This is a genomic window from Desulfovibrio desulfuricans, assembly GCF_024460775.1.
GTDB lineage: Bacteria > Desulfobacterota > Desulfovibrionia > Desulfovibrionales > Desulfovibrionaceae > Desulfovibrio > Desulfovibrio desulfuricans_E.
Window position 1 is genome coordinate 1 of the sequence record NZ_JANFYZ010000018.1, and the last position, 51,029, is coordinate 51,029.

At 60.6% G+C, this 51,029-nt stretch carries 40 protein-coding genes; 22 read left to right on the forward strand and 18 right to left on the reverse strand.

Annotation, left to right across the window (positions count from 1 at the left end; translation table 11 throughout):
* Window positions 1-508: 508 nt before the first annotated feature.
* Window positions 509-910, forward strand: a complete 402-nt coding sequence (locus NE637_RS14020; protein WP_192112355.1) for a Ros/MucR family transcriptional regulator — start codon at window positions 509-511, stop codon at window positions 908-910.
* A 211-nt stretch (window positions 911-1,121) separates the two neighbouring features.
* Window positions 1,122-1,811 carry a D-glycero-beta-D-manno-heptose 1,7-bisphosphate 7-phosphatase gene (gene gmhB, locus NE637_RS14025; protein WP_215647219.1) on the forward strand — a complete coding sequence of 230 codons (690 nt, stop codon included), beginning with the start codon at window positions 1,122-1,124 and terminating at the stop codon, window positions 1,809-1,811.
* A 191-nt stretch (window positions 1,812-2,002) separates the two neighbouring features.
* Here the strand turns inward: gmhB and fliM are convergent, their stop codons facing one another.
* Entirely contained in the window at window positions 2,003-2,983 is a 981-nt protein-coding gene (gene fliM / locus NE637_RS14030) for a flagellar motor switch protein FliM (protein WP_192112357.1), read from the reverse strand.
* 71 nt (window positions 2,984-3,054) lie between these two features.
* On the opposite strand from fliM, the gene NE637_RS14035 reads away from it, so the two are divergent.
* The 5 genes from NE637_RS14035 (at window position 3,055) to NE637_RS14055 (ending at window position 11,833) form a co-directional block, all read left to right on the forward strand.
* On the forward strand, window positions 3,055-5,016 hold the full coding sequence (locus NE637_RS14035; protein ID WP_227118519.1) for an ASKHA domain-containing protein: 1,962 nt from the start codon (window positions 3,055-3,057) through the stop codon (window positions 5,014-5,016).
* Window positions 5,017-7,473 (forward strand): small ribosomal subunit Rsm22 family protein, encoded by a 2,457-nt coding sequence (locus tag NE637_RS14040; protein WP_227118520.1) that lies wholly within the window; start codon window positions 5,017-5,019, stop codon window positions 7,471-7,473.
* Window positions 7,474-7,991: 518 nt separating this feature from the next.
* The gene (locus NE637_RS14045) at window positions 7,992-10,277 is read left to right on the forward strand and encodes a vitamin B12-dependent ribonucleotide reductase (RefSeq protein ID WP_192112359.1); all 2,286 of its coding nucleotides are present in this window, start codon (window positions 7,992-7,994) and stop codon (window positions 10,275-10,277) included.
* A gap of 201 nt (window positions 10,278-10,478) precedes the next feature.
* Complete coding sequence (locus tag NE637_RS14050; RefSeq protein WP_192112360.1) at window positions 10,479-10,985, forward strand: metal-dependent hydrolase; 507 nt, start codon at window positions 10,479-10,481, stop codon at window positions 10,983-10,985.
* A 50-nt stretch (window positions 10,986-11,035) separates the two neighbouring features.
* On the forward strand, window positions 11,036-11,833 hold the full coding sequence (locus tag NE637_RS14055) for a hypothetical protein (protein WP_227118521.1): 798 nt from the start codon (window positions 11,036-11,038) through the stop codon (window positions 11,831-11,833).
* Between the two features lie 170 nt (window positions 11,834-12,003).
* Here the strand turns inward: NE637_RS14055 and murJ are convergent, their stop codons facing one another.
* From murJ to NE637_RS14070, 3 genes are all read right to left on the reverse strand, one after another.
* Window positions 12,004-13,620 (reverse strand): murein biosynthesis integral membrane protein MurJ, encoded by a 1,617-nt coding sequence (gene murJ / locus NE637_RS14060; protein WP_192112362.1) that lies wholly within the window; start codon window positions 13,618-13,620, stop codon window positions 12,004-12,006.
* Window positions 13,620-16,166: a ribonuclease R gene (gene rnr, locus NE637_RS14065; protein WP_256267767.1), complete on the reverse strand. Its 2,547-nt coding sequence runs from the start codon at window positions 16,164-16,166 to the stop codon at window positions 13,620-13,622. Before rnr ends, murJ begins: the two co-directional genes overlap by 1 nt.
* A 90-nt stretch (window positions 16,167-16,256) precedes the next feature.
* Window positions 16,257-16,961, reverse strand: coding sequence for a Bax inhibitor-1/YccA family protein (locus NE637_RS14070; protein WP_215647224.1), 705 nt, complete (start codon window positions 16,959-16,961; stop codon window positions 16,257-16,259).
* A gap of 349 nt (window positions 16,962-17,310) precedes the next feature.
* Here NE637_RS14070 and NE637_RS14075 point away from each other — a divergent pair, with 349 nt between their 5' ends.
* Window positions 17,311-17,907, forward strand: coding sequence for a peptidylprolyl isomerase (locus NE637_RS14075; RefSeq protein WP_192112365.1), 597 nt, complete (start codon window positions 17,311-17,313; stop codon window positions 17,905-17,907).
* A 73-nt stretch (window positions 17,908-17,980) separates the two neighbouring features.
* On the opposite strand, the gene NE637_RS14080 is transcribed toward NE637_RS14075, so the two are convergent.
* Window positions 17,981-18,376 carry a winged helix-turn-helix transcriptional regulator gene (locus NE637_RS14080; RefSeq protein WP_227118523.1) on the reverse strand — a complete coding sequence of 132 codons (396 nt, stop codon included), beginning with the start codon at window positions 18,374-18,376 and terminating at the stop codon, window positions 17,981-17,983.
* Between the two features lie 134 nt (window positions 18,377-18,510).
* Between NE637_RS14080 and NE637_RS14085 the strand changes: the two genes are divergently transcribed.
* Entirely contained in the window at window positions 18,511-19,110 is a 600-nt protein-coding gene (locus tag NE637_RS14085) for a flavodoxin family protein (RefSeq protein WP_192112368.1), read from the forward strand.
* A 76-nt stretch (window positions 19,111-19,186) separates the two neighbouring features.
* Here the strand turns inward: NE637_RS14085 and ruvC are convergent, their stop codons facing one another.
* From ruvC to NE637_RS14110, 5 genes are all read right to left on the reverse strand, one after another.
* Entirely contained in the window at window positions 19,187-19,690 is a 504-nt protein-coding gene (ruvC, locus tag NE637_RS14090; protein ID WP_227118524.1) for a crossover junction endodeoxyribonuclease RuvC, read from the reverse strand.
* A gap of 6 nt (window positions 19,691-19,696) precedes the next feature.
* Entirely contained in the window at window positions 19,697-20,500 is an 804-nt protein-coding gene (locus NE637_RS14095; RefSeq protein ID WP_192112369.1) for an MlaE family ABC transporter permease, read from the reverse strand.
* 8 nt (window positions 20,501-20,508) lie between these two features.
* Complete coding sequence (locus tag NE637_RS14100) at window positions 20,509-21,384, reverse strand: SPOR domain-containing protein (protein ID WP_227118525.1); 876 nt, start codon at window positions 21,382-21,384, stop codon at window positions 20,509-20,511.
* Window positions 21,385-21,653: 269 nt separating this feature from the next.
* Entirely contained in the window at window positions 21,654-23,309 is a 1,656-nt protein-coding gene (gene argS, locus NE637_RS14105; protein ID WP_227118526.1) for an arginine--tRNA ligase, read from the reverse strand.
* 192 nt (window positions 23,310-23,501) lie between these two features.
* A complete protein-coding gene (locus tag NE637_RS14110; protein WP_227118527.1) occupies window positions 23,502-24,443 on the reverse strand; it encodes an ACP S-malonyltransferase in 942 nt (313 codons plus the stop codon).
* Between the two features lie 205 nt (window positions 24,444-24,648).
* Between NE637_RS14110 and NE637_RS14115 the strand changes: the two genes are divergently transcribed.
* Both NE637_RS14115 and NE637_RS14120 read left to right on the forward strand, forming a co-directional pair.
* A complete protein-coding gene (locus tag NE637_RS14115; protein ID WP_371740871.1) occupies window positions 24,649-25,344 on the forward strand; it encodes a 16S rRNA (guanine(527)-N(7))-methyltransferase RsmG in 696 nt (231 codons plus the stop codon).
* 142 nt (window positions 25,345-25,486) lie between these two features.
* A complete protein-coding gene (locus NE637_RS14120) occupies window positions 25,487-27,976 on the forward strand; it encodes an STT3 domain-containing protein (RefSeq protein ID WP_227118528.1) in 2,490 nt (829 codons plus the stop codon).
* A gap of 181 nt (window positions 27,977-28,157) precedes the next feature.
* On the opposite strand, the gene NE637_RS14125 is transcribed toward NE637_RS14120, so the two are convergent.
* Window positions 28,158-28,631 carry a 23S rRNA (pseudouridine(1915)-N(3))-methyltransferase RlmH gene (locus NE637_RS14125; protein ID WP_192112374.1) on the reverse strand — a complete coding sequence of 158 codons (474 nt, stop codon included), beginning with the start codon at window positions 28,629-28,631 and terminating at the stop codon, window positions 28,158-28,160.
* Here NE637_RS14125 and NE637_RS14130 point away from each other — a divergent pair.
* A complete protein-coding gene (locus NE637_RS14130; RefSeq protein WP_227118529.1) occupies window positions 28,630-29,382 on the forward strand; it encodes an L-threonylcarbamoyladenylate synthase in 753 nt (250 codons plus the stop codon). The genes NE637_RS14125 and NE637_RS14130 overlap by 2 nt on opposite strands.
* A 12-nt stretch (window positions 29,383-29,394) precedes the next feature.
* Here the strand turns inward: NE637_RS14130 and NE637_RS14135 are convergent, their stop codons facing one another.
* Both NE637_RS14135 and NE637_RS14140 read right to left on the reverse strand, forming a co-directional pair.
* A complete protein-coding gene (locus NE637_RS14135) occupies window positions 29,395-30,042 on the reverse strand; it encodes a class I SAM-dependent methyltransferase (RefSeq protein ID WP_227118530.1) in 648 nt (215 codons plus the stop codon).
* Between the two features lie 75 nt (window positions 30,043-30,117).
* On the reverse strand, window positions 30,118-30,657 hold the full coding sequence (locus NE637_RS14140; RefSeq protein WP_215647232.1) for a MarR family winged helix-turn-helix transcriptional regulator: 540 nt from the start codon (window positions 30,655-30,657) through the stop codon (window positions 30,118-30,120).
* A gap of 156 nt (window positions 30,658-30,813) precedes the next feature.
* Between NE637_RS14140 and NE637_RS14145 the strand changes: the two genes are divergently transcribed.
* The 5 genes from NE637_RS14145 (at window position 30,814) to NE637_RS14165 (ending at window position 36,576) form a co-directional block, all read left to right on the forward strand.
* Window positions 30,814-31,344, forward strand: a complete 531-nt coding sequence (locus NE637_RS14145) for an NUDIX domain-containing protein (RefSeq protein WP_215647233.1) — start codon at window positions 30,814-30,816, stop codon at window positions 31,342-31,344.
* The gene (locus tag NE637_RS14150; protein ID WP_227118531.1) at window positions 31,341-33,215 is read left to right on the forward strand and encodes a UbiD family decarboxylase; all 1,875 of its coding nucleotides are present in this window, start codon (window positions 31,341-31,343) and stop codon (window positions 33,213-33,215) included. Before NE637_RS14145 ends, NE637_RS14150 begins: the two co-directional genes overlap by 4 nt.
* An 18-nt stretch (window positions 33,216-33,233) precedes the next feature.
* Window positions 33,234-34,913 carry an NAD+ synthase gene (locus tag NE637_RS14155; RefSeq protein WP_227118532.1) on the forward strand — a complete coding sequence of 560 codons (1,680 nt, stop codon included), beginning with the start codon at window positions 33,234-33,236 and terminating at the stop codon, window positions 34,911-34,913.
* A gap of 151 nt (window positions 34,914-35,064) precedes the next feature.
* Window positions 35,065-36,048 carry a class II fructose-bisphosphatase gene (gene glpX, locus NE637_RS14160; protein ID WP_022657899.1) on the forward strand — a complete coding sequence of 328 codons (984 nt, stop codon included), beginning with the start codon at window positions 35,065-35,067 and terminating at the stop codon, window positions 36,046-36,048.
* A complete protein-coding gene (locus tag NE637_RS14165) occupies window positions 36,049-36,576 on the forward strand; it encodes a serine/threonine protein phosphatase (RefSeq protein WP_192112380.1) in 528 nt (175 codons plus the stop codon).
* Between the two features lie 275 nt (window positions 36,577-36,851).
* Here the strand turns inward: NE637_RS14165 and NE637_RS14170 are convergent, their stop codons facing one another.
* From NE637_RS14170 to NE637_RS14190, 5 genes are all read right to left on the reverse strand, one after another.
* Window positions 36,852-39,017 carry an ArnT family glycosyltransferase gene (locus tag NE637_RS14170; RefSeq protein WP_227118533.1) on the reverse strand — a complete coding sequence of 722 codons (2,166 nt, stop codon included), beginning with the start codon at window positions 39,015-39,017 and terminating at the stop codon, window positions 36,852-36,854.
* Entirely contained in the window at window positions 39,014-41,134 is a 2,121-nt protein-coding gene (locus NE637_RS14175; RefSeq protein ID WP_227118534.1) for a hypothetical protein, read from the reverse strand. The genes NE637_RS14170 and NE637_RS14175 overlap by 4 nt, the downstream gene beginning before the upstream one ends.
* A 50-nt stretch (window positions 41,135-41,184) precedes the next feature.
* A complete protein-coding gene (gene mazG, locus NE637_RS14180; protein ID WP_192112382.1) occupies window positions 41,185-41,985 on the reverse strand; it encodes a nucleoside triphosphate pyrophosphohydrolase in 801 nt (266 codons plus the stop codon).
* Window positions 41,986-42,015: 30 nt separating this feature from the next.
* Entirely contained in the window at window positions 42,016-42,504 is a 489-nt protein-coding gene (locus NE637_RS14185; RefSeq protein WP_027180666.1) for a CvpA family protein, read from the reverse strand.
* 227 nt (window positions 42,505-42,731) lie between these two features.
* Window positions 42,732-43,316, reverse strand: coding sequence for a transglutaminase domain-containing protein (locus NE637_RS14190; protein WP_227118535.1), 585 nt, complete (start codon window positions 43,314-43,316; stop codon window positions 42,732-42,734).
* Between the two features lie 171 nt (window positions 43,317-43,487).
* Between NE637_RS14190 and mobA the strand changes: the two genes are divergently transcribed.
* From mobA to fdnG, 5 genes are all read left to right on the forward strand, one after another.
* On the forward strand, window positions 43,488-44,111 hold the full coding sequence (gene mobA / locus NE637_RS14195) for a molybdenum cofactor guanylyltransferase (protein ID WP_225529896.1): 624 nt from the start codon (window positions 43,488-43,490) through the stop codon (window positions 44,109-44,111).
* 186 nt (window positions 44,112-44,297) lie between these two features.
* On the forward strand, window positions 44,298-45,992 hold the full coding sequence (locus NE637_RS14200; protein ID WP_227118536.1) for an FmdE family protein: 1,695 nt from the start codon (window positions 44,298-44,300) through the stop codon (window positions 45,990-45,992).
* 196 nt (window positions 45,993-46,188) lie between these two features.
* A complete protein-coding gene (locus NE637_RS14205) occupies window positions 46,189-46,839 on the forward strand; it encodes a TetR/AcrR family transcriptional regulator (protein WP_227118537.1) in 651 nt (216 codons plus the stop codon).
* Complete coding sequence (locus NE637_RS14210; protein WP_227118538.1) at window positions 46,826-47,500, forward strand: nucleotidyltransferase domain-containing protein; 675 nt, start codon at window positions 46,826-46,828, stop codon at window positions 47,498-47,500. Before NE637_RS14205 ends, NE637_RS14210 begins: the two co-directional genes overlap by 14 nt.
* Window positions 47,501-47,930: 430 nt before the next feature.
* On the forward strand, window positions 47,931-50,969 hold the full coding sequence (gene fdnG, locus NE637_RS14215) for a formate dehydrogenase-N subunit alpha (RefSeq protein ID WP_227118539.1): 3,039 nt from the start codon (window positions 47,931-47,933) through the stop codon (window positions 50,967-50,969).
* Window positions 50,970-51,029 lie beyond the last annotated feature (60 nt).

Here is a 51,029-nt window from a genome sequence, read left to right on the forward strand (position 1 = left end):
TTAGAAGACGCCAATACCCAAGGACTGGGTGTTGCACTTTGAACTTGAAACCGCGCGATAATTATTTTATTAAAAAAAATTAAATTGAATTATATCAGTTGGGAGCAGCAAGCTCTTAAATGGCTGATTTTTGATATGATTTTTAGTTTTTATATTATATCTATGCACATTGATGTAATTTTGTGTAATTTATTTCTTTCTATGCTTATCATGAAATGTAAAAAGCTGGGAGTTTATTTGTATTATGGCAGCCATTTTGGGCTATTTTTTATTTTTACAGTAATAATGTGCGATAAATTGCGGTTGAAGCGCCGGCGCACCCCTAAATATGGATGGCATATTCTCTAAAAGCTATTTATATTGCCCTCCTTACGCTTCAAGCGCCCCGGTTTGATTGTGGTGTCATTTTTCGTTTATTGGGTTGACACAAATTGCTTTATCGAAATAGTGTTAGTGCTGAATCCTTATAGTTCAAAAGTTTTTTAACTTAATATATCGCGGAGTGAAGATGGACGATTTTTTGAAGGGTGCTTTGGAAATTTCCAAGGCTCAGGCTGGCGTCAGGGTTATGAGCGCGGAAGAAATAACGGCCTTTGTCCAAAAGGTTGCTGGCAGCATCAGGGCTGTTGCCATGGGCGAAGCCACTGGCGAACCCGATTTTGATGGGGCTGTTCTTGAAGCCAGAAAATCGATCAAGGAAAAGAGCGTTACCTGCCTTGAGTGTGGTAAGAGCTTCAAGATTTTGACTAAACGTCACCTGGCTACACACGGCCTCTCCACAGAAGAATACCTTGAAAAGTGGGGCTTTAAAAAGGGTACCCCGCTTGCCTGCAAGGCTTTGCAGCGTGAACGCCGCAAAAAAATGAACGACATGAAGCTGTGGGAACGGAGAATGACCGCCAAGAAGTAATTCTGCGGTCTGTCTGTCAGCAGCCTTGTTTTTGCGTTCCCCGCCTTATAGGGCAGGGGAAAGAAGCGGCCCACTTGTGGGCCGCTTCTGTTTGGGACACCGGTTAGGTTTTTGCGGGCAGTTTTTGCATTTTTTTTGGTTTGGCGCATAATTGCCAAGGATTGCAGCACACCAAACTGCCGGGTAACCCCGGAAAAGGGCAAGGGCTTTCATGAGCACAGCAGAAGCGCCGCGCCGCGCCATTTTTTTGGACCGCGACGGCACCCTGAATCACGATACTGGCTATATTCACCGCAAGGAAGACTGGCAGTGGCTGCCGGGCGTGGTTGAAACCCTCAGGCGCTTTCATGCCGTAGGGTATCTGCTTGTGGTCGTGAGCAATCAGTCGGGGCTGGCGCGCGGCATGTTCAGCGAGGACGATCTGCACGCTCTGGAAGCATGGGTTAATGAAGATCTTGCGGCGCACAACGCCGTTATCGACGCGTGGTATTATTGCCCCCACCTGCCGGAGGTTACTGGCCCTTGCAACTGCCGCAAGCCAGAGCCGGGCCTCATTCTGCAAGCCGCTGCCGATCTGAATATTGATCTTGCACGCTCCTGGATGATTGGCGACCGTGTGCGCGATATGCAGGCCGGGCTGGCCGCCGGGTGCAGTTGCGTGCTATTGCGCCCCCCGGTGGGCGCGTACGAAGATAACGTACCCGTGCCGGAAGGCGTAAAGGTGGTGCCGCATCTGGCCGCCGCCGGGGTGCATATTCTTGCGCCTGAGATGCGGGCACACAGGCTTTCCCGCCTGCCTGGCGGCTGTGGCGCGCACTGTGGGGGAAAGCACAGCTCTGACAGTTCCGGCCTCCCCGGCTGTGGCGGTTCTGGTTGTGAGGACGGGCCTGACAAAGCATAATTTTTATGTACAGGCAGGCTTGGCATTTTAGCCCTGCCGTGCCTGTAGATGCACAAGGCCCCTGTCTGACAGAATCTGCGTTGGGTGCAGTTCTTTCAGGCAGGGGCCTTTGCGTGAATTTAATACGTGGGGGGAGCGGCGTCAGTGCTGGCGGCTGCCGAGTGCCCGCCTTTGCCGCGCGGCTGGTCGCATCAGGTGTATTGCGGTTCGTTTTCCTTAATGATCTGAAAGGCCTTCATGGCCTTGATGGTGCCAGGCAGGCCCTGATACTTGGTCACTCCGGCGACCGTGCAGTTGAGCATGTCTTCGTGGTCGGTATCAAGCACGATAATGTCGCCCACCTGCATGCGCAGCAACTGGTTGCCCGTGATGGTGGTGCGGCCAAAATGCACCTTCATCTCCACCGGGGTTTCCAGCAGGCGCTCTTTAAGGCGCGCCACCCATGCGTGGTCAACTTCGAGGCGTTCGGTCTGAAAGCTCGCATGCAGTTTGGAACGAATGGGTTCAATGGTGGCGTAGGGCAGGCAAATAATCATGGAGCCGAGCGCCGTATCCAGCTCGACCTCAAAGGTGATGACCACCACAACGTCGCTGGGGGGCACAATGGCGGCGAACTGCGGATTGATTTCGCTGCGCACCAGCTCAAGCTTTACGTCATGCACTGGCCGCCAGGATTCTTCCATGTTCTCCAGCGCGATTTTGACAATCTTGTCCACCACTGCCTGCTCAATGCGCGTGAATTCGCGGCCTTCAACCTTGGGCTGGGAGCCAGCGCCGCCAAACACGTTTTCCACCAGGGCAAATACCAGACGCGAATCAACAACCATGATGGCATTGCCGCGCAGGGGATCCATTTTGAAAATATTGATGGAGGTTGGCACCGGCAGCGAGCGCATGAACTCGCCGAACTTGGTCATATCAATGGATATGGGGTTCAGCTCCACGCGCTTGCGCACAGAGTTTGAAAGGGCGTTGGTGCAAAGCCGTGAAAAACGGTCGTTAACGATTTCAAGCACGGGCATGCGCCCGCGGATGATGCGATCCTGATTGGCAAGGTCAAAAGACACAATGCCGGAATCGTCTTCCTGCGTTTCCGCTTCGTTTTCGATTTCCCCGCCGGAAAGCCCGCGCAGCAGGGCATCAACTTCGTCTTGCGCCAGAACTTTATTCATACCAGCCTCGGAACAGTCGTGAAAATGTGTGTTGCGGCGTGTTTTTCCGCACACGACCACGCAGATGGAATATGCAAGATAAAGGCCAGTTTGACAAGCCGTACAGCGCCTTTTGCCAGAGCAATTGCCGCACGGCAGGGGAGTGCGCCACGCTTGCCTTTACCGGGCCTGTCAGGCACTCTTGGCGCATGTTTGTACGTCTTTTTTCGGCCAGTGACCATGCCCATGCAGACCCATGCGGCGCTGCTCCAGCCGCGCCATCAGTGACTATTGCCGCAAGGCCGGGGCAAAGCCTTTCGCAGGCCATCTGGCTTTCGGGGCTGGTGCGCCCTTTGCCCCTGTGCGGCGGGCTTGGGCGTTGCGGGCGCTGCCGCGTGCGTTTTGTGCGCCATGCGCCGCCCTGCCTGCCTGCGGAGGTGGACGTTTTTTCCGCCTCGCAGCTGGAGGCTGGCTGGCGTCTGGCCTGTCGCCGTCAGGTGCCAGACCCTGACACGACTGCGGAGGGCGCTGCTGCGCTTGATCTTGAGTTGCCGCCGGAGAATCTTGTTCTGCCAGCGGGAGCGCAAGAGACAGGGCGTTTGTCCGGTCGCGGCGCGGCGCGGCAGATTCTGCCCCCAATGACGCCGCCGGATTTGGCTCTGGCAGTTGATCTTGGCACTACATCCCTGTGTTGGCGGGCGCTTGATATGCAAGGCCGGGCAGTGGCTGAAGGCCGTACGCTCAATCCGCAGGCCGGGGCCGGGGCGGATGTCATGTCGCGCCTTGCCGTGGCGCGCGTGGCAGAAGGGCGCGCCGTGCTGGCCGGGCTTGCCCGGCGGCAACTGCTGGGCATCATGGATTCGCTGGCGAAGTCGGGCACGGGGCGGGTGACGCGGTTGTGTCTGGCTGCCAATACGGCCATGACGGATATTTTTCTTGATCGCGATGTGGAGGGGCTGTGCGCAGCGCCGTACAGGCTGACGCACAGCGGCGATGAAACCGTTGCCCTGACGGATTTTCCACCTCTCTATGTACCGCCGCTGCCTGCGCCCTTTGTGGGCGGCGACGTGAGCGCGGGGCTGGCCGCCCTGCTGGAGGCGGATGTTCCCCGGCCCTTTGTACTGGCCGACCTTGGCACCAACGGCGAACTTGCACTGGTAACCGAGACTGGACAGTTGTGGCTGACCAGCGTACCCCTTGGCCCGGCTCTGGAAGGTATTGGGCCTGAATGCGGCCAGCTGGCTGGCCCCGGTGTGGTAACGGGCTTTACGCTCACGCCCCTGGGGCTTGCTGCGCAGTTTTATGAAAGCGCGTCCCCGGATGCAGAAAATGCAGCGGATGCGGCGCGTCACCATGCTGCGCAGGGCGCTGTTTGCCCCTGTCCTGCCTGCCAGAGCGCAAACGCGGGGCAGAACCCTGAAGGGCTTGCGGCAGGTTCTGCGGCTGGCGCTGGAGTTGGATCTGCGGGAGCTGTAGCGCGCGGCATAAGCGCCACAGGATACCTGTCCCTGCTGGCCTTGCTGCTGCGCGCAGGAGCTCTGCGCAATGACGGGCAGTTTGTGGCAAATCCGGCCATGCCGCTGGCGCGCAAGCTGGCTGCCGGGCTGGAGCAGCCCAACCTGGCGGGGGAACCCCCATCATCCGGCCAGCCCCGGTCAGGCGCGCGCCTGCGCCTGCCGCATGGCCTGTGGCTTGCCGCCGCTGATGTGGAGGCCCTGTTGCAGGTCAAGGCCGCCTTTGCTCTGGCGCTGGATGCGCTGCTGCGCGCGGCGGATATTCCTGCCAGCAATGTTGCGGCAGTGTGCCTGGCTGGTACGCTGGGCGAATATGTCAGGCCGGACGACCTTGAAACTCTGGGCTTTGTTCCCGCTGTTCTTGCCCCGCGTGTTCGCGCCGTGGGCAATACGGCGCTAGACGGAGCCGCGCTGCTTGCGCTGCACAGCAAAAAAATTCCGCCTTTGGCCCGCATGTGCCGCGAGGCCGTGGTGCTTCCCCTTGTAGACGAACCGAATTTTCACACCGATTATCTGCGCCGTATGCGCTTTGGAGTATAAATGTCCGCGAAAGACGATTCTTTTAACGATTCCGATCGGCGTAGCCGCCGTTCCGGCGAGGGCACCAGCCAGCCCCGCCGCCAGTCCCCGCGCAGACCTGACGACAGGCCCGTGCGGCGCGATAGCGCGGACGGCAGATTTGCAGGACGCGATGACCGCAACTCTGGCCGTCAGGACGACCGCCGGGATAACCGCCGGGACGGGCGTGCTTCTGACCGCCGTGACGACAAGCCCGGCAGTCGCCCCAATAGTCGGCCCGGCAGCCGCCCCTCAAGGGGACAGGATGAGCGCCGTGATGCACGGCGTGATGGGCGGCGAGAAGACCACCGCGACAATCGCCGTGACGACCGCCGTCCCACTGACCGCCCCGCTGATCGGCGTGATGACCGCCGTCAGGATGGACGCTCGCCCAACGCACCCAGGGATCGCTACGGCAGGCCTGCATTCCGGCCAGAGAAGCGCGAGGGGGACAGGGACTTCGCTCCTGGGCAGCGTAACTTCGAGCGCCAGAATCAGCGCCCCGCAGCGCGTTCTTTTGAATCGGGGGCCTGGCCTGCCGCCAGAGCGCTGTTCCCGCCGCTTTCGGCTGAAACCCAGCGCATTCTGGATATGCTGCCCGAAGCCCTGGCCAAGGTATGGCCGCTCAATACGGCGCACAAGCGTTCGTTGCCCGATGACGTGGCCCAACTTTCGCGCCTTCTGACTACAGAACGCGCCGGGCTGGCGCGCCCGTACTGGAGTTCCCCGGCCTCCATCAGCGCCTATCTGTATTATTTTCTTCCCTGGAATCTCGTGCGCCTCACGCGCCTGCTGGCAAGCCTGCCCCTGGCCGACCCCCGCGCGGTGGCTCCGCAGGGTGGCGAGGCCCTGCTGGTGGACGTGGGCTCAGGCCCGCTGACCCTGCCGCTGGCCCTCTGGTTGGCAAGGCCTGAATGGCGCAGTGCCCCAGTGCGGGTGCTGGCGATGGACACCTCGTCCCAGCCGCTTGAACTAGGCAAAACCCTTATGGAGGTTCTGGGCGAGCTGACGGGCCAGCCCGTATGGCCTGTACGCGTGGCCCGTGCGCCTCTTGATCAGGTCGTGCGGCAGGCCGCCCCTCTGCTTTCTGGCGGGAGGGCGCGTCCGTGGCTGGTCAGCGCCGCCAACGTGCTCAACGAACTGCGTTTTGGCAAAAAGCGTTCACGCGGCGCAAGCGCCATAGAAGACGAGGACGAATTTGATTCGCTGGATGCCGAGGGCATGGATATTGACGGCAATCCCGCTGCGGGCGAGGCTGATGGCGAAAAGCCCGAAGGCTGCCGCGAGGATCGGCTCGACAGCTTCCTTGAATCCCTGTCGCCGCTCTTTGACCATGCGGACTCGCGCGGCGAGGCGACTGCGGGCAGCCCTGCCTCTGTTGGGCCTTCCCTGCTGTTTGTGGAGCCCGGTACGCGCCTTGGCGGCTCCACCATCATGCGTTTGCGCCAGCTTGCCGTTGACGGCGGGCTGACGGCCCTTGCGCCCTGTACGCATCAGGCTGATTGCCCATTGCTGCGCGGCCAGGGCGGGCGCACATGGTGCCACTTTACCTTTGGCAGCGAAGGCGCGCCGCTGTGGCTTGAAGACCTGTCGCAGGCTTCGGGCCTTGGTAAAAGCGGCCTGAGCCTCTCGCCCCTCTTGCTTGCCGCCATGCCCGAGGCAGAAGCGCAAACGTCCGGTTCCCTGCCCGTCAGGGTGCTTTCTGCCCCCTTTTTGGTGCCGGGTCTGGCGGGCAGGGCTCGCTACGCCTGCTCTGGCAAGGGGATACTGCTGCTGGAAAATGCCGAGTGTCTGGCCTCTGGCGATGAACTGACTGTTTCCATTGCTGCTGGCGCGCCACGCGACCGCAAAAGTGGCGCTTTGCAGGTGAGCCCTCCGGCGCAACAGGGGGGAACCCCCCGGCCTGAGCGCCGCCCCGGTGCTGATGAACAAGGGCGCAGGCCCGTGCCATACAACAGGGACAACAGAGAAGGCGGCAGGGATGGAACCCGTGATGGCACCCGCGAAGGCAATAGACCCGCAGGAAAGGGCTATCCAGACCGTCCGTCCCGCGCCCCGCAGGGCGACCGCAGCCAGGGGGACGACCGCAGAGGGCAGGGAGGGCGTCCGCCCCGGCCGCAAGGCAATGACCGCCCTCAGCGTGATGATCGGTCAGGCAGGGATGACCGCCGTGGCCGTGACGACCGTCCGGACTGGAAAGGCCGCCAGGATCGGCAGGGTCAGCCAGACCGTTCAAACCGTTCAGATCGGTCTGAAGGCTCGGACAGGCCTGATCGGCCCAACCGCCAAGACCGTCAAGACCGCAACAACCGTCATGACAGACCGGGCGGACAGGACAGAAAGGGCCGTGGAGGCTCTTCTGACAACCGTTCTGGCGACAGGCGCCCAGGCGACAAGCGTTCTGGCAAGCCCACTGGCCCGCGACGCAATAAACGCTAGGCACGCAGGGCATCAGTATCGATGATTGCGCCTTTTGCGCACGGGGTCTTTTATCAGCGAACTTCAGGGGGGCTTGTGCCCCCCTTTCCAGTGCATGACGCACCATAGCTGCTCCCCATTGCAGAATTTTCAGTTCAGGATGTTCATGGCTCCCTGCGATACCTCGGGGCATTTCCCACCTCCTTCGGCTGGGTTACCCGCACAATTTTTGTTCAAAAAAACTTGCCCCGCATATCCGCGCCACTGGCTAAAAAACAGGCGCGGAGGCGGAGGATTCTAAAGTTTTTTGTTGCTATTGGTTATTTTTATTGATAATTTATACAAATAATTTAGTATGTTAATGGTAGTATGCGGGTTTTCAGGGGCTTTTATTTGCATAGGTTCCGTGTATACTCAGCACTTATTATCAAACGCCGTATCTGAGCCGCCATGCTGCGGCTTCTGTTTTGCGGTTAGTCATACGGAAACTTCGGAGCCGCCCCGGCGGCTGCATACCTTAAATACGAGGCTGTTTTTTCATGCTCACAATGCCCAAGAATTTGCCGCAGCCACAGTTGAAACCCAATACGGAAGTTGTTCTGCAAAAGCGCTATCTGCGCAAGGATCTGAGCGGCAAGCAGGTGGAAACCCCGCGTGATCTTTTCTGGCGGGTGGCATCTTGCATTGCCGCCGAGGAAGCCAAGTACAACCAGTCCACCTGCAAGGGCGACGTGCTGGCGCGCGATTTTTATGATCTCATGACCAGCTGGAAGTTTTTGCCCAATTCGCCCACGCTCATGAACGCGGGCACAGATCTGGGGCAGCTATCGGCCTGCTTTGTGCTGCCGGTGGGCGACTCCATTGAAGAAATTTTTGATGCGGTCAAATACGCGGCCATGATCCACAAGTCTGGCGGCGGCACAGGATTTTCCTTTTCGCGCCTGCGCCCCAAGGATAGCCGCGTGGGTTCCACCGGGGGCGTTGCCTCCGGCCCGGTATCCTTTCTGCGCATCTTCAACACCGCCACAGAGCAGGTGAAGCAGGGCGGTACGAGGCGCGGGGCCAATATGGGCATTCTGCGCGTGGATCACCCTGACATCCTTGAATTTATCCGCGCCAAGGAAAAAGAGGGCGAGTTCAATAACTTCAATCTTTCCGTGGGCCTGACAGAAGTCTTCATGCGCGCTGTTGAAAACGACGAGCATTACGACCTTGTGGCTCCCAATTCCGGCGAAGTTATCAACCGCCTGCGCGCGCGTGAGATTTTTGAACTGCTGGTCAAGAAGGCATGGCAGTCCGGCGATCCGGGCATTGTGTTTCTTGACCGCATCAACCGCGACAATCCCACGCCTGACCAGGGCGAGATAGAATCCACCAATCCCTGCGGCGAACAGCCCCTGCTGCCCTACGAGGCTTGCAATCTGGGTTCCATCAACCTTTCGTGTTTTTACGTTCCCGGTCACAACGATGCGGCTGACCCGGCGCGCGACGGCATTGACTGGGCCGAACTCAAGCGCGTGGTGCACCTGTCTGTGCGCTTTCTTGACAACGTCATTGATGCCTCGCGTTTTCCGCTGGACAGCATCACTGAAACCGTGCGCAAGAACCGCAAGATCGGCCTTGGCGTCATGGGTTTTGCCGACCTGCTCTATCAGCTTGAAATGGCGTATGATTCGCAGCAGGGCCTTGAGCTTGGCGAGCGCATCATGGCCTTTATTCAGGAGGAAGGGCACAAGGCCTCGGCCCAGTTGGCTGTGGAACGCGGCGCTTTCCCTGCCTACGCCACGTCCGTGTACGCCAAAAAGAAGCTTGGCCCCTACCGCAACGCCACGGTAACCACCATTGCGCCCACGGGGACGCTTTCCATCATCGCGGGTTGCTCCTCCGGCGTGGAGCCGCTGTTTGCCCTGTGCTTTACCCGTAATATTCTTGACGGCGAGCGCCTTGTGGAGGTGAACCCCCATTTTGAGGCGGCCCTTGCCGATGCCGGACTGTTCAGCCACGAACTCATGGATGCGGTGGTTGCCAAGGGTTCCATTCAGGAAATGGATTACCTGCCCGCCAAGCTGCGCAAGGTCTTTGTTACGGCTATGGATATCGCCCCTGTGTGGCATTTGCGCATGCAGGCGGCCTTCCAGCGCCATACCGACAATGCCGTGTCCAAAACCGTGAACCTGACCAACAGCGCAACGGAACAGGATATTTTTGATATTTACTGGCTGGCCTATCAGGAAGGTTGCAAGGGCGTGACTGTGTACCGTGACGGCTGCAAGAGCATTCAGGTGCTGGCCACGGGCGAAGGCCAAAAGAAAATGGACGGCGAAAGCGGCGCTGAGCCTGTGCAGTCTGGCCTGTCTGCTGCTCAGGTCGGGGCTGGCGTGCGCAAGCGCCCCGACATTGTGTGGGGCTTCACGCAGAAGGTCCCCACCGGGCTTGGCGTGATGTACCTCACCGTTAATGAGGTTGACGGCCAGCCCTTTGAGGTTTTTGCCACCATCGGCAAGTCTGGCCGCTCCATCACGGCCAAGGCCGAGGCCATTGGGCGCCTGGTGTCGCTGGCCTTGCGCTCCGGCGTGCATGTGCGCGATGTTGTGGCCCAGATCAAGGGTATCGGCGGCGAGCACCCCGTGTTTCGCGGCAAGGGGCTGTTGCTTTCCATCCCCGATGCCATCGCCTGGGTGCTGGAAAAGCGCTATCTCAAGGACGAACACATCGGCGACGTCAACGATCTGCAAGCCCAGAACTGCCCCGAATGCGGCGAGCCGCTGGTTTTTCAGGAAGGCTGCCTCATCTGCCCCGGCTGCGGTTTTTCGCGTTGCGGGTAATGATTGGGACTGACTGACGGCAAGATATTTTGCTGGGTCTCCTGGCCCAGGCGGGCCAGAGCGGTTTTATAAAAATCCGCGCGACTGTGCCCGATGGCTCGGGGCAAGCAGCAAACAGATCAGTAATATCCTTGCGGGGGAGGGCGCTCTTTTGTACAAGAGGCACTTCCCCGCACTGTTATTTCATAAGCGGTTTACACCATGAAATGGATTACGCATCAGGCCACGGCTGTGGCGGCGGCGTTGGCGCTGCATCTTCCCTGGGAGGGCGTGGCGGCGGCTTGCGCTGGCGCGGTGCTGCCCGATGTGCTGGATCAGCGCATTGCGGGCCTCGCACCCACCCGCAGGGGCCGCCAAAAAGTGTTCAACGCCATCCACCGGGGCACAACCCACTGGTTTGGCTGGTGGCTGGCGGTTTGCGTAGCGGCTTTTGCCCTGTCGCCTGCCAGCCTTGGTTCCTTGGGCAGGGATGCCCTGCTCGGCCTGGGTTTTGGCGGGCTGAGCCATGTGCTGCTGGATATGCTGACCCCTTCAGGGGTGCCGCTGACGCCCTTTTCGCGCCAGAACAAGCTGTCGCTCAAGCTGTGCTCCACAGGCAGCCTTGGTGAATACTGTTTTCTGGCCTGTGTGGCGGGCGCAACGTGGCTGTTTTTTCACGAAGACCTGCTGCGTTTGACCCGCAAACTGGGCCACGGAAGCTGGTTCTGATCCGGCGGATCCCCCCGGCGCTGACTTTTTGCATACACAGGGCGGCATAGATGCTGGTCAAAATTTTTCTTACGCCACTGCTTATCCTCATGTGCCTGCTGGTGGCCCGCCGCTGGGGCTCGTTTGTGGGCGGCGTCATTGCTGGCTTGCCGCTCATTTCCGGCCCTGTTTCCTTTTTCCTCACGCTGGAGCAGGGCGCGGCTTTTTCTGCCGCAGCCTCATTCAACACGCTGCTTGGCGTGCTGGCCTGCACGGCAACAGCGCTCATCTATCCCTGGCTTGCCGCCTGGGGCATGCCCTGGTTTGTGGCCCTGCCTGCGGCCCTGTGCGGATTTTTTGGCGGGGGCTGGGCTGTGCTGCACCTGCCGTTCACGCACTTGTGGGCAGTGGTGCTTTCCTCATTTTCTCCGGTGCTGGTGCTCGCCTGCCTGCCAAGGGTTTTGGCCCGGTGCAAGCAAGGTCATACGCTGTCCGCAGGTGTGCGCGTTCCCATACAGATGGCCTGCGGGGCCGGGCTGGTCTTTGCCGTGACAGAGGCCGCCCACTGGCTTGGCCCTGGCTGGAGCGGGGTGCTCATGTTTTTTCCGGTCATGGTCTGCTCCATTGTGCCTTTTGCCCACGCCACTCATGGTGCGCCTGCGGTAGTGAGCATCTTTCGCGGCATCATGGCTGGCTGGTTTGGCTGCATAGCCTTTGCAGTGGTGGTGATGACAGGGGTTGAGCATCTTTCCCTGTGGCTGTGCTACGGGCTTGCATCGGCTGCCGCCCTGCTGGCCAGTACGGTGGTTTCCCTGCTGGAGCAAAGGTTGCAGCAAAGACATGCCGCAGGCACAGAGGCAGAATCATAACCCTGTGGGCAGCCTGATCTGATGTGGTGATGGGAGAAACTTTTACTGCTACAGAGGATGCCGCGCTCTGGCCCCGGACAGTTGCGCGAGAAAGCTTGCGCAGCCAATAAATGTTTCAGGGGGGTGGTGGCCCTCCCCCGAACATTTCAAGCTTGGTTTATCCCGCAGAATCAGGCTGTGCCGCGCTTGCGGCGAAGCCTTTGCAGTACTGGCTCCAAAGCCTCGGGCGCGGTCTGCCATGCAAGGGGCAGAAACAGGGCCGCAAAGGCGCAACTGCCCAGCATCAGCACCACGCAGGCTTTGAGGATGGGGGATAGCGTAAACGAGCGCATGCAGACCTCGGAGACCCACCAGCCCGCCGCCGTGGCGGGCAAGCTGCAAAATATCACCCGTGCTGCCAACCCGGTCAGGCCCGTAAAGGCCCCGCTGCCGTGGCGGCGAATCCATATGCCCACCAGCCAGAGCACGTACAGGCTCACGCTCAGGCCCGAAAGAGTCGCGATGGCCCACGCCCCGTTGGGAACAGCCCACCAGTAATACATGGGTATGCACAGCGCCGTCATGATGCTGCCGGTCACAGCCGGGGTAATGGTGTCGCCGTGGGCGTAGTAGGCGCGCACCAGAACCATGTAGATAATCCAGAAGGGCGTGGCGGCCAGCATGATGCGCGTGAGCGGCAGGGTAGCCAGCGTGTCTGCGAGGCTGAAGCGCCCGCCCTGAAAAATGACGCCCAAGATGGGCCAGCTTGTGGCCGCCATGCAGAACGCGCAAGGAATGATGAGGGCAACGCTGGCCCGCAGGGCCGTGCGCAGGGTGGAGTTGAAGCGTTCGGTGTCGCCCTGCGCCAGCAGCGCCACCAAAAAGGGATAGGACGCCACAGCGGCGGCCTGACCTACCAGCCCCACAGGAACCTGGGTTATGCGCCGCGCGTAGTTGAGCAGGCTCACCGCGCCATCGCCCGCCAGACTGCCGAAGACCCGCAAAAACTGCTCATCCAGCATCATGATGGTCTGTCCCAGCATGAGGGGCAGGGCCGTGAGCAGGAATTTGCCCATGAGGGGGTGCCGCCATTCCATATGCAGGCGCAGACCCTGCTGGGCCGCCACCCGCAGGGGCAGCACAAAGGTGCCAAGGGCCGCGCCAAGGGTCACGCCCACGCAATAGCCGGTCATGCCGTCCATGTGGGCCAGCAGGCCTGCAGGCAGAGCGGCCTGCGCAGTCTGCGTGGTTGCCAGCCAGGGCAGCAGCAGACCCACGGCAATGATGGCCCCGTTATAGATCAGCGGGGCCAGCGCCGGAACGCGGAACTGACGCCGCATGAACAGCAGGGCCGTGACGCATGCCCCGCACAAAAAGAAAATCTGTGCGGGCAGGATGATGCGCATAAAAAAGGCCAGCCGCGCCCACTGCTCCGGCCTGAAGCCGGGGGCCACCACCTGCGCCAGCCAGGGCGCAAGGGCCATGCCGCCAAGAGTCAGCAGGGTGGAGGCAGCCGCCATCCAGCAGAAAACGCAGGAAAAAAAGCGCCATGCATCCGCCTCATCCTCCTGAAACCTGCGGGTCAGCAGGGGGATGATGGTGATGGACATAAAGCCGCCAGCCAGCAGATAATTGATGATGTCCGGAACCACAAAGGCGGCGAAATACATATCGGATTCGCCGCCTGCGCCGAACTGCCAAGAAATGATCTTGTCGCGCGCAAGGCCCATGAGGCGCGAAAGAACAGTGCTGGCCGCCAGTATGAGCGCGGCTGCGCCCATACGCTGCTGTGCGGAAAGCAAGGCCATCAGCGGCCCCGCTTTTTGCTGCCGTTGCCCGCGCTGCGCCCGCGCGCGCCAGAACCGCCGCTACCGCCCTTGCCCTGGCCTCCAGCCTTGGGGCCTCGCTTTGCCCCCCCCTCGCTGCGGCGGGCCTTGCCCTTTGCTCCACCCTTGCCCCCGCTCTTGCTGGACTCGTCGCCGGGAGAGGTGATCTTCCAGCCGGAGCGCGAACCTCCGGGGCGGCTTGTGCGTCCCGGTTTTGCGCCGCCTTTGTGAGCTGGCTTGCGGGATGTTTTGCCTCTGCCGCGCCAGTTGCCCTGCGCGGCCTTGGGCAGTTCCAGCGGCATGAGCCGGATTTCAAGCCGACCCAGATTCACTTCCGCCAGCGCGACCTCAAGGCTCTGGCCCATGCGCCACATGACGCCGGAGCGTTGGCCCACAAGGCTCATGGTGCGGGGGGCAAAGTCGTACCAGTCATCCCCGAGGTCATCAATGCGGATCATGCCCTCCACTGGCATGTCGGCCAGTTCCACAAAAATGCCAAAATCCGTGACTCCTGCCACCATGCCCTTGAAGTGCTCGCCCACGCGGGGCAGCAGGGCAAGGCAGCCCATGCGGCGGTCCATTTCGCGTTCGCAGGTCATGGCCGCGCGTTCGCGTCTGTTGATCTGGTCGCTGATGCGCAGCAGCTTCTGCCCAGCGGGCAGCGCGCCCACGCCGATGCCCAGCGCGGTTTTGAGCGCCCGGTGGGTCAGCAGGTCGGCATAGCGGCGGATGGGCGAGGTAAAGTGGCAGTAGGCCTGCGAAGCAAGGCCAAAATGCCCTTCGTTAAAAGGCTGATAGCGCGCCTGCGGCATGGCCCGCAGGCAGAGGCGGTTGACCAGAAATTCCTGATCAGTACCCTGCACGCGGGCAAGAATGCCCTGCATGGCTGCGGCGTCCGGGCGGGGTGGCAGGTCTTCCATACCCACGCCTGCGAGGGTGTCAAAAAGGCTTTCCAGCCGTTCCGGGTCGGGCAGGGGGTGCACGCGGTAGAGAAAGGGCATGCCCACATCACGCAGGTGGCGCGCTACGGCCTCATTGGCCGCGATCATGAATTCCTCAATGAGGCGGTGGGCATCGTGCCGCTGACGGTGTCCGATCCAGACCACGCGCCCGGCTTCGTCCAGACGGCTGTCTGCCTCGGGCAGGTCAAAATCAAGGCTGCCTCGCTGGCGGCGGGCATCGCGCAGGGCCGCATACAGGGCAAAGGCCCTTTGCAGCATGCTGATGACTTCTTCACCGCGCGGGTTTTGGCGCAGGGCGGCAAGGGCTGCAGCATCGTTGTCGAGCATGCAGGCCTTGACCTGATCGTAGGTCAGCCGCGCCGCAGAACGCATAACCACCTGCGCAAAGCGCGGTTTGCCGGGTTTGCCCTGCGGGGAAAATGGAATTTCCGCCAGCATGGCGAGGCGGTCTTCATCCGGGCGCAGGCTGCACAGGCCGTTGGAAAGGGCCTCGGGCAGCATGGGTTCCACGGACTTGGGGAAATACCAGGAGTTGCCGCGCGAGAGAGCCTCCGCATCCAGCGCGCCAGTGCTGCCGTTGCCGCGCGGGCGCACGTAGTGGCTCACATCGGCAATGGCCACGCGCAGCAGCCAGCCGCCGCCGGGGCGGTCTTCTACCTCCACGGCATCGTCAAAATCGCGGGCGTCCGCGCCGTCAATGGTCACAAGCGGCAGGGCGCGCACGTCTTCGCGGTCATGCATGTCTTCAGGCGTGGGGCCGCTGGGCAGGTGCTGGGCTTCAGCCAGCACCCCGGCAGGGAAGTCGCGCGGAACCTCGTGGTTGAGTTTGACCAGTTCCTCCTGCACTGCCACATCGTCCTCCCGCCCGTAGTCGCCCACAATGCGGGCTGTCCACAGGTCGGAGGCCAGGCGCTGCACCGGGGCCAGCAATACCAGAGTGCCCGGCTCGGGGGGCGTTTCGCCAGCAGCCAGCTCCACGCTGAAATTTACGGAGAGGCGCGCATCCGCCGGACGGCAAAAAAGTGTATGCCCTGTGCGGTGGGCGGCATGGGCGGGGATTTCCTTGAGGCCGCGCTCCACAACTTCAACAATGCGACCTTCTGGGGATGGGCCGCGCGATGCGCCGGGGGAGAGAGCCACGCGCACGATATCCTGATGCCAGGCTTCGCCGGTCAGCGCAGCGGGGATATACACATCGCGCGCGCCGGTAAATTCCAGCTGGCTGTCACGGTTGTTTTCGCCCTCGGCAACCGGGCGCATGGGCGTAACAAAGCCCCCGCCGTCGCGCAGCGAACTGAAACGGCCCGTAATGTGCTTGAGGGCTTCGGGGCGCGCCCAGAGGCCGCCTCGCAAGCGCAACAGGCGGCCCTGCTCGGCCAGCGTTGTCAGCGCGGCTTCAAGGTCGCCCTTGGCGCGGCGGGCAAGGCCCAGCACACGTAAAAGACCGTCCACGCGCATGGGGCGCGACTGGGCGGAAAAGGCCTCCAGCAGTTCCTCGCGTGAGGGAAAGCCGGGGGTATGGGCGGAAGCGCCGGGCGCTCCGCGTTGGGATTTTTTCTTTTTCATAGAGTTCCGTAGTGCGAAAGAAGGGGGCAAAAGGCTTGGCCTTTCGCCCCCGATCGCTCAAATTTCAGGCTGCGTTGGCGCAGTGCCGCATCACTCGCGGTTGCCGCCGAACAGGCGCAGCATCATGAGGAAAAGGTTGATGAAGTCAAGGTAGAGCGTCAGCGCGCCAAGGATAGCGCCACGGCGCACGGCGGTGCCGTCTTCCATGGGGGCGTTTTCGCCAAACCGGCGCAGCTTCTGCGTGTCATAGGCGGTCAGGCCGGTGAAGATAAGCACGCCAAGGCAACTGATGATAAAGTCCATCATGCTGCTCTTGAGGAAGATGTTCACCAGCGAGGCAATGATAATGCCTATGAGGCCCATGAACAAAAAGCTGCCCATGGACGTGAGGTCGCGTTTGGTGACAGTGCCGTAGACCGACATGGCAAGGAAGGTGCCGGTGGTTACCAGAAACGCGTTGGCGATGGACGCAATGGGGTAGACCACAAAGATGGACGAAAGCGTCGCGCCCGTGACGGCGGAATACAACAGGAACAGACCCGTGGCCGTGCCGCCGGACATTTTGTGAACCGCCGCCGAAAGGGCGATAACAAGACCGAACTGGGCCACCAGCATGAGAACAAGCACAATGGTGTTGCCAAAAATGGCCGCCTGCACGGCAGGCGAACTGGCAACCGCGTAGGCTACAACTGTGGTTACCGCCAGACCGGCCGTCATCCACTGATAAACCTGACGCATGTAAAGGGAAGCAACGCTGGTAGCGGAGCTTTGAGCAACACTGCGGCTGTATGACATTATATCCTCCGAAAAGCAGTTGAAGGCGCTCAGTCCGTTCGGCGGCTACGGCTCCGTGCCGCAGTGCCGTCGGGCGGGCTTGAAGATTGTCTTCTGCCTACAAGTATAATAACGGCAGCGGCATTTAGCAAGGGCCGGAAGGGGAAAGTTCGGCGCTGGCGGCTGCGCCATGTGGCGCTGGAAAGGGGGGCGGTTGCCGTCTGCCCTGTGTAGTCTGGCCCGGCCATTCCGGCCTGATGCAGCCCTGTCTTATGTCGCCTAGTCAACCGCCCTTGCTGCGTGTACGGCAGCGTGCTACCTTGCGGCCTGCCGGGGCAGACCCGGCACATCATATTGCGAGGAGTAATCCATGAAATCAATTCGTGTTTTTTTTCGTGCTGTTACGCTGACTCTTTGCTTCGGTGCCATGCTTGCTCTGGCAGGGCAGGCCCAGGCTGCTGACCCTGATCCGGCTGTGAAGCTTGAAACCAACCTCGGCGACATCGTGGTGCGCCTTGATGCCCGCAAAGCGCCCATCAGCACGGCCAACTTTGTGCAGTACGTCAAATCCGGTTTTTATGACGGCACGGTGTTTCACCGCGTTATCAAGAACTTCATGATCCAGGGCGGCGGCTTCACCCCCGACCTGAAACAGAAGTCCGCCCGCGCCTCCATCCGCAACGAAGCGGACAACGGCCTCAAGAACAAAAAGTACACAATCGCCATGGCCCGCACCAGCGAACCGCATTCGGCATCTTCGCAGTTCTTTATCAACACCAAGGATAACGACTTCCTCGACTTCAAGAGCCAGACGCCGCAGGGCTGGGGCTATGCCGTATTTGGCAAGGTCATCAAGGGGCAGGAAGTGGTAGACAAGATCGCCGCCGTGCAGACCGGCAAAAAGGGCTACTACGACGACGTGCCTATGGAAAGCGTGATTATCAAGAAGGCCGTTATCGTGGAATAAAGCGCAAAAAATGATCATGCGGCGGCGCTGCCGCCCGCGTGCAGACGGAGGGTTCGTTGAGCCCTCCGTTTTTTTATAGCTCGGAGCCAGCGCTCTTGGCGTCGCCGTGGTCAGGGTCTGTCTGACTGCGGCTTTTTTCATACATGTTGCCCCAGGCTTTCAGCGATTCCATGATGGGCACAAGCGAGACGCCCAGCGGCGTGAGTGAATAATCCACACGCGGCGGCACCGTGCCGTAGACCTTGCGGTGCACAAGACCGTCTTCTTCCAGTTCGCGCAACTGGCGTACCAGCATGCGCTCGCTGATTTCCGGCAGGGATCGCCGCAACTGGCTGAAACGGATAACTTCCTGCAATGAAAGAAAATAAATAACCAGTAATTTCCACTTGCCCCCAATGAGCTGCAAGGTCAGTTCAAAATGGCAACGGTAATTGCCCTGTACGGGCGGGCAAATGTCGGGAGTGTCCATACGCTTTCCTGTTTAAAGCTATACTATTTGTCAGTACCTGTTATTGACGTCATTATATGAATTTTTTGTCAGTACTTCAACTTTTGCAGATTAGGCATAGTATGGAGGCAAATCTGGCACTGAGGAGAAACATCATGAAAGTACTGGCCATAAACGGAAGCCCCAGAAAAAACGGCAATACGGCTCTTTTGCTGCATGAAGCGCTTGCGCCTCTAAGCGAGGCTGGTTGGGAAGTGGAAACTGTGCAGTTGGGCGGCAAGAAGATTCAGGGCTGCCGCGGTTGCGAAAAATGTGCGGAGCTGAAAAACGGGCGCTGCGTTTTTGACAACGACATGCTCAACGAACTGCTGCAAAAAATGTTGGCGGCGGACGCCATGATCCTGGGTACGCCCTGTTATTTCACGGACATGTCTGCGGAGCTGAAAGCGCTGGTGGATAGGGCCGGATTTGTGGCCTATGTGAACGGCGGGTTATTTCAGGGCAAGATTGGCGCGGCAGTGGTGGCTGCCGGGCGGGCCGGGGCAACCCATGCCTATGACAGCATCAACCACATGTTCCTGATGTCCAAGATGCTGGTTCCCGGTTCAACATACTGGAACATGGGCTTCGGCCATGCGGAGGGGGAAGCGGCAAAGGACGCTTTTGCGCTGGAAAATATGCGGCATCTGGGCAGGGCCATTGACTGGCTGGGCAAGGCAGTAATCCCGCATATGGCGGAATATCCCGCCGCGTAAACGGCAAGCCCAGGCGCGTGGGCGTAGAAAAATCAGGCGGGCAGGGAAAGCAGTTGAATACGGACTCTGGCGGACGCTACTTGCCCGCCATGGCCGCAAAGCGGCGCACGGTCAGGTGGCATACGGCCACTGCCAGCGCGTCGGAGGTATCCAGCGCCCAGTTGGCGTTTTTGACGTTGAGCAGGCGTTGCACCATAAAGGCCACCTGCTCCTTCTCTGCCCGGCCCGTTCCCACAAGGGATTTTTTGACAAGGGTCGGTTCATAATCGCTGATGGTGAGGCCGTGCGCCGCGCAGGCGGCCACGGCAACGCCCCTCGCCTGACCAAGCTTGAGGGCCGAAGCCGCGTTCTTGGCGGTAAAGACCTGCTCGATGGCGGCTTCTTCCGGCTTGAGGCGGGCCAAAACTCCCGAAAGTTCATGGTAGATGCGGGCGAGGCGGTCAGAAAATTCCTTTCCTGCCGAGGCCGTGCGCACAACGCCGCAGTCCACCAGTTGCAGCACGCCCGAAACCTCGCGCACCACGCCCCAGCCCGTGCGTTGGGAGCCGGGGTCGATGCCGATGACTGTTACAGACTGCATGGCCCGTTAAAGCAAGAATGAGGTAACAATGTAGTCAGCCGCAAGAATCAGCACGCAGGAAATAACCACGGCGGAGGTGGTGGCGTTGCCCACGGCCTCCGGGCCAACGCTGTCGCGCCTCTTGTTGGTGTAATAGCCCTGGCGGCAGCAGATGGTGGTCACAAGCAGGCCAAAGAGCACGGCCTTGATGAAACCGCCGTTCACATCCGTTGCCGTCACCGAGCTTGTGATGCGGTAAAAATACGCGCCCTCGTTGATGCCCAGCATGAGCACGCCCGTGAGATAGCCGCCGATGATGCCGATAACGTCAAATACCGCCGTCAGCAGCGGAAAGGCGATGAGCGATGCCAGCAGGCGCGGGCTGACCAGATAGCCCATGGAATTGATATCCATGACGTCCAGGGCGTCAATCTGGTCGGTAATGCGCATGACGCCGATTTCTGCCGTCATGGAAGACCCGGCCCGGCCCGTGAGCATGATGGCCGTGAGCACCGGCCCAAGCTCGCGGATCAGGGTGAGCGACACGGCAGAGCCGAGCATGCCCACCGAGCCGAACTTCACCAGAGTGTAGTAGCCCTGAAGCCCCAGCACCATGCCGCAGAACACGCCGATCAGCATGATAAGAAACAGCGACTTGGAGCCGATGACAAAGAGCTGCTGCATGGTGCGCGGAAAAATCTTGGGGCTGGCGAATATCTGGGCCAGACCTTCAAGCATGAACAGTGCCGTGTTGCCAAGAGCGTCTATGCCGTTCAGGCAGGGGCGGCCTATCTTGCGCAGAAAATCGCCGAAAGTTTCGGTTGCGGTCATGGTTTGCCTCACCGCCCTGATTTTTGCGGTTTGCTTGAAACAGGTTTTTGCGAAATCTGAATGGGTACGCCCAGCTTCATGTGGCGCAGGTCTTCACGCAGGTTGAAGGCATCGTCTTCCGTGCCGCGAATGCTGACCATAACCAGCACGAGCTTGCCGTTTTTCTGGGTGCGGGTGCGCAGGCCCTTGCCTTCCAGGCGGGTGCGCAGCTTGTCCGCGTCTTCGTCAGATTTGAATGCAGCCACCTGATATACATAATCAAACTGAGGGCCCGTCTTGGCGGGTGCGGGTTTTGCTGCCTGCACCCCGTTTTGGGCGTTGGCCTGAGCGCCTGTTTGCGCGCTGGCTTGAGCGCCCTGTCCCTGCGCATTCTGGTTGGCGCCGGGCTTGATGCCCCAGGCCGCCAGACTGTTGCCCGAAGGTTGCGCAAAGGGATAGGCCCCCTGCGGGGATTGCTGGCCCTGTTTGCCCTGGGGAGCCTGCGCGGCTGCTTTCTGCCCCTTTTGATCCTGCCCCGGTTTGCCGGGTTGGGGCGCGCCTGCGGGCATTGCCTGATTTTCCTCAGCGCCGGGGGCCGGATTCTGGGCATCGGCGGTTTCCGCCTGTGCCGCCGGAGCTGCCGCGTCAGGCGCGGGGGCCTCTGGGGCAGGCTTGGCCTTGGGCGCGTCCTTGGAAATCATGCTGGTCATTTGCTCCACGCGCGTTTCAGGATTTTGCCCGCGCCCAACCATGAATCCCATAAAAAATGACCAGCCCACTGCCACCACAAGGATTGCGCCCAGCAGGGCAAGCATTGGCCCCGAAAGGCGGATAACAAAACGGCGCTTTTCGCCCGAAGGCTGGGAAACGACGGATTTGCGGGGTTTGCGTAAGGGGGCGGCCATTCATTATCCTCCGTCGTGCGGTAATCTGTGGGGGCCTGGTTTAACCGTTAAGGCGCATCCTGTCCGGGGCAGGCAGAGCACACGCAAGGCCTCGTTCAAAACGCGCCTTAACGGCTACAGGCACAGAGCAGATCTGTCGCACGCCGAATATTCGACGTTTATGAAACAGCGGAGATGATTCTGCGGAAGTGCCCCGCAGGAGTCATCTGGCGGATCGAACCGGCGCTGTTTCCGTTTGAGAACAGTTCAAAATTCAGTTTGTACGAATGTTACATACTTTCCGGGGCGCTCACGCCAAGCACGTCCAGACCGTTGCGCAGCACCTGACCGATGGAGCGCAGGAGGGCAAGGCGGGCCAGGGTGCGGGGCGCGTCATCGGCCAGCAGCACCTGATGCCTGGCGTAGTAGCTGTGCAGCTGCCCGGCCAGTTCCGTGAGGTAGGTGCTCACGTGATGCACGCCAAGCGATTTGGCGGCGGAGGCCAGCATGTCTTCAAACGTGGCGGCCTTGCGCAGCAGGGCCATATCTTCGGGCGTATCCAGCCCGTGCAGCAGGTCTGCATCCGCCTTGGCGGGCAGCACAAAGCCGCGTTCCTCAGCCCGGCGCAGCACGGCGCAGATGCGCGCGTGGGCGTACTGCACGTAGTACACCGGGTTGTCGAGGCTGCGCTGCTTGGCGAGTTCAAGGTCAAAGTCCAGCGGGCTGTCGCTCTTGCGCGAAAGAAACATGAAGCGCGCTGCGTCAACGCCCACTTCCTTGATGACATCAGCCAGGGTTTCAAACGTGCCCGCGCGGGTGGACATGCTTACAGGCTGGCCCTCGCGCAGCAGGTTCACCAGCTGGATAAGCACCACGTCAAAGCTGTCCTGCGTTTTGCCCATGGCCGTGATGGCCGCGCGCATGCGGGGGATGTAGCCGTGATGATCCGCGCCCCAGATATCAATGAGCCAGTCGTAGCCGCGCTGGAATTTGTCGTGATGGTAGGCGATGTCGGAGGCAAAGTAGGTCAGGCTGCCGTCCGACTTGCGCAGCACGCGGTTTTTGTCGTCGCCCAGATTTTCGGTGGCAAACCAGTAGGCATTGTCTTTTTCATACGTATACCCGGCGGAATCAAGCGCGTCAAAAGCAGCGGCAACGGCCCCGCCTTCCACAAGGGTTTTTTCAGAGAACCAGCGCTGGTGCTCCACGCGGAATTCGTTGAGGTCGTCCTTGATGCCGTTCAGGATGTCGTTCATGGCCTTGTCGTAGCACACGTCCTGGCCTTCGGCGTCGGGCAGTTCCACGAGGGCGGGGTTGGCATCCAGCATTTCCCGGGCGATGTCGATGATATAGTCGCCCTTGTAGTAGTCTTCGGGCCAGGTGACGGGCTTTCCGGCCAGTTCCTTGGCGCGCAGCCATACAGAAAGGCCCAGCAGGCGCATCTGACGACCGGCATCGTTGATGTAATACTCGGTGTTTACGTCATAGCCAGCCACGCGCAGCAGGCGGGCAAGGCTGTCGCCCACGGCAGCGCCGCGCCCATGCCCCACATGCAGGGGACCAGTGGGGTTGGCGGAAACATATTCCAGCAGCACCTTTTTGCCTGCGCCGCCCGTGCTCTTGCCGTACTCCTTGCCCGCAGCTTCAATGTCGGCCACGGTGCCGTGCCAGAAATCCTGCGTGAAGGTCACATTGCAGAATCCGGGGCCGGCGGCTTCGGCATGGGACACCTCGGGGCAGCGCTCCACAAGCTTCTGGGCGAACTTTTGCGCCAGCTCGCGGGGGTTGGCCTTGGCTTCCTTGGCAAGCAGCATGGCGGAGTTGACGGAAAGATCGCCGTGCTTGGGGTCGCGGGGCGGTTCAATCACGGTTTTGACGGGCCAGGCAAGGCCTTCTTCTTCAATGATGGCCTTGAGGGCCGTGCGCAGGGTGTCAATGGCGCGCATAGTGCTGGTGTCCTTTATTGTGCAACGGTTGCGGCTTAACGCCTCGGGCGGCCCGGGGCACTGCCGCCGGGAACCCCGTTTCAGGTTCATGCGCAGGCCGATTGCGGCACTGCCGCACGGGGGCGCATGAAGAAAAAGTTTCAGGCAAGGCGGGGAAGGCCTTCCGCATGAAAGGCCTTTCTCCGCAAAAATCTATCCTGCAAAGGCCGCCGCTGTTTCGGCGTTGTTGACGAGCTCAATGGCAAGGTCTTCCGCCGTGGCGGTTCCCGCGAGGCAGGGGGCCACCATCTTGCCGAGCACGGCCTTGGGACCAAGCTCCAGCCAGCGGCGCGCGCCGTCGGCATACTGGTTGCGCACCGTGTCTATCCACTGCACGGAGGATGTCATCTGCACAAGCAGGCTTTCGCGCGCGCTTTCGCCATCTGTCACGGCCTTGCCGTGGGCATTGCAGTATACGGGAAATTGGGGTTTGCTCCACACGGCCTTGCGCAGCAGGGGGGCAAGCTCCTTGTTGGCCTCGGCCATCATGGGGCTGTGGAATGCGCCGCTGACCTTGAGTTCAAGGCCACGGCCCTTGCGTTCCTTGGCCTTCTGGCAGGCCAGAGCCACGGCGGCCTTGGCCCCGCTTATAACAAGCTGGCCGGGGGTATTGTAGTTAGCCACCAGCAAAAGCTCGCCGCACTGGGCAACGGTTTCGGCCACAATTTCTTCAATGGCGGACTGATCCAGCTTGAGCAGAGCGGCCATGCCGCCCTTGCCGTCGGGATCGGCCTCGGCCATGAGGCGGCCACGCAGGGCAGTAAGCTCAAGGGCGCTCTCGGCAGAAAGCACGCCAGCAGCGGCCATGGCGCTGAACTCGCCAAGGCTGTGCCCGGCTGCGCCGCACACGTTGGCGCGCGCGGCAACTGCGCTCCAGAGGTTCAGATTCACCACGGTGAGGGCGGGCTGGAGGGCGCGGGTGTCGCTCATGGCGGCATCATCGCCTTCCCAGTAAATTTCGCGCAGGGGCAGACCACTGATGCGCTCGGCCTGCTTCCAGAGGTTCATGGCGTCAGAAGAAGTCTCGGCCAGATCGCGGCCCATGCCCGACTCTTGCGAGCCCTGGCCGGGAAAGAGCAAAACGGCTTGTGTCATGCGGGGTTTATCCTCCAGTGGCGCGCACATGCGCGCATTGGCGTGGCCTTGCGGCCTTGGGTTCGTTTAGGGTGCGCATTGCGCGCAAGCCCTCTTTTTTACGTTATCGGCGCAGGGCTTGCAAGTCCCGGTCTGCGGGGATATGACAGTGAACCCGGCAGAAACGCCGGAAAGGCCCGCAACGGGCGAACAAGCGCAGGAAAGGATCATGCAGCGACAATCGGTTGACAGAAAGGAATTGGCGCGTCTGGCGGCGGCCTCGGGCGCGGAAGTGCCGCAATCGGCCCTGGAGCCGCTGGCGGAATATCTTGAAATGCTCTGCCAGTGGAACAAGGCCATGAACCTGGTCGGCCCGCACACCTGGCAGGATATGCTTACCCGGCTGGCGATGGACAGTTTTCATCTGGCCGGTTTTCTGGACAAGCTCAATTTGCCCGAAGCTCCCCTGTGCTGGGATCTTGGCGCGGGCGCAGGCCTGCCGGGCATTCCCCTGCGTATGGCCTGGACGCGCGGCGCATATTATATGATAGAAGTGCGCGAAAAGCGCGCCCTGTTCATCTCCAGTGTACTTTCCCGCCTTCAGTTGCCCTCCACCCATGTATTCAGAGGGCCGGTGGAGCATTTTTTTCAGGGGCAGTATTACAAGGCGGACTGCATTCTGAGCCGCGCCTTCATGCCCTGGCGGCAACTGCTTGACCTCGCCAGCCCCAGGCTGCACGATAACGGCGTGCTGGTCGTGCTGGCGCTTGAGCCAGCCCCCAGCGAGTTGCCAGCGCCCTGGCGTCTTGTGGAGCAACACTCCTATGTTGTTGGCGGGCACGGGCGATGGTTCTGGGCACTTGCTCCCAGCGCCGGAGACGAGCGGCTGACCTATGATGCCGCAACGCACCAGGCTGGCTAGAGCACGTATACCTGAATGTTCTGACAAGGATTTGCCCGCAAATCCTGCCGAAAGCTCTGTGGCGAACCGCGCAGGGGGTTGTTCTGCGCGTTAATTGCCCAGGAACCGCCGCACAGTTTTTTGTCGCCATCTGCATGCCTGTATGAACAGGACCATGATTCTTACGGAGAACGCCATGCACCCCGCAGCCCATGCCTCTGCCAGCGCCGCGCCTGCCGGAAACGATGCAGACGAAACCCGGCGCACCGGGCAGCCGCAACCCGAATCGGAAACGCTGCCTGCTGCGGAACCAGCCTGTGCGGAGCAGCACGCCGCCTCACATGCCGTACACGGTGGAGCGCTGTTGCCCACTGGCGGCGCAAGGTTGCACAACGGCAAACGTTCGCTGCCTTCTGCGCGTTATTGGGCGCGGGGGCTGTTCTGGGGGCTGGTGACGCTTGCCCTTGCCTTTGCCCTGCGCATGCTGGAATGGCCCTGCTGGCAAAATCCGGAATACCGCCTTGGCAACGAGTGGTTGCTGGCCACGCACGATGCCTACACATGGGTGGCCGGCGCGGAAGATTTCGGCCTTGCCGTGGGGCACCCCATGGCTGTGATGCTCAAGGCCATGTCCGACCTCGTGGGCACTTCCCCCGCTGCCGTGGCCTTCTGGTTTCCTGCCTTGCTGGCGAGCTTTGTGGCTGTTATTGCCTTTGCCTGGGTGTGGGCGCTGGGCAGCATTGAAGCTGGCGTTGCCGCAGGCATACTCACGTCCATTGCGCCGGGCTTTCTGGCACGCACCCTGCTGGGATTTTACGATACCGACCTCGTAACCCTGTTCTTCCCCCTTCTCATGACCCTTGCCCCGGCCAGTTGGGCCATGCGCTATATGCTGCTGCCAGGCATGGTGCTGCGCCGTCTTTCCATGACTTCCGGCGTGGTGAGCCTGCGCCGCCTTTTTTCCCGCAATCAGCCCGTGGGCCACTGGACGCCGCGCCTCAAACAGGCTGAGCACATGGGCAATCCCCTGCGCTGGCAGTGGGTTGTGCTGCTTGGCTGTTCCGGCGTCATTTCGTGGTGGACGCAGGAATGGCATTCTGTTTTTCCGTATCTGATCCGTTACAATGTGGCCTTGCTGGCCTTTATGAGTTTGGTGATGGCCCCTCGCGGGCGGCGCGCCCTGCTGCTTCTGGGCAGCATGGCCTACGCTCTGCCTACGCTGGCAGGGCCGTGGGGCTTCAGTTTCAGCTTGTTGCTGCTGGCTGCGGGCACGAAGACAGGCTACCGCCTGCGCCGCCTGCTGTGCCGCCCATGGCTGCTGGCCCTTCTGCTGGCGGGCGTTGGTTTTTTGATGCTTCAGGGCGAAATTCTTACGTCCATTGTGAACCACATCAATGCCTATGTGAAACACACGGGCGATGTGAAAAGCACTGGCGGCGGGCTTTCGCTGGAATATCCCTCGGTCGCGCAGTCCATCATTGAAGTGCAGGATCTGGGCATCATCGAGATTTTCCCCTACTTCCATCCCTGGATGGAAGCTGCGGTGCTTGGCCTGCTGGGTTTTGCCCTGGTGGTAATACGCCGTCCGGGCGCGCTCTTTTTGCTGCCGCTGGCAGGGCTGGGCATCCTGAGCGTCAAGATGGGAGGCCGCATGGTCATGTTTGGCGCGCCCATCATGGCCATTGGCCTGACCTTGCCCTTTTACTGGCTGTTGCAAAGGCTGCTGCGCGTGGATCTGCGCGGCGCCGTGGCGGGCATTCTGACCAGCGGCGTGTTGCTGGCCCTGCTGGTAGCGCCCTTTGCCGATATGATCCCCGCCATGTCGCAGGGGCCAATCATCAACCGGCGGCATGCCGAAGCGCTATCGCGCGCCAAGGCCATGACCCCGCCCGACGCCATGCTCTGGCTGTGGTGGGATTGGGGCTATGCCGCCAACCACTTTGCCCAGCGGCAGACCATTGCTGATGGGGCGCAGCATGCAGGGCCGTCCCTCTATCTGCCCGCAGCGGTTTTTGCCACAGACAACCCACGCTTTGCGCGCCAGATCATCCGCTATACGGCCCAGTGCGGCAACGAGCCGGGCAACGTGTTTGAAGGTCTTGATGGTGAAGGCGCGCAGGCCCTCATGGACAGGCTGCGCTCGCCCGAAACCCCGCTCATTGAGAACAAGGGGCGGCTCTATGTGGTAGTGAGCTTTGAAATGCTGCGGCTTGGCTTCTGGATAAGCAATTTCGGCAACTGGAATTTTGTTACCCGTGCGGGCGAAGGCGGGGCGCTTTCCATCGTGCCGCAGGCTCTTGCCTACAAGCTTGATTCGGGCGAGGTGCGGCTTGAGGGCAACAGCAGTGCTATCTATGCATCATCCATCAGCGTGTTTGAAGAGACCGGCGTGACGCGCCGCAACTATATTCAGGACTGGTTTGACGCGCACCCCTCGGCAACGCCCGAGGAACAGCACGAATTTCTTTCCAAGCGCCGCAACATCAACTTTCTTTTCAACCGCGTAACGGACGAAAAGCTTGCCATGGATGCGGGCCTGTACAATTCGCTGATGGTGCAGCTTTTGGTGGGCGACCCGCAGGATCCCCGCGTTTCGCCCTATTTCAAGCTGGTGTACGACAACGTGTTCGCCAGGATTTACGAGGTCCTGTAGGCGGTTGCGCTTGCGGCCCGCCGCATGTGCAATCAAGGGCAGTCTAACTGGATGATTTTGCGCCAAGGGCAAGGAAAAAGGTTTTTTTGCGAAAGAAGTGTACTCTTACGGTACATGACTGGAGTAAAAATAACCTTTTGACGCAGCCAGTTGGACAAAAGAAGCAGTTAGAGACAGACCTCTAGTGGTGGTACGGAACCTTGCGCAGGATGCATTCCGCCCGGTAAAGCTGCTCAAGCAGCACCACGCGGGCCAGCTCGTGCGGCAGGGTCATGTGCGAAAGGCTGATGCAGCGGCTGGCGCGCTGGCGCACGGCTTCATCCAGCCCCCATGCGCCGCCCACGATAAAGCAGGCTCTGCCCTTGGCGTCGTGGTCCATCTGGCGCAGCATGTCTGCCAGTTGGGGCGAGGTAAGGTGCTGGCCGCGTTCGTCAAGAACGAGCGCTATGTCCTGCGGGTCGAGGGCCTCAATGATGCGGCGTCCTTCAAGGGCGTTGCGCTGATCCGGCGGCAGGGCGGAATCGCCGTCGCGTACTTCGGTTATGTCCAGCTTGCGCCAACGGGTGATGCGTGTGGTGTAGTGGGCTGCGGCATCCTTCCAGAACGGCGTTTTCAGTTTGCCCACACTTATGTATTTCAAGGGTTTGCCAGTCATGTCTTCTCATGTTTCGTTAAATATGGCGGATAGCGCGTCTGAACGCTGCTCCAGCCCGGATGCCGGGATGGAGCTTGCGGCTGCGGCGCGTTTTTTGCGTAACGGCGGCGTGCTCGTGTTTCCAACGGAGACGTTTTACGGGCTGGGCTGCCTTGCCGCCAATGCGGAAGCCGTGGCAAGGGTGTATCAGTTGAAGCAGCGGCCCGTCCACAAACCCTTGCCCCTGCTGGCGGCGCATGCGGCGCAGGTGGACGCGGTGGCGGAACTTGCCGCCATGCCCAAGGGGCTTTTGGCCTTCTGGCCCGGCCCGCTCACGGTTTTGCTGCCCGCGCGCTCCTGCCTGCCCCCCGCATTGGTCAACGGTCAGGGGCTTGCGGCGGTGCGCGTGACGCCGCATCCACTGGCTGCGCAACTGGCGGAGCAGGCTGGCGGCGCGCTTACGGCAAGCAGCGCCAACCTCAGCGGCGGTGCGCCCGTATGCTCTCCAGACAAACTTGATCCTGTCCTGCTGGAAGCATTGCGCAGCATGGCGCAGGGCATGCCGTGCCCTGCCGGGTGCGCGGCGCAGGATGCAAAAACAGAAGTTTTCCTGCCATTGGCGTTTGGTGGGCCGCTGCCCGCTGGCGGCTTGCCGTCAACCGTGGTGGAGCCGCTGAGCGGTGGGGATGGCGGGGCAGGGCGGCTGCGGATAGTGCGGGCCGGTGCTGTGAGTGCCGCAGCCCTTGAAGCTGCGGGTTTTATACTGGAGTGACCTCCTGACGGGCTACGCGGCGGAGGCCGCGTTTTTTACAAAAACCTGCCTGCGCACAAGAGAATTTAAATATCCGTCTTCACGCCGGGACAGGCCGTGCGCGGCGCAGATTTCAGCATAAGCTTCAGTCAGGCCGTCCTTATGTTTTGCCGAAGTCATGACAAAGGGATAGAGCAAGAGGCCCAAGCCCCGCAGACGTGGACGGGCAATATCCACCAGCAGAAGAATGCCATCAGGGGCAAGCATTCGTGCGGCATTGGCAATGGCGGTGCGCCGCGTTTGGGGATTTGCCTCATGCAGCGCCATGGCGGTCATGATGATATTGAACGTGCCGTCAGGAAAGCACGCTTCGTCCATGGACGCTACGCTGAAGTGAAGGTTGTTGGGATATTCTTTCTGGCGGTATTGTGCGCGGGCGATCTGGTTTTCGGCAAGGTCAAGGCCATGGATGCGGCATTGGGGGGAGGATTGCGCGGCAAGCGCAAAAGTCAGGGAACCTGTGCCGCAGCCAAGATCCAGAGCCGACATTTCCGGGCCAAGCGCCAAACCCTTGACCGCCGCCTCATAAAAAGACGCGTTCAGCCCGAACAGTCGGGCAAAAATATCGTAGCTCTGTCCAGAAAAAAGACCATTAAAAGCAGTACCCTTGTCAGTGTTCATAATACCTCGCATGGTGACCGAAGTCCGGTCTGTCTGGGTAACGTATGGATACCAAACATTAATGACCAGAAAAGCCTATTTGACCTCCACCGTGTTAAGCCTCGCAAGGAGTTTTTCAAGAAAATCAGCAATATCAGCAACTTCATCCTGTTTGCGTGTTCCCATGGCATCGTCCACCATGCAATCAAGCTGAGAATGAAAATCCATGTGCTGCTTATGCGCTGCCTTGCCCTTTTCCGTCAAAAACACATTCAGACGGGTCATTTTCAGCGGGTCCTTGGCCTTGTAGGCCAGACCCTTGCGCTCCAGCCTGCGCAACAGCTCAGAAACGCTGCCCTTGGTGACGCCCAGTTGCTCGGCCAATCCACCCACATGGATGCCTTCATTGTTGTGGATGGCCATGATTGTGTGGATTTCCGCCAGATGGATATCCACATCTGTACTGAATTTGCTGCACTGGCGCTCAAGCTCATAAAACCGGGTCACTATGCCCAGCAGCGAGATGCTGACTGGCGCGCTGCGCGTAGAGTGGGCGGCAGCATGCCCCATGGTTTTGATCATGGATTTCTGGATGCGCAGTTCAACGGCGGTTTTTTTATGGCAGTCATTTTTCATGGCGTTTTAGTATGGCATCCATACTTTTTTGTCAATCGCCGTGCGAAGGCGGCAAATAGCTGCGCTGCGGCATTTGTTTCCCGCGCTTGCGGCGCGGAGCATGCTGGCTTAGTATGCGGCAGTTGCGCGCAATGGCGCGAACCATACGGAGAACGCATGAAACGCCAGGTTGTCTGCCCGCATTGCGGCGAGCCTTATTCCAGCTACAAAAATCCCACGCCCACGGCGGATGTGGTTATCTATTCGCCTGACCGCGGGGTGGTCATCATCAGCCGCGCCAACGAACCCGTGGGCTTTGCCCTGCCCGGCGGTTTTATTGAAGAGGGCGAATGCGCGGAAACCGCTGCAGTGCGCGAAATGCGTGAAGAAACCGGGCTGGATGTGGAGCTGACCGGGCTTTTGGGCGTGTATTCCAGGCCTGACCGTGACCCCCGCCAGCACACGCTGACCGTTGCTTTTACAGGTAGACCGCGCAATCCCGAAGCCTTGTGCGCCGGGGACGATGCGGCCCATGCGGCGTATTATCCTCTGGATGCCCTGCCGCAGCCGCTGGTGTTTGACCATGCGCAGATCCTGGCAGATTTCAGGGCCATGCTCGCCGGCAAGCGTTCGCTTGCCGGCATACAGCCATCATTTGACGCGGTTGCCGGAGCAACCGGAACCTGCGGGGAAGGGACGCATTCATGAGTTATCGCAATCTTCAGGAATGCGTGGCCGACCTTGAGGCCAGTGGGCATCTGGTGCGCATTGAGGCCGAAGTCGATCCGCATCTGGAACTGGCCGCTATCCAGCGCCGTGCCTTCCGCGCCAAGGCCCCGGCCCTGCTGTTTACGCGGGTCAAGGGCACGCCGTTTCCCATGCTCTCCAACCTTTTTGGCACGCGTGAGCGTCTGCATTTTATTTTTCGCCGCAGCCTGCCTGCTGTGGAGGCTGTGCTGACCGCCAAGGCCGACCCGGCCGCAGCTATGAAACACCCCTTGAAGTCGCTCAGGGCTGTGCCCGGTCTGCTGAACATGCTGCCGAGTGTGAGCCGGGTGCGCGCAGATCAGGCGGCGGCAGTGGCCCCTGTGCTGGAATGCCAGTGCAAACTGGCCGACCTGCCCCAGCTTGTCTGTTGGCCCATGGACGGCGGCCCTTTCATTACTCTGCCCCTGGTGTACAGTGAAGACCCCGCCAAGCCCGGTGCGGATGCCTCCAACCTCGGCATGTACCGGGTGCAGCTTGGCGGCAACGAGTACGCGGCGGATGAAGTAGGCCTGCATTATCAGATTCACCGGGGCATAGGGGCGCACCACGCCCGCGCGCTGGAAATGGGCAAACCTCTGCCCGTGCATATTTATGTGGGCGGGCCGCCCAGCCTCACCGTGGCTGCTGTCATGCCCCTGCCCGAAGGGCTTTCTGAATTGCGCTTTGCCGGATTGCTCGGCGGCAGACGCACAGAGATGGCCGCTGTGCCGGGCTTGCCCCTGCCAGTGCTTGCGCAGGCGGATTTTTGCATCAGCGGGCACGTGCTGCCCCAGTGCAAACCTGAAGGGCCTTTTGGCGACCATGTGGGTTATTACAGCCTTGCGCATGATTTCCCGGTGCTCAAGGTGGATGCCGTCCACCACCGCAAAGGGGCCATCTGGCCCTTTACCGCCGTGGGCCGCCCGCCGCAGGAGGATACGGTCTTTGGCGACTTTATCCATGAACTCACAGGGCCGCTGGTGCCGCAGGTTTTTCAGGGCGTGTGCGACGTGCATGCCGTGGACGCAGCCGGGGTGCATCCGCTGCTGCTGGCCGTGGGCAGTGAACGCTATACGCCCTATGAGGAAGAGCGCCGCCCGCGCGAGCTGATCACTGCGGGTTTGCATCTGCTCGGGACCACCCAGACGGCCCTGGCAAAGTATGTTTTTCTTGTGGCGCATGAAGACGCGCCGGGCCTCACAGCCCGCGATGTGCCCGCCTTTTTGCGGCATTTGCTGGAGCGGGTTGATTTTTCGCGCGATCTGCACTTCATCACCCGCAGCACCAATGATACGCTGGACTACACGGGCAGCGCGCTTAACGAAGGCTCCAAGCTTGTGTGGGCCTCTGCTGGCAAAAAGCGGCGCGAGCTCGGGTGCGAACTTTCCGGCCTCGCCGCAGATCTGCCGCCTCTGCCGGATGGCTTTGGCCCGGTGCGCGTATGCGGCCCCGGCCTTGTTGCCATTGGCGGGCCGAAGCATGCCCTTGATCGCAGCCAGCCCGACCCGCAGATGGAAGCGCTTGCGCAGGCTCTGGCCCAGTGGCCGGGCCGCGAGGCCTTCCCGCTTGCGATAGTGGCGGACGATGCGGACTTTTGCGCCGCGAATCTGGATAATTTTTTGTGGGTGGCCTTTACCCGGTCAGACCCGGCCACAGACGTGTATGGCGCTCAAGCCGCCACACGGGCCAGGCACTGGTCGTGCGAATCGCCGCTGGTCATCGACGCACGCCTGAAGCCCTTCCATGCCCCCCCACTGGAAGAGGAACCGGCAGTCATACGCAAGGTGGAAGCCCTGGCAGCGCCGGGCGGCCCCTTACATAACTACTTGTAACCTGGGGGAGGCATCGGCATGAAAATCGCCCTATTGCAGTGCAATACCGTTACCGGCGACGTGGCCGGAAATCTGGAACGTATCATCAGCACCGCCCGTCAGGCTGGCGCAGCAGGAGCAAACCTGTGCGTTACGCCGGAGCTGGCGCTTTGCGGCGTGGCCCCCGGCCACTATCTCTGCGCTCAGGGTTTTGCGGCGGGTTGCCTCAAGGCTCTGGATATCATGGCCGCCGAACTCAAGGACGGCCCTTCTGTGCTGGTGGGCGCGCCTGTGCCCAGCGTGTATGCCTCGGGCCTGCTTTCCAACGCGGCAGTGCTGGTTGAAAAGGGCGGCTGGCAGGTTGTTTCGCGCAAGGTGTATCAGAATCAGGGTCAGAACAGCGTGGCCGAATCCACAGATGAGGACGCACGCTATTTTGATCGCGGCATTTCGTGCGGCATCGTCACCATGGGCGGCTGGCGCATCGGCGTTGTGCTCTGCGAGGATGCCCAGAGCGAAGACGCTTCGTTCTGGAAAACCCGCTACGCCAGCGGTCATAATCCGTTGATGGAACTGGTGCAGCGCGGCGTGGACGCTCTTGTGCACATGGCGGCGGCGCCCTTCAGCGTGGGCGCGCAGGAAACGGACGAACACCTGCTTTCGCACGTGGCGGCGCGGCATCATGTGCATATGTTTTCGGTGAACATGGTGGGCGGCAACGACAGCCGCGTGTACAACGGGCAGAGTCTGGTTTTTGATCCCACAGGGCAACTGCTTGCCCGGGGCAAGGCCTTTGCGGAAGACGTGCTCGTGGTGGACACCGCGCGCGGACAGGGTGCAGTAAAAACCCCGGAACCGCTGGCCACCTGCGTTGAGGAAGATTACTGGCGCGCCCTTGTGCTCGGCACTCGGGACTTTGTGCGCAAGTGCGGGGTGGAGAGAGGCATCGTAGCCATTTCCGGCGGCATGGATTCCGCCCTGGTGTGCAGCGTGGCGGTGGAGGCCCTTGGTGCGCAAAATGTCACCGGTGTGCTTTTGCCCTCGCCCCACAGCAGTGATGGCTCCCTGACGGATGCCGCCAAGCTGGCGGAGAATCTGGGCATCACCACCGTGACCCTGCCCATTGGCCCGCTTATGGATGCTTTTGCCACCGCGCTCAAGCCCGGCCTTGACCTTTTTGAAGAAAAGCCCGGCGACGTGACCTTTGAAAACGTGCAGGCCCGCATACGCGGCACGCTCATCACCTCGCTGGCCAACAGGGCCAATGCCCTTGTGCTCAACACGGGCAACAAGAGCGAGGGGGCCATGGGCTACTGCACCCTGTACGGCGATTCCGTGGGCGCGCTGGCCGTTATCGGTGACCTGACAAAAACTCAGGTGTATGCTGTTGGCCGCTGGTACAACGCCCATCGCGGGGCAGAGATCATCCCTGATGAAATTTTCACCAAGGCTCCTTCTGCGGAGCTGCGCCCCGGTCAGAAAGATTCGGACAGCCTGTTGCCCTATGAGGATCTGGATCCGATTCTTGAAGACCTGTTGCAGCCTGCGGAGGCGGAATCCGGCCCGCTTTCGGCGGCGCGCATGGAAGTGCGCGACAAGCTGTTCAGGGCTGAATTCAAGCGCCGTCAGGAGCCGTTGTCGCTTTACATGAGCCGCATGCCCTTTGGCGGCGGCTGGCAGACGCCTGTTGCCGGACGTTTCAGCCTGCCCGATAAATAGGCTGTATAAAAAAAGAAGTATGGAAAAGGGCTGTGCGGCAAAAGAGTTGCCGTATGGCCCGCCCCGAAGGGCGGGGGTTTTTCCTTGAAGCCCGCAACGCACTGGGGTAAGAGCAGTGTGTTGCACAACGCTGATCTGAGTGGAGGATATCATGGCGGAAGCACCGGAGAAAAATCTGGCTCTGGACATTGTTCGCATTACCGAGGCTGCGGCCCTTGCATCGGCCCGCTGGCTCGGTCGGGGAGACAAGGAGGCCGGTGACGGCGCCGCCGTTGACGCCATGCGCGTCAGCTTCGCCACCCTCAGCATCGATGGCAAGGTCATTATCGGCGAAGGCGAAAAAGACAATGCCCCCATGCTCTTTAACGGCGAAAAGGTCGGCAAGGGCTGCGGCCCCAGCCTTGACGTGGCCGTTGACCCTGTGGAAGGCACCAATCTGCTGGCTTATGGCCGCCCCAACGCCATCTCGGTTGTGGGTGTTGCGCAGAGCGGCAGCATGTTCAACCCCGGCCCCAGCTATTACATGCAGAAGCTGGTGGTGCCGCGCGAGGCCCGCGATGTGGTTGACCTCGATGCGCCGGTAAAGGTCAATCTTGCCAACGTGGCCAAGGCCATGGGCAAGAGCGTGCAGGACCTTGTGGTCTTTGTGCTCGACAAGCCCCGGCACGAAAAGCTTATTACGGAAATCCGCCAGGCAGGCGCTCGCATTCAGCTGCAGACCGACGGCGACGTGGCAGGCGCGCTCATGGCTGTTGATCCCCGTTCCGAGGTTGATATCATGATGGGTACGGGCGGCACCCCCGAGGGCGTGTTGTCTGCCTGCGCCATTAAGGGCATGGGCGGGCAGATTCTGGCCCGTCTGGATCCCCAGTCGTATGTGGAAAAAGAAGCTATCACCGAAGCGGGCATCGACGTGCGCGAAGTGCTCACGGTGCATGATCTGGTGCGCAGCGATGACTGTTTCTTTGCCGCCACGGGTATTTCCGGCGGTGATTTTTTGAGGGGCGTGCGCTACAGTGCCAAGTACGCCGTTACCCACTCGCTGGTTTTGCGCGGCAAAACCGGCACCCTGCGATATGTGGAGTCTTACCATAATATGGACAGACTCTCGAAATTCAGCGCGGTTCGGTATTGAATGAATAAAATTTCATCTCTCTGCGGTGTTTTTGCGGCATTGGTGCTGGCCCTGCCGCTGGTGGTTGTTGCCCCCGGCATGGCCGAGGCCGCACAGGCTCCTGCTGCCAAGAAAAAGGCGGAGCAGCCTGCCCCAGGCTCCAGCGCGAACGTTAATGTGTATGAAAAACAGCCTCCGGTGACGGACAAGGAACTGCTGGACTTTCTTGAACTTCTGCCGCAGTTCCGGGCCTGGGCCAAGAGCAATAATGAAGAAGCCCACCCCATCATGCGCAACAACAAGGCGGATTTTCTCTATTCGCCCAATGCCGCTGCCTGGGTGCAGGCGCATAACTGGAACCCGGTGCGCTTTTTCTGCGTCATGGGCCGCATGGCAGCCGCTCTTTCCATTGTGGAAGAAGGCAACGACATGAGCGGCGCGCGCTCCAAGGATATGCCCGAAGTTTCAGAAGGCGAGCTTGCCCTTGCCCGGCGTCACCTTGGCACCATGCTTAAAGCTGGTGGCGATGTGCCGCCCATAAACAAATAGGGTATTCAGCGCCATGCCCGCAGTACGGGCGCAAAAAAGATTGATGAAAGGCTCCGGTTGATTCCGGGGCCTTTTTTTATTTGCGGGTGTTGGTCAGCAGCGCTCATAGTCTGCAAGCCAAAGGCCATGCCCAAATGTTCTGCACCATAAGACGGCCGCTGGTGTGTGGCCTCCCCGCAGGGAGCGTTCTGAATCTCAATGCCATAGAAAAGGCCCCTCGTGAGAGGGGCCTTGGTATTGTGAGCGCGGTCTGCGCCGGGCTGATGTATTTGAAGCTAGTTTGCAGGAGCCTTAGGCGCTTCCTTGGGTTGCTCTGGTTGCGCCGCAGGGGCCTGCTCTGAAGGTGCAGCGGGGGCGGCTTCCTTGACAACTTCCTTGGCGAGTTCCTTGGCTGCGTCGGCAGGCGTCGGCGCAGGCGCTGCTGCCGGGGTTTCAGCCGGAGTTGTTGGGGCCGCAGGTGCCGCAGTTTGGGGAGCAGACGCTTCCGCGGGCTGTGTAGCGGCGGGGGCGGCAGGTTCCTGCACTGGAGCGGGTTTTTCAGCCGGAGCAGCAGGTGCGGTTTCAGGCGCGGTTGCCGGGGCGGCGGGTTCAAGTTTGGGAGTATCGGCAGGCGCTGCTGCGGGGGCTTCAGGCGCGGGGGCCGGAGTCGCCTCAGGAGCCAGAACCGCCGGGGCGGCAGGAGCGGGCGTCAGGATGGCGCTCAGGCTCTTTACCTGAGCCTCGGGAGTTTTTTCCAGCTGCGGCATGAGCATGAGCGATGCGGGCTGGGCCAGAATAACCGCAATGACCGCGCACATCACGAGCGAGCCGCTGGTGCCGCCATGCGCGCCACGGCGCACAAGACGGGCAAGCAGTACTGCCGCCACAATGCCAATGCCGCCAAGCACGGGCAGGGCCTTGAGTCCAAGCACGGCGGTGCGCTGGCTTTCGGTAAGCGTAAAGTGGAAAAACTTGCCAAGCCAGTCAAGCGTGTAGCCAAAACCGGCTGCCACCAGCGCCATGCTGGCGTGCAGCAGGCACAGGGCCGCGATGATGTAGAACAGTTTGGCTCCGGCAGGGGGCAGGCGCAGCAGCGCCTTGCCCAGCAGGAGGGCCGCCAGGCTGGCCGTGCATACGGCAGCGCCCACCATGTCGGCAGCAAAAATACTCAAGAGACAGGCGAACACAAGGGCTATCCACAAAAAGGCCATTCCGGCTTTTTCTTTGCGGGAGGCGGCCAGATCAGCAGGGGCTGTGCGCAGCACGCGCGCCCAGGAAACACCGCAGATGACAGCCAGCCAGGGCAGCAGGCCCAGAGCCGCAAAGGCAAGGGGCTTCCACCATGTGGCCTTGGTGATGGGCCAGGTCACAAGCTGGGTGCCGAGGTTCTTGAGGTATCCGTCCGGCTGATGCCAGAGCATGACAACAGCAAGCCAGCAGCCAATGATGCCCAGCATGAGTACAAAACCCACGAGGCCGTCTGCCTTTTGGGCGCGGCGAAATCCGCAACGCCAGAGCAGAAAGGCCAGGCTGGCAAGCACTGGCAGCAACAAATAGAAAAGGCCGCCTGTCAGGCCAGCCAATGCCGCCAATGCAAAACCCAGAGGCAGGGAGATGGTCGTGCCCGGCTGTTGCCAGCCGTGGCAAAGGCAGGCGAGGGAAAGCAGGGTCACGGCTGCGGCCAAAGCTTCCGGCCCTGTAAAGGTGGAGAGCGGCGCAAAGATGGGCGCGCAGAGCAGCAGCATGCCGCCAGCCAGCGCGGCCCGGCGATCCAGCCCGGCAACGCGGCCCAGAACCCACACGGCCACAAGACAGAGCAGGGTTCCGGCCATCGCGGCCAGGGGAAAGAGCAGATGGGCAAACTGCGGCGCGGCCTTGGTGAGCAGGGCTTCAATGCCGCGCAAAAACCAGAAAAATACGGGCCATTGCGCAAGACCGTCGCCAGCCGGAGCAAGCCACATTCCGCTCTGCGCGGTTTGGGTAAAAGCCAGAATGCCTGCGGCTTCACGCGGGCAGTACAGGCTGTGCCCCATAAGGGTGGGCCATGCCTGGGCCAGCATGATGAGCAAGAGCGCAAGCGGCCCAACAATGCTGGCTGCGTCAAAAATCTTGTCGGCAAAGCCGGGAGCAGCTGACTGGGGAGCGGATTCTGCTGGCTTTGCTGAGGCTGCGGGTTTGCCTTCTTTGCCGGAGTTGCCGAACATTCCCCTGAATCCCTTGGCCGAGATCGTCACCGGACGGGAAGCCTTGGGGGCTGCGCCCTCGGCCTGTGGTGCGTCGGCTGCGGCGCTCGCAGCGGCCTGTGCCGCGTCCGAAGGTTCGGGAGCCGGTGCAGATGGCTGGGAAACTGCCTTGGCAGCTTGCTGCCCGGACTGGGCGTGTGCCCCTTCCGCGCTGGTCTGCTGGCCCCCAGACTGACAGGCAGCCTGGTCTTCGGGATTCTGGGCGCTGTTCTGGGTCATGGCATCGCTCCTTCATGCGTTTTCGGCTCGCCAAGCAGGATATGTCGCGCCTGGCGGGCATCGAGGTCAATTTCTACGGCGCGCCCCGTGGGCAGGCTCTGGCCGCTCAGCACATCACGCGCGGGGCCTTGCGCACCAGCGGGCAGAGGGCAGGCAAGGTGTTGTTTCCGGTCAGAAAAATTGGCCGCCAGCAGCCAGTAGCCGCCGCCCGGCAGGGAACTCAGGGTCGCCACGCAGCCTGAGGGGCCGTTTACCACCTGCACAAGGCGGCCAGAGGCAAGCCCGGTGGCGCGTCTGGCCTGCAACAGGCGGGCAATCTGTCTGGCAAAACTTGTTTCCCGGCTCCACTGCATGTCCAGCGGGCCAAAGGCCAATGGGGCGGGGCTTTGCCCGCCGGGCAGGTTTGTGGCCCCCCACAGGGGTACGCTGCCAGCGCTGGACGCGCCTTTGCCCGAACCCTGTGGCAGCCCCAGCGCACCCGTAATATCCTGCGGGCTTAAAAATGTCAGACCCGGCAAGCCAATGCGCCAGCCCAGCAGGAGCAGGCAGGCGGATTCCATGGCCTGCGCGTGGTCGGGGCGCACGGCGCTTGCAGCGTCAAGCCCAAGGGCACGAGCGGCAAGTTCCGCCTGGGTGACGGGCAGGCCCGAGGCCTCTGGCGCTCCCTTGGCAAGGGATTGCGCGCGGCGCACAAGAGCCTGACCGTCTGGCAGATCCAGCAGGGGACGCCAGTCAACATATTGCCTGTCACGCAGTCCACGTGCAAGGCGGCTGTGGTCAACGCCCGCCGCGAGCGAGGCCTTGAGCAGTGCGCCCAAGGGCGCGGCATCGCCGCTCAGCAAGGCGTATCCTGCGGCCGCCGGGGTAATGCTGTCCCGGCTGAAATCTACGGCTGTGGCAAGCACCGCCTTGGTCAGCGATGGGGGCAGCACATCGTCCTGCACGGCCCATCCTCCGTAGCGGTGCACCTCGCCCGCCAGGGATTCCAGGGCTTCAAGCCCCGGAACCAGAGCCGAAGGGTCTGTTCTGCCCCCGCTCTGGCCTTCCACCTGAGCGTCAAGCCCCATGAGGGCCTCCAGCCTGATGCCCGCAAGCGTTTGCTGCTGCAAGCCCGTGTGCTGGATAACAGATGCGGAAAATACCCGTCGGGCCTGACCGGAAGGATCCTGCCACAGGAGCACGGGCCGCAGGGCGTTACCGCTGTAGCGGTAGACCCAGCGCCGCACCTGGCCATCCGCGCCGCGTACTTCGCCGGTGACGGCCCATCCGCCGGGCGTTGCCCAGTCAAGGGTGTCGCGCCGTAACTGATCAGGAACAACGCCCCGTTTGCGCAATTCCGCCACAGCGGTCTGGCGCAGGGGCAGGCAGTCCCATTCGCCAGCGGTGGCTGGCAAAACATCCCAGTCTTTCTGCGGCACAGACATCATGGCATACAGGCCGTCAAAGCGCGAGGCCCGGCGCGCCTGAAGAATAAAATCCGGCCCCAGCCCCGTTGCCGCGGGGGGAAGTTCGCCGCCCATCTGCATCTGCGCCTGATCAAGTTTTGCGGTCAGCCGCGAAAAATCCTCGCCAGTGCCCAATGATGGGTCTGGCCGCAGGGCGGTGACGTTGTCCCCCGCCTCGGAGGCTGCGTCAGGCAGTGAGGAAGCAGCGTGGGCGCTCCAGATGTCACCCTTTTCACCCAAAGGCGCCAGAAAAAGCCCGCCAAAGCCTGCCTGCGCCCAAAAGGCGTCCACGCCGGGTTGGGCCAGCGCCCGCAGGGCTGGTTGCCCCGCGCCAAGGCTGTGCGGGTTCACGTCAAACCAGTTGGGCGCAGCGGTAAGCAGCAGGGGCACACGCCGCGCTGAGGCGCTGTTGCGCCAGATAAGATCCGTGCCGGAAACCTGCCCTGTCAGTTCCTGGGTGGAGCCGAGCATGGACTGGCGTTCAAGCCATTGCAGATACCCCGGATCGGCGCGCGGCAGCAGGGATGCGCTTCCTGTTGGTTGCTCGCGGCGTAGGGACGTTGCCGTGCCGCTGTGCTTTGTGCAGGCCGCGAGGCACAGGCCGACCACCAGAGCCGCCACGAGCACGGCCAGCAGGGGCAATCGGGCCGCAAGCCCGGCAGTCAGCGGCACGGGCCGCCTCAGGATTTTTCGCAATGGCTGGGCACGCATTGTTGCGACCATCAGGCCTTTGCCGCGGTTTCCTCGGCCTTGGCCGTGTTCCACAGCTCATCCTTTTCATCAAGGGTCAGGGCCGAAAAATCAAGATTCTTCTCGCGGGCGATTTCTTCCATGCGGGCAAAGCGTTTGAGGAAGCGGCGGTTGGCGTAGTCCAGCGCTTCGCTGGCCTTGATGCCCTTGCGGCGGCCAAGCTCTGCAATACTGAACAGCAAATCGCCCAGTTCGTGCTTCTGGGCATCCTGATCGCCGCCAGCGGAGGCGTCCAGCCATTCCAGCCATTCGGCTTCCACCTGCTGTTCCACCTCTTCATCTTCCTGCCAGGTAAAGCCCACGCGGGCAGCCTTGGAATTGATGCGGTAGGCCTTGGCAAGCGGAGGCAGGCTCTCGGGCAGGCTGTCAAACAGGCCCTTGGGCTTGCCTTCATCATCAGTATGCTCGGCGCGCTTGATTTTTTCCCAGGCTTTGAGCTGTTCTTCAAGGCTGTCAAAAACCGTGTTGCTGAACACGTGGGGGTGGCGGCGGATCATCTTGGCCCTGTTGTTGTTGAGGGCATCGTCAAGGTTGAACTGCCCCTGTTTTTCATACAGGCGCGCCACAAAGAGCAGCAAAAAGGCCACATCGCCCAGTTCTTCGCGGATGTCGGCCACGTTGCCGGAACGGATGGCGCTCACAAGCTCATGGCTTTCTTCAATAACGTATTCGGCAAGGCTTTCTGGGGTCTGCTCCTTGTCCCAGGGGCAGCCGTCGGGAGCGGTGAGTTTGTCTATGATGAGTTGCAGTTCTTCGAGGGCGGTCTTTTCCATGATGGCGTATTTCCTTGGTAATTCTGGCAGTTAAATGCCCAGGCGGGCGGTGAGGTCAGGCGGCAGCCAGCCGTGTACCTGGGTCATGAGCGCGTTGAAGTAGGGCAGTGCGCGCGAATGCTGCATAAAGGGCGCGCCCGCGAAAAATTTTTGCAGAAACAGCAGGGCCAGCGAGCAGAGCAGGACGCCCTTGGCAAGACCGAGCATGCCTCCAGCCAGTTTGTCTGCCCATGACACAAAGGAGAAGGAAAGTATTTTTTGCAGGATGCGCGCAATAATGGCCACCGAAATGATGACCCCCAGAAAAATGAGCACGTATGCCGCAATGATGCGCCATGAGGGATCAGTGATGAGCGTAAGGCGCGGCGCAAGCAGCGGATGGTAATGGTGCGCGGCCCAGAAGCCGCCCAGCAGTGAAATAAGTCCGGCAACTTCGCCCACAAAACCGTGGATAAAGCCCCGTGTGCCAAAAAATACCAGAACAAGCACTATGATGAGGTCGAAAATATCCTGACCCATGCGTTCTCCGTTGCGGCTGTATTGCCCGCATGGCGGGCCGTTGCCGGGAAGGCTTTCGCGCCGAGGCCTTTGACCTGCGGCGGGGCAGAGCATAGCAGATGCTGACCTGCGGCACAATGTGCCTCGGGGGCTGATTGCCCGCAAGCTGCTGGTCTAGTTGCGGTATGGAACATGAATGACCGGGACGCTGCAAGCAGGGGGCGCAGTATGTGCGGGGCGGCGGAGCGTCAAACAGGGAAGGCAAGCTGTTGCGGCAGACGGGGCAGCAGTTGGGCAATACTGCTGTGGCTGCGCAGGGCCAGAACCACGCCGGGATCCGGCTCTGCAAAAACATGAGGGTAGTCCACCTCGCCGCACTGGGGATGCACGGTAAAGGCCAGTTGCTCGGGGCCGTCCGGCAAAAACTGCGCGTCAACGCCGGCGGGCTTGTTGCCCCTCGCGTCCAACCGCAGCCAGACCTGCCGCTCGCTGATCCATACGGCATTGAGGCCGTGCAGTACCCGGTGGGGATCGTGCTCGTCTTCAAATCCCAGCAACTGGTAGCAGAATCCTGCGGCAATACCGTTGGCGCGCAGCAATGCCGCCAGAAGATGCGCCTTGGCATAACACAGCCCCTGCCCCACATGCAGAACTTCCGATGCGCTGCATGTAACAGCAGTGCCGCCGCAATCCACCGAGTGAGCAATGCTATCGCGCACAAATACAAAAGTTTTTTCAATGAGTTCCAATTCAGATGCGCAGTGCGCGGCAAGGCTGGCGGCCTTGCGCTGCACTGGTGCAGAGCGGAAATCAATGATTTCCGACTCGCTCATGCAGGCTTGCGGTGCGGGGGGCTGTTGGTGCATCATCGCCAAACCCTATCACAGGGGCCTGCGGGGTGCAAAAAAACCAAAGCGTTCAGCCCCGCAGCGCATTGCCCTTTGCGCGCAGAACACAAACGTGCAGCATCACAGGGCGGAACAATCGGCCGGGCAGGAGGCATGATGGATACATTGCGGGGCCGCGTGGCAGGCGTTGTGCTGGCGGGGGGGCTTTCCTCGCGCATGGGCCGCGACAAGGCGCTGCTGCGGGTCTATGGCTCGGACAGCCCCGATCTGCTGGCCCGTACGCACGCTCTGCTTGCCTCCTTGCTGCCGCAGTGCTGGGTGTCGTGCAGGCCGGGGCTTCCCCGAGCCGGGTATCAGTGTATTTTTGATGAAAAAAATGACTGTGGCCCAGTAGCGGGGGTGGTCGCGGCCCTGCGCACGGCGCAGGCGCAGGGATTTTCTGCCGTGCTGGCGCTTTCCTGCGACATGCCCTTTATGGATGCGCCCACCTTGCGCAAACTGCTTGCCGCCCGCGATGCAGCCCCGGCTGATACCCTTGCCACGCTTTACACTGATGCGGCCAGCGGCAGACCCGAGGCTCTTTCCGCCGTATACGAAACAGCAGCGCTTCACTGGTTTGAAGATTCGCTGGCCTTCCACGGCGGCAGGCTCAACAGGGTCGTGCCGCTCGAGCGGCAGTGCCGTTTGCCCTATGGCCCGGAAGAAGCCCGCCCGTTTTTCAATTTGAACCACCCCGATGACCTGCAAAGGGCGCTGGATATTCTGGACGCTTCCCATTAGTCTCTCTTTACCAGTTCACGGTCATCTAAGTAATCGTGATTATCCGGCGGAATCTGAGTTGCCGCCAACCAATATTTGCTACCCGGCGCGGCTGCGCGTCTGCCCGGGCGAGCGGAGAAAACGCGCGTGAAAACACTGCCGCAGCACATGGCTTTATTCAGCCCGCTGCGGTGATTTGGAGCAAACATGGATATTGGGGCTTACACGTTTAAGGAATTTCATCGCCTTGCCGAGAATTTTCATGGTTATGCCGCACCGGGCCTGCTTGTGGGCGGCTATATGGTGGAGCTTGCCAAACGCCATCTGCCCGAGGGCACACTGTTTGAGGCCGTGGTGGAATCGGGCAAGTGCCTGCCTGACGCGGTGCAGTTGCTCACCCTGTGCAGCATCGGCAACAACTGGATGAAGATTCACAATCTGGGCCGCTACGCTGTGTCGCTGTTTGACAAGCACACTGGCGAGGGCGTGCGCGTGAGCCTGGATCCTGTAAAGATGGCTGCCTATCCCGAACTCAAGGCCTGGTTCTTTAAGGAAAAGGCCAAAAAAGATCAGGATATCGATCTGCTGGAATCAGAAATTGAAGCCGCGGGCGACAGCATCTGCAAGGTGGAGCCCATCACGGTCAAGCGGCGGTTTATGGGCCACAAGCACATGACGCGCATTCTGTGCTGCCCCGTGTGCGGCGAGGCCTACCCGGTGGAAGACGGCCCCGTGTGCCGTGGCTGCCAGGGCGAGGCCCCCTATGTGCTGGCGCGGCGCGAGCTTAAGGAAGACTGTCAGGCCCTTGCCGCAGAGCACCACAAGGCCGCAACGGGCGTTCGTGTTGTGCCTGTGGAAGAAGCCGTGGGCAAAACCGTGGCGCACGACATGACCCGCATTGACCCCGGTCAGTTCAAGGGGCCGGAATTCAAGGCCGGGCAGCGCATTTCTGTGGGCGATATCTGCCGATTGCAGCAGATGGGCCGCTTCCATGTGGCCATTACAGATGATGCCCCGGCCAGCGCGCAGCTATCGCCCGAGGATCCCCGTGCTCTTGTGCACGAAAATGAAGTGGCGGAAATCTTTGCGCGCCGCATGGCTGGCGAAGGCGTTACCTACGAACTGCCGCCCCATGAAGGCAAGATAGATTTCAAGGCTGCCTGTAACGGACTTTTCTGCGTGGATGTGGAGCGCATGACGCGGTTCAATCTGGTGCCCGAGGTCATGGTGGCTTCTCGTCAGGATGGAACCCTGGTCAAGCAGGGCGGCCCGCTTTGCGGCACCCGCGCCATCCCGCTCCACATTACGCGCGAGCGGCTTGGTCAGGCGCTGGAAGCGCTGGAAGGCGGGCCTCTGTTCCGCGTGTTGCCCCTGCGCAAAGCCCGCGTGGGCATTCTTGTGACCGGAACCGAAGTTTTTCAGGGAATTATTGAAGACAAGTTCATCCCTGTCATCACCGCCAAGGTCAGCATGTTGGACTGCACCGTGGTGCGCACCGACATCGTACCGGACGACAAAGCCATGATGCAGGCCTCCGTGGCCGCCATGCGCGAGGCCGGGGCCGACCTGCTGATCACCACGGGCGGCCTTTCGGTTGACCCGGACGACGTGACCCGTCAGGCCCTTGTAGAAGCAGGGCTGACAGATGTGCTGCACGGTGTGCCCATCCTGCCCGGCACCATGAGCCTTATGGGCCGCATCCCCGGCCCGCAGGGGGATATGCAGGTGCTGGGCGTGCCCGCCTGCGCCCTGTATTTTAAAACAACCTTCCTTGATCTGGTGCTGCCGCGCATGCTGGCCGGCCGAGGCCTGACCCGCGCCGAGGCGGCCCGCATGGGCGAGGGCGGCTACTGCCTGGCATGCCACACCTGCACCTATCCCAAGTGCTGGTTCGGCAAATAATACTGCGTCTTGTGCAAAGGCGGACATGCCTTTTTTGCGGAGGCTCCGAATTTTTTTTCGGGGCCTCCATTTTTATGTGTCGCCATCGGCTGCACATGCAGAGAGCGTGGAGCCATGCCCAAGTTTGTTGACGAAGCTGAAATTGACGGCTACTTAATAGACCGACCGTCGGTCTATTGATAAAGAGAGGGAGCATATGCGCATCATCAAAGAACATGGCGAGCGTAGAACTGAAATCATCGACGCTGCCGAAAACCTGTTTGCAGCAAAGGGCTACGCCGGCACTGCCATCAGCGATATTCTTGAAGCCCTGAATATCGCCAAGGGCACGTTTTATCATTACTTTGCCTCAAAAGAAGCGCTTATGGACGCCGTAATCGAGCGATACATTGATGCGGAAATGGCGGTGGCGCAGGCTGTTGCGGACGATCCGAAGATATCGGCTCATGAAAAAATGTTTGGCATTCTCACAGATGCGGGGCGAGACAACGAGCGCGGTGACCGCCTGGAAAAAGAAGCCAGTGCCGTGGGCAATGCGGATATGCACCAGCGCACAATGGCATCCATTGTCTTGCGGCTTTCGCCAATTTTGGAGGGTGTTGTCCGGCAGGGAATGCGCGAGGGCACGTTCAACACTGCATATCCCAAGGAATGCATGGAGATTTTGCTTGCCGCGTCAGAATTTATTCTGCACGGCTCGGCATTTGCGTGGAGTAGCGCCGAGCGACTGCAAAAGGCCAGGGCTCTTGCCTGGATGGCGGAAAAAGTCCTTGGCGTGGAAGAAGGCCGGTTCAGCTATCTTTATAAACGGTATGAAGGGGATGGAGGCTGCTGTGATCAATGCTGAAACATGGATGGCAGACCTCTTGCCGCAATTGCAGCAGACCTTTGGTGCGCGCCTGCGATATCTTGGGCTGCAGGGCAGCTACCGCCGGGGCGAAGCCACTGAAGCCAGCGATATTGATGTGGTTGTGCTGCTGGATGTTGTGGCCCTGGAGGATCTTGATGTTTACCGGGCCATTGTCCGCGCCATGCCGGAGGGGCAAAAAGCCTGCGGATTTATTGGCGGTGCTGGGGATATATTCCATTGGCCGCGTCATGAACTTTTTGCATTCCAGAAGGACACAGAAGACTGGTTTGGCAAGCTGGAGGATTTCCTCCCCGTCATTACGGATGAAGACGCCGAGGACAGCGCAAAAATCGGCGCAGCCGGGCTTGTTCACCTTCTTACGCACACGTATTTGTATGCGGATGCGGAGACCAGAACCCTTGTTTTGAAAGACGCCTATAAAGCAGCTTTTTTTGTCATGCTGGTGCGGCGCTACCTGGCCTCTGGCGTGTTCTGCCGCAACAAAAAAGAACTGCTGACGGGCCTCGAAGGCTCGGAGAAAGATATCATTGCGGCTGGGCTTGACCTCCCCCTCTGGCTTGCTGCCCACACCGAAAGGCAGTGCTACGACACGCTGCTGCGCTGGTGCAAAGATGTTTTGCAGGGGCGCAGCCTTTGAGTTCCTGCCTGAATTGGCGCGTTTTTTTATGACGGTTTTTTGTAAACCACCTGGCTGATGCAGGTGGTTTTTTATGCAATAGGCTATCTGGTGACTGGAGAAATCGTAATTTTTCAAGAAAAAAGTATAATTATTTCAGCAAGAGTCAGGGGAAATATATCAACCAATTTGTGCTGTTTGTGTGTACAATTCTATCAATTATAGTGTTCCATCACTGTGAAATGGCATGCAAAATTCTATCATTGGGAAAATACTCACAAATAAGGTCGGTTCCCTTTAAAAAAATGTAAGTATCTTGCGATATCACGTTTTTTCAACTATGGTGAAAACAAATCTCCATCTTGTTAGTTGACGCAGTTCAGAGGCGTCTTGTTCAACGCAGGAGTTCTGACCTTGCGTTGCGTGATTGGCCTAAAAAAGGAGTGTCATCATGAAAAGCACCCGGAGGAGCTTCCTCAAGGGCGTCGGTGCAGGAGTTCTCTGCCTCACATTGGGGCAGCTGGGCTTCGACCTGGGCGAGGCCCAGGCTTACGCCGTAAAACTCAAGATAGAAGGCGCCAAGGAAGTCATCAGCGTCTGCCCCTTCTGTTCGGTCTGCTGTCAGGTCATAGCCTATGTGCGTGACGGCAAGCTTGTTTCCACAGAGGGCGACCCGGACTTTCCCGTTAACGAAGGCGCGCTCTGCGCCAAGGGCGCGGCGCTCTTCAGCATGTACACCAATGATCACCGCCTGAAAAAGCCGCTTTACCGCGCGCCCAACAGCGATCACTGGGTGGAAAAAGACTGGGACTGGACCCTGGCCCAGATCGCCCGCCGGGTTAAAGACACCCGCGACAAGGATTTTATCCTCAAGAATGCCAAGGGGCAGACGGTCAACCGTCTTGATTCCATCTTCTGGATGGGAACCTCGCACGCCTCCAACGAAGAATGCGCTGTCATTCACCAAGCAATACGCGGCCTGGGTGTTGTCCATATGGACCACCAGGCACGGGTCTGACACAGCCCCACTGTTGCGGCTCTGGCAGAGTCGTTCGGACGCGGTGCAATGACGAACCACTGGATCGATATCAAGAATAGCGATGCAGTGCTTATTATCGGCAGCAATGCCGCTGAACATCATCCTGTCGCCTTTAAGTGGGTCATGCGGGCCAAGGACAACGGGGCCGTGCTTATGCACGTTGACCCCAAGTTCTCGCGCACGTCCGCCCGTTGCGACTTCCACGTGCCTCTGCGCTCGGGTACGGATATTCCCTTCCTGGGTGGTATGCTCAACTACATTCTGGAAAACAAGCTGTACTTCAAGGACTACGTTGAAAAGTACACCAACGCCGCCTTTGTGGTGGGCAAGGATTACGCTTTCAACGACGGCCTTTTCAGCGGCTATGATCCTGCCACGCGCACATACGACAAAAAGACGTGGGTGCTGGAAATGGGGCCTGACGGCAAGCCTGTGCTCGATCCCACCTTCCAGAACGAGCGCTGCGTCATCAACATGATGCGCCAGCACTATTCCCGCTACACGCTTAAAAACGTTTCTGACGTTACGGGCGTTTCGCAGGAAAATCTGCTCAAGGTCTACAAGGCCTTCTGCGCCACTGGCGGCCCCGACAAGGCTGGCACCATCATGTACGCTCTGGGCTGGACACAGCACACCGTGGGCGTGCAGAACATCCGTCTTTCCTCGCTGATCCAGCTCCTGCTGGGCAATATCGGCGTGGCTGGCGGCGGCATTAACGCCCTGCGCGGCGAACCCAATGTGCAGGGTTCCACGGACCATGCCCTGCTGTACAACAACCTGCCCGGCTACCACGGAACCCCTCGCGCCCCGTGGCAGACCCTGGCCGACTACAACAAGGCCAACACCCCTGTCACCAAGCTGCCCAACAGCGCCAACTGGTGGAGCAACAGGCCCAAGTATATCGCCAGCCTGCTCAAGGGCTGGTTTGGCGATGAAGCCACGCCTGAAAACGACTTCTGCTATGACCTGCTGGCCAAGCTGGAGCCGAATGAAGACTGCTCGTACATGTTTGCCATGGATAAACTCTATCAGGGCAAGATGCGGGGTGGTTTCATTTTTGGCGTGAACCCCATGAACAGCTTCCCCAACACCAACAAGATGCGGGCCGCTCTGGACAAGCTGGACTGGCTCGTGTGTTCTGAGCTGCACAATTCGGAAACCACGGACAACTGGAAGCGCCCCGGTGTGGACCCCAAGGCCTGCAAGACCGAAGTGTTCCTTTTACCCTCGGCTCACCGTATTGAAAAGGAAGGCACCATCAGCAACAGCGGCCGCTGGTTGCAGTGGTTCGATCAGGGCGTAAAGCCCGGCGGCGAAGCACGCAACTTTGCGGACATCGTTGTGCCCCTGTTCAACCAGATACGCGATCTCTACAAGACCGAAGGCGGCGTCTTGCCCGAGCCCATCCTCAAGATGAACTGGCCGGACAAGTACGACGCTTCTGACTGGGCGCGCCGCATCAACGGTTTCTTCTGGGCTGATGCCAAGGTGGGCGACAAGCAGTACAAACGCGGCCAGCTCGTGCCTGCTTTTGCGGCGCTTAAGGACGACGGTACGACCTCGTCGCTCAACTGGATCTACACAGGCAGCTGGACAGAAGAAGAAGGCAACAAGTCCAAACGCCGTAATACCAGCCAGACGCCCATGCAGGCCAACATTGGTCTGTTCCCCAACTGGTCGTGGTGCTGGCCGGTGAACCGTCGCATTCTGTATAACCGCGCTTCTGTGGATGTGAACGGCAAGCCGTTCAATCCCAAGAAGGCAGTTATTGAATGGGACGGCGCCAAGTGGGTGGGCGACGTGCCCGACGGCCCCTGGCCGCCCATGGCCAATGAGGGCGGCAAGCTGCCCTTCATCATGGTGAAGGACGGTCACTCCCAGTTCTTCGGCCCCGGCCCCGCCGACGGTCCCTTCCCCGAACACTACGAACCCGCGGAAACGCCTCTGGCCAGCCATCCGTTCTCAAGGCAGTTGAGCAGCCCGGTGTACAAGTTCCATACCTCCGATATGGACAAGATCGCCGCGCCCGCTGACCCCAACTACCCCTATGTGCTGACCACCTACAGCCTCACCGAACACTGGTGCGGCGGCGGCGAAACGCGCAATGTGCCCAACCTGCTCGAAACCGAGCCTCAGCTCTATGTGGAAATGAGCCCAGAGCTGGCCAAGGAAAAAGGCATCAAGAACGGCGATGGCGTCCTTCTTGAGAGCATTCGCGGTACCTGCGAGGCCATCGCCATGGTGACGGTGCGCATTCGTCCCTTTACGGTTATGGGCAGAACGATCCACCTTGTGGGTATGCCCTTTGCCTTTGGCTGGACAACGCCCAAATGCGGCGATTCCACCAACAGGCTGACTGTTAGTGCGTTTGACCCCAACACCACCATTCCTGAATCCAAGGCCTGCTGCGTCAATCTGCGTAAGGCCGACAAGCTGACCGAAATAGGCTAACGAGCCGGGGGGGGGGGGGGGGGGGGGGGGGGGGGGGGGGGGGGGGGGGGGGGGGGGGGG

Bases quoted from the DNA above. Each gene is read 5' to 3' on its own strand.
- NE637_RS14020 (WP_192112355.1), top strand. From the start codon at position 509: ATGGACGATTTTTTGAAGGGTGCTTTGGAAATTTCCAAGGCTCAGGCT.
- gmhB (WP_215647219.1), top strand. From the start codon at position 1,122: ATGAGCACAGCAGAAGCGCCGCGCCGCGCCATTTTTTTGGACCGCGAC.
- fliM (WP_192112357.1), bottom strand. From the start codon at position 2,983: ATGAATAAAGTTCTGGCGCAAGACGAAGTTGATGCCCTGCTGCGCGGG.
- NE637_RS14035 (WP_227118519.1), top strand. From the start codon at position 3,055: ATGCAAGATAAAGGCCAGTTTGACAAGCCGTACAGCGCCTTTTGCCAG.
- NE637_RS14040 (WP_227118520.1), top strand. From the start codon at position 5,017: ATGTCCGCGAAAGACGATTCTTTTAACGATTCCGATCGGCGTAGCCGC.
- NE637_RS14045 (WP_192112359.1), top strand. From the start codon at position 7,992: ATGCTCACAATGCCCAAGAATTTGCCGCAGCCACAGTTGAAACCCAAT.
- NE637_RS14050 (WP_192112360.1), top strand. From the start codon at position 10,479: ATGAAATGGATTACGCATCAGGCCACGGCTGTGGCGGCGGCGTTGGCG.
- NE637_RS14055 (WP_227118521.1), top strand. From the start codon at position 11,036: ATGCTGGTCAAAATTTTTCTTACGCCACTGCTTATCCTCATGTGCCTG.
- murJ (WP_192112362.1), bottom strand. From the start codon at position 13,620: ATGGCCTTGCTTTCCGCACAGCAGCGTATGGGCGCAGCCGCGCTCATA.
- rnr (WP_256267767.1), bottom strand. From the start codon at position 16,166: ATGAAAAAGAAAAAATCCCAACGCGGAGCGCCCGGCGCTTCCGCCCAT.
- NE637_RS14070 (WP_215647224.1), bottom strand. From the start codon at position 16,961: ATGTCATACAGCCGCAGTGTTGCTCAAAGCTCCGCTACCAGCGTTGCT.
- NE637_RS14075 (WP_192112365.1), top strand. From the start codon at position 17,311: ATGAAATCAATTCGTGTTTTTTTTCGTGCTGTTACGCTGACTCTTTGC.
- NE637_RS14080 (WP_227118523.1), bottom strand. From the start codon at position 18,376: ATGGACACTCCCGACATTTGCCCGCCCGTACAGGGCAATTACCGTTGC.
- NE637_RS14085 (WP_192112368.1), top strand. From the start codon at position 18,511: ATGAAAGTACTGGCCATAAACGGAAGCCCCAGAAAAAACGGCAATACG.
- ruvC (WP_227118524.1), bottom strand. From the start codon at position 19,690: ATGCAGTCTGTAACAGTCATCGGCATCGACCCCGGCTCCCAACGCACG.
- NE637_RS14095 (WP_192112369.1), bottom strand. From the start codon at position 20,500: ATGACCGCAACCGAAACTTTCGGCGATTTTCTGCGCAAGATAGGCCGC.
- NE637_RS14100 (WP_227118525.1), bottom strand. From the start codon at position 21,384: ATGGCCGCCCCCTTACGCAAACCCCGCAAATCCGTCGTTTCCCAGCCT.
- argS (WP_227118526.1), bottom strand. From the start codon at position 23,309: ATGCGCGCCATTGACACCCTGCGCACGGCCCTCAAGGCCATCATTGAA.
- NE637_RS14110 (WP_227118527.1), bottom strand. From the start codon at position 24,443: ATGACACAAGCCGTTTTGCTCTTTCCCGGCCAGGGCTCGCAAGAGTCG.
- NE637_RS14120 (WP_227118528.1), top strand. From the start codon at position 25,487: ATGAACAGGACCATGATTCTTACGGAGAACGCCATGCACCCCGCAGCC.
- NE637_RS14130 (WP_227118529.1), top strand. From the start codon at position 28,630: ATGTCTTCTCATGTTTCGTTAAATATGGCGGATAGCGCGTCTGAACGC.
- NE637_RS14125 (WP_192112374.1), bottom strand. From the start codon at position 28,631: ATGACTGGCAAACCCTTGAAATACATAAGTGTGGGCAAACTGAAAACG.
- NE637_RS14135 (WP_227118530.1), bottom strand. From the start codon at position 30,042: ATGAACACTGACAAGGGTACTGCTTTTAATGGTCTTTTTTCTGGACAG.
- NE637_RS14140 (WP_215647232.1), bottom strand. From the start codon at position 30,657: ATGAAAAATGACTGCCATAAAAAAACCGCCGTTGAACTGCGCATCCAG.
- NE637_RS14145 (WP_215647233.1), top strand. From the start codon at position 30,814: ATGAAACGCCAGGTTGTCTGCCCGCATTGCGGCGAGCCTTATTCCAGC.
- NE637_RS14150 (WP_227118531.1), top strand. From the start codon at position 31,341: ATGAGTTATCGCAATCTTCAGGAATGCGTGGCCGACCTTGAGGCCAGT.
- NE637_RS14155 (WP_227118532.1), top strand. From the start codon at position 33,234: ATGAAAATCGCCCTATTGCAGTGCAATACCGTTACCGGCGACGTGGCC.
- glpX (WP_022657899.1), top strand. From the start codon at position 35,065: ATGGCGGAAGCACCGGAGAAAAATCTGGCTCTGGACATTGTTCGCATT.
- NE637_RS14165 (WP_192112380.1), top strand. From the start codon at position 36,049: ATGAATAAAATTTCATCTCTCTGCGGTGTTTTTGCGGCATTGGTGCTG.
- NE637_RS14170 (WP_227118533.1), bottom strand. From the start codon at position 39,017: ATGACCCAGAACAGCGCCCAGAATCCCGAAGACCAGGCTGCCTGTCAG.
- mazG (WP_192112382.1), bottom strand. From the start codon at position 41,985: ATGGAAAAGACCGCCCTCGAAGAACTGCAACTCATCATAGACAAACTC.
- NE637_RS14185 (WP_027180666.1), bottom strand. From the start codon at position 42,504: ATGGGTCAGGATATTTTCGACCTCATCATAGTGCTTGTTCTGGTATTT.
- NE637_RS14190 (WP_227118535.1), bottom strand. From the start codon at position 43,316: ATGAGCGAGTCGGAAATCATTGATTTCCGCTCTGCACCAGTGCAGCGC.
- mobA (WP_225529896.1), top strand. From the start codon at position 43,488: ATGGATACATTGCGGGGCCGCGTGGCAGGCGTTGTGCTGGCGGGGGGG.
- NE637_RS14200 (WP_227118536.1), top strand. From the start codon at position 44,298: ATGGATATTGGGGCTTACACGTTTAAGGAATTTCATCGCCTTGCCGAG.
- NE637_RS14205 (WP_227118537.1), top strand. From the start codon at position 46,189: ATGCGCATCATCAAAGAACATGGCGAGCGTAGAACTGAAATCATCGAC.